Genomic DNA, 56,107 nt, shown 5'->3' on the forward strand with positions numbered 1-56,107 from the left:
CTTCACCAGCTGATTGTCCACGGTGTCCAGGCTCTCGCTGGTTTCCGTCAAAAACTCCCGCAACAGATCATCCATGAGCTACGCCTTACAGACCTGGATCTGAACCTCGACGCCCGAGCCGCGCTGGCATGAACGGAAGTCCCCACCTTGGATCGTTAGACATCCCCTTTCACGGTCCCGTTAATTTCATCCTCCGTGCTAATACGGATATTGAAGACAAGTTTGCCGTTCGACTGCATGGGACAGCGTTTTTCGGCAAAACCGGCCCCACGCCGCAGCGGCGAGACGCGTTAGGTGAACGTGCCGATAACGGCGGGACCAGGCGCGCGGGAAAGCCCTGCTTGTGAAGGACGATATGCGCGGTCTTCGCGCAAATTGTATCGAGCCGCCTGCAATCCGGGGCGGTCTCGCCACGTCGCCTGGTGCTCTGCCGGGATATGCATGACCCGCATTTGCGGTAAACGAACCGTTACCCGCGTCCGCTGCGGCCGGTGCCGCGCTAACCCAGGCGCGCGGCCGGGGCAAGCTCGCCCTGGGGACGGTGCTCCGCCAGGCAATCGTTGATGGCGGCGAGCAGCGCGTGCGGCGTGAACGGCTTGCGCAGACAGCGCGCCGCACCGAGCTCCAGCGCCATCCGGAGGAAATCCGGGGCCGGCGAATTCAGATTGCGAACGCGTAGCCGGACATCGCTATCAGCGGAACGGCCGGCGCCCGCTCGTGAAAGATTCTGACCGATTCGAACCCGCGCATGTGCGGCATGAAGATATCGATGATCATCAGATCGAACTGTTCGTGTTCGAGCGCACGAAGTCCGGCTTCCCCTCCTTCGGCGATCGTCACCCGAAAATTGTTGCGCTGGAGATAGACCTCGATGGCCATGCAGACCATCGGGTCGTCATCGACGACGAGAATATGGCGCAGATCTTCTGTCCCCGTTTGAGCTTCCCGATTTGGCGATTCAATAATTGAACCGTGGCGCACGCCATGCTCCTTTGCTCGAGAAATGGACTGTTGAGAGCGTCCTTGGCGGAGCCGGAAAGACGATTGACGCGGAATCTGCGGCCACGCGGCGCCAAGGCAACTCCATGACGACCGACGCGGCGCGAATGACCTCGAAACGCGCCGGATCAACCATGACCGCGAACAAGCTCCAAACCGATGCTCCAGCCGCACCATCTGGATCTGCTGGGTTCCCAGCTCGGTAGGAATTGGGTCAGGGAATCTGTCTTGGCGGAGGTGCAGCGGCACTGACTGCGATCGGACGTCTTGTCCCAATTGCCAATATATCCCGACTGGAACATGATGGAACGTGGCCGAACGGCAAGCAGTTTCCCGTGCTGGTCCTGGAGACGGGAGGCTACTTTGGAAACGATGGTACGTTCCTCCAACGGTTTCCTGTCCGCGCTGTCTGCGGACGATTATGAATTGATCCGCCCCCACCTGCGTTCGGGCGATCTGCCGCACGACGCGGTGCTGGTCGAGACCGGCGAAACGCTCAAGCGCGCCTACTTTCCCCATCGCGGCGTCATCTCGCTGGTGGTGGAGCTCGCCAGGGGCGAGCACGTGCAAGTCGCCATGATCGGCCGCGACAGCCTGCTCGGAACGCTCTCGATCATGGGCGATGCCTGCGCGCTGAACACGGCCATCGTGCTGGTTCCAGGCTCCGCCTCGATGATGGACCTCGACCGGCTGCGCGTCGCGGCCGACCAGAGCTGCACCCTGCGGACGCTGCTCACGCGTCACGGACTGGCGGTCTACGCGCAGGTGCAGCAGACCGCGGGCTGCAACGCCGCTCATCCGGTGGAGTCACGGCTGTCGCGCTGCCTGCTCCACACCCATGACCTCTCCGGCGACTACCGGCTGCTGCTGACCCAGGAGGCGATGGCGCAGATGATCGGCGCTCGGCGCAACAGCGTGTCGCTGGTCGCCAATACCTTGCAGCAGGCGAATTTCATTAACTACAGCCGCGGACACATCCAGATCCTCAACCTGGACGGCCTGCGCCAGACGGCGTGCGAATGCTACGCCACCGTGAAGGCGCAGTATGACCGGCTGCTCGGCCCGCGCTGACTGGCGCTGCGGCGTGGTAAACCGGCCGCTAATTCCGGCCCGCAAACACGGATTGTCCTGCTACCGGAACTGAAATCCAGATGCCGTAGACACGGATGTGCCGCGCGCGCCTGTACGGGCCGGCGGCAAACGAACCTTGATCAAGGCAGGCCAAACCATGTTCGAAGTCACCGTCGCGCCTGCGCAAACAGCGCTTGATGCCGAACCCGCGCGCGAGCCGGGCGCGTACCAGGCGCTGGTGCGCGAGATCGGCGAGGATGGTGCTTGCGAAGTGCGCGACGTGTTCTGGAGCGAAACCTGCGCGCGTCTGCAATCGTTCCGCACGCTCTCGCTCGCGCAGCACCACGGCAGGATCGCCCGCGAAGCGCATTCGCTGAAGGGCGCGGCCGGAACGTTCGGCTATGTCAGGCTCGCGGTGCTGGCGCTGCGGCTGGAGAAGACCGCGGAGAGGCTCGGCGACGCCGGATTTTGCGACCTCCTGGACCTGATGGACGCCGCCTACGCTGCCGCGCGCGCGCAGGAGCCGGAGGGCTGACGCGCTCGCTCCAAACGCTCCAACCACTCACGCGTGCATGCCCGCCGTACTTCTACGGCTTGGGATTTTCACAGATGGCTAATCATAGGCAGCGATAGTCGCCGGAAACCAGGAGGGTTTCCATGTTCACCTACGAGACCGCGGACCAGAAAGAAGTTCGCCGCTTCCGCATCGCACAGTTCAACGGCCGGATGGCGACGGTGGCCGCTGGCGAGGCGACGGTGACCGGCTTCGTACGTTCGGTGCTGGAGCAGGAATCGAGCATGCCGCCCCGCTGGACCATCACGATCATTCCCAACGTGCCGAAGGACGAGCTCAAGCCGCTGCGGCCCTCGTCGCGCGCGCGTCCCTTCGCCGAAGATTATTTCTGAGCACGGTCGGAGGAGAAATGCCTCACGCTTGGCCCTCGCCGCTGCCGGGCGGCCCGACGCAAGGGCCTTCAGTCGATCGAATGCAGCAGCGCCGCACGGACGAGGTCCGCCGTGTTGCGCGCACCGAGCTTCCGCATCGCCTCGGCGCGATGGCTCTCGAAGGTGCGCGGGCTGATCTGCATCCGAAGCGCACCCTGCTTGTTCGAATAACCCTCGCTGATCAGCCTCAGCACCTCGCGCTCGCGCTTGGTCAGCCGCTTCTGGCCTGACAGGCCGAGGATTTCGGCGCTCGGCAGGCGCTGCGGCTGTGGTGCGCGCGCGAGCTTCGATTCGACGTCCTCGGCCCTGGACGCGATCGGCAGGCCACCCGTGTGAGAACCGGCAAGCTGCTTGACGAGGCCACAAACCCGCTCGGTCTGCACCAGCGCATTCTCCACGACCCGCTGCAAATAGGCACGGTCGCCCGTCACCGGCGCGAGCTGATCGCTGTGATGCTTGATCTCGCCCATGTAGAGCAGGAGCGCCGTGAGGGGACCGTTGAGCTCGCGGGCGATGGCGGCGGCCATTTCGTCGGCCGCCTTGGCACGGGCGGCGTTCAGACGGACGACATCGAGCTCTTCGGTTGGAGCGGCGTTGCTTTCGTACCATTCCGACGGCCGCGAATCAGTGGCCGTATCATTCTGTGACCCCATGTCACTCGTTTAGCGGAACCCAACGCGGTCTGTAGTTAACTTTTTGCTCCGTAAGACTACGGTGAATTTGGCAGTTTTGTGCTGAAACCCCGGCAGAGGCACACTTTATGCTTGAGTGGCAACGTCCCTCAACATTCTTAGGTTGCTGAACCTGCCACATGATAGGCGGGTCACTCGACGCCTTCTTAACGATCAGATCCGCGCCGATTACCTGCGGCCTTGGATTTTACGGATATATTAACGGCAGCTTGCTTCTCTATGTCGCAATTGAGAGCGCGCAAATGCCTCCATGCATGGGGTCGGTAGGCCTGCTGGAAACGTTGCGGAAGATTGCGTGCCATGAACGAGATCGACCAGCTATCGAACTTCCTGCAGAAGCTGACGCCGCTGTCGCGCAGCTGCCTGCTCAGCGAGCTCGAACGGCTTGAGCTGTGCGGCATCGACATGCCGGGCTCGTCCGACCTGCAGTCCCGGTTGCGCGCCGAATTTCGCAAGGACGGATCGAACCAGGCGCGCGCCACCAGTCCCTCGCGCCATTTCTTTGCGCCGCTCGAGCTGCTTCTGATCGACGGCGCGCCCGAGCATGCCAACATGGGGCGGATCTCGCGCAACACCCTCACCCCGATCTGGGAGTGGATCTGCCGCGACCTGCTGCCGACCATGGCACGCGACTACATCAAGGCGATCAACGACCAGGTCGCCGCCAACAACCAGAAGGAAGTGCTGAAGATCGCATCGACCTTCCAGACCAAGGTCGTCAAGGTTCTCGAAAGCACCCTCGCATCAGCGGAGAGCACCGAGTTCGCGCGCAGCAAGCTCGCGCAATACACGGCATCGCGCACCGCCTTCGAGGACGTGAAGAAGATCCAACATGTGCTGCGCGCCGGCGCCGCGCTGCCGAAGTTCAACGACAGGCTGCCCGAGAAGATCGCGAAGTTCGACGACGGCACGGTTGATCAGATCACCGCCCGATTGGACGCCTTCAAGAAGGCCCATCCCGAGGCGCTGCCGTTCGCGCTGACGCTGGTGGCGAGGCGGCTGAAGACGTTCTGGCAATTGGTGCGTCTTGCCACCAAGGCCGCAGCGAGCAAGGGCGCCGCCGATGTCGCCGCCGCGCCCTATGCCTGCGTCGTTCACATGGTGCTCGACCAGCTCGACGACAGGCGCCTCGCCTTGCGCATCGCGCTCCGGCACAACCGGGTGCTGATTGCGCGCGACCTGCTCGCCGAGATCTACGAGACCGAATATGCGCTCAAGGTGCGGATCGACGGCATCGAGCATTGCGAATGGGGCATTCGGCTCCAGCAATTGATGGACGCGATCGCGGCGCTGGTGTCCGCCGAGGTGAGCCGCTTCCCCTCCAATGTCGGCCACATTCTCGGTTCGCGCCGGCTGCGCAGCCACGACACGCTCGGTGGCAAGCTGTCCTATCTGGCCTGGAAGGGACGCGATGCGATCGAGGACGGCGCGGCCGCGTTGCGCAAGCTGATCGGCCAAACCTGATCCCGCGCTAATGCGCGCGCGGCAGGCACAGGAAACGATCGAGAAATCGCCCTGACAGCACGAACCTGAACCACCAATACATTATTCGCCGCGACGTCATTGCTGCGATCCTCGACAGCCCACCACCGGCTGCCCAGAGCAATAGCGCACGTGCAGCAATCCGCTTGTGATGTGCTTCACATTGGCGCCAGCGCGCACCGACGCATTGTCGCAGAACCGTCACGAGCGAACCGGGAAAAATGCGCGCGTCGCGCGCAATTGAGGCGCTCCATTATTCAATTGGGCGAGGCGCGCGCGGCTTGGTCCAATTGCAGGACAGCGCGCGTACATGCAGCCGCACTGCACGTCGCGAGATCTCCAGTGATTGTCGCAACCCTGCGCCCGGCGCGCGGGTAGACGTAAAAACTTCCCGACCGAGATCCAGATAATTTTAGACGTGATGGGCGCTTTAACGTTACTCAGATAATTCGACAATCGACTGAAGCCTTCCATATTTGAAACTGCTCACGTCGCTAACACACCGGCACGGAACGGGAGTGCTTGCGATGAACGACGAAATTGTAGAACTCGCCGAACGAAGGCCGAAAACCTTCGGACGGCGAAAGGTGAAGCCGCGCGCCTGCGTGGCCGACGGCAAGCGCCATCTTCGCGCGTTTCTCGCGGAAGTGCTGGAGGATCTCGGCTTCGTCACCACCGAATGCGCCAGTGCCGAGGAGCTGCAGAGCGTGCTGACAAGCGAATTGCCCGACCTGATCCTGCTCGGCATCGCCGCCGACGGCATCGAGCCCGGCAAATTTTTGGAGACGCTGGTGCGCGAGGCCTTCGACGGCAGGGTTCTGACTGTGGGCGCCCGCGAGTCGATCATCGTCAGGGCCGTGCAGCAGGTCGGCGAGGAATACGGCCTCAAGATGCTGCCGCCGCTGACGACGCCGTTTGCCGCGGAGACGCTGCGCGACCGTGTCGCGATGCTGTTGCCCGAGGAGCCGGCGCCGAGCCCCGCCGTGCATGTCGGCGAGGCCCTGCACGCCGGCTGGCTCGAGCTCTGGTACCAACCCAAGATCGACGCGCGCACGCTGATTCGCAATAGCGCCGAGGCGCTGGTGCGGATGCGGCATCCGACCTGGGGCGTGGTGCCGCCCGCCTATTTCATCCCCGAAGAGCACGACCCGAATATGCGCGACCTCTCCGAATTCGTGATCGAGCGCGCCATGCAGGACTGGCACTATCTACTGGAGCAGCAGAGCCCGGTCGATCTCGCGATCAATTTGCCGGCGTCCTATCTGAAGGAGCCGCAAGCCGTGCGTGATCTCTGCCGGCGCATGCCGACGCATCCGGCGTTCGGCGGGCTGACGATCGAAATCGACAGCGAGGAGGCGATCCGCGATCTCGATCTCCTGGCCGAGGTCGCCCGCGAACTGCGTCTGCACAATATCGGCCTGTCGGTCGACAATCTCGGCGCCAACTGGCCGTCGCTGATGGACCTTGGAAAAATTCCCTTCATCAAGCTGAAGGCCGACCGGCACTTCGTCACCGGCAGCGGCACTGATCGCCTCAAGCGCACGGTGTGCCGCCACATCGTCGAGCTTTCGCATGGCTATGGCGTGCGCGCCATCGCCGAGGGCGTCGAGAGCCGCGCCGACCTCGTCGCCGCCAACGAGCTCGGCTTCGACCTCGTGCAGGGTTTTCTGTTCGGCAAGCCGATGCCGCTGAAGAAGTTTGCGCGGAGCACGCTGACGCGGACGGTGATGGGGTGAGTCCTTGCGCGAGCGGCGGATTACGCTGTTGCCGCGCACCCCTCAGCCGTCGAGTGCACGGAGCTCGTTTCACCCATTGGGCTGCGTGCCTCGACCTGTTCGACGTGAAGCGCGAAGCCGGTCGCGCCGGAATGCTCGAGTCCTGCGCGGAGCCGCATGCTCGGAATCAGGTAATCGCCGCCATTCTGGCGCCGGTAGGGAATCGGGGATGTCGTCGCAAGCGTTCGCATCCTCTCGCGCAAACGTTCGGCAGTCGCTTGGAAACCCGCTTCGTCCAGTTTGTCGGCCTTGTAGACGACGAACGGCGGAAGCACGTCATAGCCGGGATAATAGAGGATGCCGTGATTGATCGGGAACAGCAGGTCGTCGATCGGCCCGTTGATCCCGCGCGCCGAATAATGCTCCTGCCAGCCGCCGGCGGTCACGATCAGCATCGCGCGTTTGCCCGCCAGCCTGCCTTCGCCGTAACGGTCGCCCCACCGCTTGTCGCTGTGCTCGCCGACGCCATAGGCGAAACCGTAGGCGAACACGCGGTCGACCCAGCCCTTGAGGATGGCCGGCATGCTGAACCACCATAGCGGGAATTGCAGGATCAGGACGTCCGCCCACAGCAGCTTCTCGATCTCGGCCTTGACGTCCGCGGTGAGTGTGCCCGACTCGAACGCCTGCTTGGAGGCGGCGGCCGGCGCCAGCCGCCCGTCCGGCGGCAGCAGCGGAAAATCGGCGCGGCCGACCTCGGATGTCCATCCCTGCGCGTAAAGGTCTGACACCCGCACCTCGTGTCCCTCAGCCTCGAGTTCTCTGACGGCAACGTCGCGGAGCGAGCCATTGAGGGAGCGCGGCTCGGGGTGAGCGAAGACGATCAACACTTTCATGATCAGCACCTCGGTTGACGATTGCGAGCAGCAGGTAGCGCCTCCGACTGCAATCCGGTAGTTGTCGCCGATGGATAGGATCATGCCGAAATATGGATAAATCGGACGTGACGCTCGAACGCATGCGCAGCTTCGTGCGGGTCGCCGAGCGCGGAAGCCTGTCCGCGGTCGCGCGCGAGCTTGGTCTCGGCCAATCGACAGTGACGCGGCACCTTCGGGAACTGGAGCAGGCCGTCGGCGTGCCGCTGCTCACGCGGACCACGCGCAGCGTGACGATGACCGAGGAGGGGCGCCGCTATTACGCCGACTGCGTGCAGATCCTGCGCCTGGTCGAACTCGCCGGCGACGAGGCGCGCAGCACGCGCGGCGCGCCTGCCGGAACGGTGCGCGTCTCCTGCACCGCCGCCTTCGGCGTGCTCCACGTCAGCCGTCTGGTTTTCGCGTTCCAGGACCGCTATCCGGACGTGGCGGTGGATCTCAGCCTGACCGACGAGCGGATCGACCTCGTGCGGGAAGGTGTCGATATCGCTTTGCGTCTGGGGCCGCTCCCCGACAGCTCGATGAAGCTCAGGCTGCTTGGTCAGTCGCGGCGGGTGCTTGTGGCCGCACCGGACTATCTGGCGTCGCGCGGCAGGCCCGCGCGCCCGCAAGACCTCGCCAAGCCACGAGGGTGTCAGGATGTCGAACATCGCCGGCAGCGACGTGCTCGTGCTGCACGGGCGCCGCGGCGGCCGTCATGTGGTCCCCTTCGCAGGGCGGCTGCGGGTGGATCACGGGCTTGCCGCACGCGAGGCGCTCGCGGCCGGTCGTGGCATTGCGCCGGCGCATCTTTGGCTCGTCGACGACCTGCTTGCCTCCGGCCAACTCGAGCGCGTGCTTGAAGACTACGCGCCGCCGTCCGTTCCGCTCAACATGCTGATCGTGCCGGAGCGGTCCGGCATCGCGCGGGTACGGCTGCTGGTCGATTTTCTCGCCGAGGGGATCGCGCAGCTGCCGGGGATTGAAAAACCGCAACCGGGCAAGAGGTAAGGCCGCATCAATTCGGCCTCAGGCAAACCGCCGTGCGAAGAAGACGCAGGCGACCACCAGCGCGGTCGCGACGATCATGCTCCAGGCCACAGGTTCGTGCAGGAGCAGGCCTGCAAGCGCAAGGCCGAAGAACGGCTGGAGCTGCTGCAACTGGCCGACGCGGGCGATGCCGCCGATCGCAAGCCCGCGGTACCAGAAGATGAAACCGACGAACATGCTGAAGACCGAGACGTAGGCGAGCCCGATCCAGGCGGGCACACCGACGCCGCTCCATGTCGACGGCCAGGTTAGAATCGCGACCGGCACCATCAGCGGCAGCGACAGCAGCAGCGCCCAGGAGATCACCTGCCAGCCGCCGAGCCGGCGCGACAGCGCGGCGCCTTCGGCATAGCCGAGCCCGCACAGCACGATCGCCGCGACCATCAGCAGATCGCCGGTGAGCGATGCGGTGCCGTCGTTGGACAGCGCAAAGCCGGCGACAGTGGCGCTGCCCAGAATTGCAAAGAGCCAGAACATCGGCTGCGGCCGCTCGCCGCCGCGCAGCACGCCGAAGATCGCGGTCGACAGCGGCAAGAGGCCAATGAAGACGATCGAATGCGCCGAGGTGATGTGCTGGAGCGCAAGCGCCGTCAGCAAGGGAAAGCCGACCACGACGCCGATGGCGACGATCGCGAGCGAGACGAGATCCTTGCGCTGCGGCCGCGCCTGACGGAGCAGGCCGAGCACGGCCACACCGATCAGCGCCGCGATGACCGCGCGCGCCGAGGTCAGGAACAGCGCGGAAAACCCGCCGACCGCCACGCGCGTCGCCGGCAGCGATGCGCTGAAGATGATGACGCCAAGAAGCCCGTTGCCCAAGCCGCTGCCGGAAGAGTGCATGCCCATCTCGCCTTGTCGGTGGTGATCCGAACTGGCGAGGCCAGCCGGTGTCGCGACGATTACCTGTAAGCCTCCCAAGGCCCAACAACAAAAAGCGCGAAAACAACCCCATGCACAGTAGCCGGGAGCTGCAAGATCAATGACTTACGCCGGGGCGGAATCGTGTTTCTAGACCGCGATCGTGATGCGGCGGGCGCTGAAGGCGAGCCGGGGATGATTGCCGACGAGCAGCAGGGCTGCGTGGGCGACACTTAATTCGCCTTGATGCCCGCTTCACTGATCAGCTTGCCCCATTTCGAGCTTTCGCTTTGGATGAAGCGGCTGAACTCCTCCGGCGAGGTCGGTGCAGGCTCTGCGCCAAGCGTCCGGATCTTCTCGACCACCGATGGATCCTTCAGGGCCTTTCCGAAGGCTTCGTTCAACCGGCCGACGATATCGGCTGGCGTGCCGGCCGGAGCAACCAGCCCGAACCAGCCAACGGATTCGAAACCCGCAATACCGCTCTCGGCGAGTGTCGGCACATCAGGCAAGGACGACAGACGCTGCGCAGACGACACACCGATGGCGTTGAGCTTACCTTCGAGGATCAGTTGCCTCGATGCGGGGATATCCAGTACCGCGAAGGGGACATGGCCTGCGAGAACATCCACCGTCGCCGGCGCGGTCCCGCGATAGGGGACCAGCTCCATGGCGATCCCGGTCTTCTGCGTGAACAGTGCCGCGGTCAAGTGCATGGCGGTCGAATTGCCGCCATGCCCGATCGACAACGCGCCCGGCTTGGCCTTGGCGAGCGCGATCGATTCCGCGACCGTATGCGCCGGCACGTTCGCTGACGCAACCAGCACGAAGGGAATTTTCGCGAGCAGGGTGATCGGCGCAAGATCCTTCGGATCGAACGGCATCGACGAATTGAGATGCGGATTGACCGTCAGGCTGCCTGCCGGCGCAATGCCGAGCGTATAGCCGTCAGGCTTGCCCTGCGCGACCGCGGCCATGCCGATGTTGCCTCCAGCACCCGCGCGGTTCTCGATCACGAGACCCTGTTTGAGCTCGGCAGTGACCAGCGGTTCGAGCGCGCGGATGACGGTATCGGCGCTGCCGCCGGGCGGAAAGGTCACGATGATCTTGATCAATTGCTCGGGATAGACCGCTCGGACCGCCTCCAGCGGCAGCACGGCGAAACTCGCGGCCGTCAGCACGGCCAAAATGCGGCGGCTTGCAACGTGAAACACGTTTCCCTCCTGGTGCGAGTCTTTTTTTGTTTTGTGAACCACGACTTTGTAAATCACCTGCCGGCGGACTTCGCCGCGAGACCGTCCGCTTCAAACCGCCTTACGCCGAAGCGCCGGTGATGCGCGTCAGCAAGCCTTGTGGGTCCGCTGGCGCGGCCTGCCCGCGCCAGGCGATGTGCTGATCGGGCCGCGCCAGCACCAGCTTCTCGGCATACGCGCCGTTCGCTTCGTCCGGCGCAATGTCGAGCAGCGCGAGCGGAATGCCGCGCTGCTCTGCGGCAGACTTCAATGGCGCTACATCGATCGCCGGATCGAACCGCAGCAAAGTGTAGCCGACGCCGAAGGCATCGTAGAGCGATCGCCCGTCCCGCAGAAACAGGTGCGGCGCGCGAGCGCCCGGCACGGTGGAGGGGGTGAAGCTGCCCATCGCGTAAGCGGGCGGCGTCTCGCCGTCATAGGCGATGATCGGCGAGGCATCGTAATAGTAGCCGAAGTTCAATCCGGCACAGCAATATTGCTGCACGTTGAGATCGTAGGCCGCCCTGGCCAGCGCTGCGCGCGCGGCGTGGCCGCGCGGCGTGTCGTCCTCGATCTCCGCGGAGACTCCACCACGCTGCGCCATCATCTTCATCGCATGGTCCATGGCAAAGCGCGACACCTGTTCGGTGATGGGCTGACGCTCCGCCTCGTAGGCATCCAGGATCGAAGCCGGCGCCCACCCGTTCAGATGCGCCGCCACCTGCCAGCACAGGTCGACGGCGTCCGCAATCCCCGCATTCATGCCGTAGCCCGCATACGGCATCCACAGATGCGCGGCGTCGCCGCAGATGAAGACTCTGCGGTCGCGGAAGCGATCGGCGACAAGCCGGCGGCCGACCCAGTCCTCCTTGCTGAGGACGCGGTATTCGAAGCGCTCGTCGACGCCGAGAATGGCGCGGATCGCCCAGTCCCGATCGACCGAATCAAATTCGGGCTCGTCTGGCTTCAGGTGATTATGGATCAGCCAGCGGTCCTGACCGTCGATCGCCACCGTCGTGCCTGAGCGTCGCGGGTTGAGCGAGAGCACCATCCAGGCCGGCTTGTGCGCGCCCATCAGCTCCTTGAGCTGCGGCGCTTCGATGAAGGTCGATTGCACGCGCTGGATCACCGGCGTGCCGGACAGGTTGGCGCCGATCGATCTGCGAACCAGGGAACGGCTGCCATCGCAACCGATCACAAAGGAAGCCTCGATGCGGAGCGAGCTTCCGCTGTCGAGGTCGCGCGCCAATGCGACCACATGGTCGTCATTCTGCTCGATGTCCGTGATTTCCGTGCGCGCCAGAATGGTGATGCGCGACTGAGCGGCGGCATGGCTGAACAGGATCGGCTCGAGATAGACTTGGTTGATCCGGTGCGGCGGCTCCGGCGTCGGCCACCAGGTGTCGGGGCCGCCGGTGGCGCTGTAGCGGCGTGCGCGCGAGGGAATGTCGATGCGGCACAGCTCGATGCCGGTCGCCGTGGTCCGGTAGGAGCAGTCGTTCGGGAAATCTGCGGGCAGGCCTGCGTCGCGCAGCTTTGCGGCGACGCCGAGCCGGCGGAAGATCTCCATCGAACGCGCCGAGACGTGATTGCATTTGACGCTGGGCGGATCGCCGGCATGGCGGATCTCCGCGACCACGACGTCGATCCCACGGGAAGCCAGATCCATCGCCGCGGTCAATCCGACGGGCCCGGCGCCCACCACCAGCACCTGTGTCCTCATGTTCGTTTCCAATCCCTTGGCGATCGCCGCTTCACCGACCACGGCATGCATTTTATTGCATGCTCGCTTATGTGATAAGCCGGAAAGAACTCATCAATTCATGAGCTTTGCCTATGAACGTCACCTTACGGCAATTGCAGGCCTTCACCGGCGTGTACCGTACGCGCAGCATCACGCGGGCTGCGCGCGAGCTGGGGATCACGCAATCGGCGGCGAGCCTGTTGATCCAACAGCTCGAAGCGCAGCTCGGCGTCAAACTGTTCGATCGCTCCACTCGTTCGGTGCAGCCGACGCGGGCCGCTGACGAGGCAGTTCATGCCGCCGAACGGATGCTGGGCGATGCGCTGGGCCTGTCGCGGCGCATGCGTGACCTCGCGCAGGCGCGCGCCGGCCGAGTCGCGTTTCTCGCCTCAGCCGGTACCGCATCGGCACTGCTGCCCTCGGTGCTGGCAAAATTCCGGGCAGGCTATCCCGACATCGAAATCGACATGCGCGACGTCGCCGCCGACGATCTCGTTCCACGTCTGATCGCGACGGATGCGGAGTTCGCGATCGGCAGCGTCGAGGGAGAATTCGCGGAGCTGACGATCGAGACGCTGACCCGCGGCGGCCTGAGCGCCATCGGCCGGCGCACCCCCGACTTCGCGGCACGGCGCTCACTGACATGGGACGAATTGGATCAGATGCCGACGATCGCGATGCGGCGCGAGACGCGGATACGCATGCAGATCGATCAGGCGCTGGGGAGCCAGGGCAAGCACCTCAACCCGACCTATGAAGTGACGCTGATCAACACCGCGCTCGCCATGACGGCGCAGGGCCTCGGCCTTGCTATCCTTCCTGCGACGATGCTGCCGGCCGATCAATTTCCAACTCTGATCGCAAAGCCGCTGATACGCCCTGCCATCACCCGCCCGGTGTCGCTGCTGCAGCGCCAGGGTCGGACGCTGTCGCCGGCCGCGCAGGCGTTCGTGGCGACGGCGCGGACGGTGCTGGCGGAGCGAGAGCCGGCAAGATCAGACTGATCTGCCGAGCTTTCTGGAAAGCCGTTTTATTGTGGCGGATGATGTTGGCGGAGAGGGAGGGATTCCCGCCCGACGGCCGCGGATACCACGAAAAGCCCGTAAAACAACGCGTTCCTAAAAAGGCCGGCGAAGGTTTGCGACCACCGCCGTGTACCACCTGGCCGGCCCCGCAGGCCGTCAATCTCAGCCGATTTCGAGGCGTTTGGGGACTTCTGCTGCAGGGGCAAAAATGTGTCACTCCGCCGTTTCTTCGGGCCACCTTTCTATGATGTCGTCCAGGAGGGCACCGTAGACCCCGCCCATTCCATGACAGGGCCGGGCATGTCCACCGACTTCTTTCTTCATCCGATAGTAGGGACATCCATAGATTGGTGCCGCGACCGTAGGGCCCCCGTTGGACTTCAGGTGGGATCCCCACAGGCGCCCCCCGCTGGTCCCTTGGTAGTCGCCAGGAAGCTTGACGTCCGGATATTCCGCCGGCGCGAATTCCATGGCGATCTTCACGGCGGCAAGCAAACCTCCAACAACACCTGAATTCCGCAGAGACACCGCCAATGCGCTGGCCTGCCAGCAGCATGGACGTGTCTGGCCCCCTAGGAAGCCTCCCAAGCGTGCCGTTAATCGTCAGGATGGACGGAAGTAGGCGCTGCGACCTGCGCAGGCTAGGATCGCCATCCGGCTTTTTCGAACAAGGATTTCATTCAATGAAAACTAGATTGCTGACGCTTGCGCTGCTGCTGACCTCCATTGCCGGCCCGGCGCTCTCCGCTCCGCCGGCGAGCTGCGCCGGGAAGTTCGTCGGCGAGTGGAGCCATACCGGCGGCAACAACGCCTCCGTGTTCGCCGACGGTCGCGTCAAGTGCAAGGACCATCCCTCGTGCGTCCCGGGGGAGCATACCTGGACCTGTTCCGGCAACGTCTTCGTCTACACCAACGCCGCCGGGACCTGGAACTACACGCTGGAGCCCGACGGCCGGACGATGTCTTGGGGGTCGGCGAAGGCGACCCGGCTCGGGTCGGTGCCGGCCAGCGCCCGCGCGCGCGACCTCGGCAGCGCAGCGGCAAACGTCGCCTCCGACGTCCTGGGCGGCGATCGCACGCCGTCAGCAGCGCCGCGGACGGCATCGCCGCCTCCCAAGGCGGCCGCCGCGCAGCCCGAACGCGTCGACAACGAGAAGAAGATCGCGGCCCAGGACGCTGAGACGTTCCTCACCGCCGGCAAGGCCGCCTACGGTTCGGCCGGGGAATCGTCCTATGGGGACCGCAAGCGGGCACTGTCGGTGGCGGAGGGCAACTTCATGAACGCGGCCGAGAAGTACCGCAAGGCCGGCGACAAGGCCGGGGAAGCCAAAGCAAGGCACGCCATCGCCGTCGTCCGCGCGGAAGACGCCAAGACACCGGAGCACGCACCGCGCGCCGGCTCCGCCCGGCCAAATACCGCCGGAAACAGGCCTACCAAGGAGGCCTGCGAGCGGATCGGCAGCATCAACAACATTATCGATGAGACCCAGGATAAGAAGCTGCGATCGAGCCTGGCCAGGGACAGGGACCGGCTCTACAAAGCGTGCAAGTAGGGCGCGTTCCGCGTCGTCGCAGATCGTCCCGTCGACTCGGAGATCCAGGATGCAAGCCGCGCGAAGGCCGCTGAAACGCTATCCAGCTAACTCCGCCTTGGATTCCGTACGTCCCCAGGGCCATAGAGCATGGCACCCAGCAGTAAGCAGCTTTTCTGGCGTTTCCGGAACCAGTGAATCCTTGTGACGTTGCTTCGGCATCGTTCAATCAGGGACCAGGCTATGGCAAAGGCAGCGAAGAAGACCGCGCGAGGACGAAATCAGGATCGGGCCCGCGTCGCCGGCGGGCAGAAGTACGAAGTCGGCTACGAAGCCAAGAAGGCCGGGCGCTCCGCCTCCGCCGTCAAGAAAGCGGTCAAGAAAGTCGGCAACGGCCGCAAAAAGGTCGAGAAGCGCCTGAGCCGCTGATGTATTTTGCAGAAGTGGGAGAAGGCATTTAAGCGCAATCCGCTCCTGTTCCTCACTCGGACCGTAGCAACAAGCATATGTCGTCTTTTGGTGTCAGTATCGTCGTGCGAGTTTTGGCCCGAGTGATGCTGACCCGGAAGTTTTGACGAGCTTGCGCAATTTGATCTGAACGGACGTTCCATCGGACGATCCGATCCGGATTTGCCACAATCTCCCCCTTGAACCATGCTGGCCACCCCTCAAATATGATCACCTCGTCGAACTGCTTTCCTTTTGCTTTGTGCATGTTCATCACTATCACGCCGGTTTCGGGTCGGTGAGCGGATGAAAAATGCTCCCGCACGAAAGCCTCGCGAGTTATCACCAAGGCATTTTGATATTCGCCGTAGTCACGCCAATCCTGCGCCAAGCTCTGCCGGAGCAACGTACCGCGCTCCAGCAAGCGAACGTTCCGGACCTCTGCGGCCAGCGCCTGAAGACGGGTGCACGCCCCCCCTTCGAGGACCGAGCGGATGGCAACCCAGTCCTTGTCGGGGTCGCCGGTCAACTTCACCCCCAAAGCGGCTTCGTAGACGGCCGCTGTGCTTTTGAGAACGCTATTCCCGGGTGGCGGCTTCCCGGCGGCCAGGCATTGGTCCCACTTCGCGAGGGCAGCCGCGAAACGCTTTCCCTCCCCCATGTCGTTCTGCGTGGGTGCTGGACCGCCCCGTCCATGGAAGTAGCCGCATAGAAGCCCGACGAGAGCCCCAAACGCATCCGCCCCGCGAGCTTGCTGAAGAAGCAAGGCAACCACTTCCGCGGCCAGAATTGGGCCTTCCATGTCCACCGCAGCCGAGTGGTTGATCGCTGGCAATCCTGCGAACGGAACACGCAGATTATCCGACACTAGGCGGGTCATCCGCTTCGTCGGGACAAGCACCGCGAGCGACCAATCCGGTCGGCCGGCGGCGATCAGCCGCTTACGGGCCTGCAGCACCTGCGTCACCAAGGTCGCGAAGGCCTGGTTGGGATTAGCGTCGAACAACTCGAATTCCACGCCCTCATAAACGTTCTGTCGAAACTTGCCGGACAGGATATCGTTGCCGAACAGCGCAATGTCCGTGCCTCTGCTGCGATGATTGGCTCCTGCGAGGTCATGGACCGTTGGAGTGAACATGGCCTTGAAGTGCTCGAGCCTCTCGGGATCCGCGCCGATGAACTCGAAGATGCGCTGCTCCAGGTCGGCAAGGGCGATCAGTGTGCTTCCCTTGCCCAGCTCCTGCACGACCCGCCATTGAGGCTCGCTAGTATCCTGAAATTCGTCGAGAATAACTAAGGGATACATGGTCGAAATCAAGGACCTTACTTTCTCCGAACCGCGCAGCAATCGCGCTACCAACTCGGCGAAAAGGTCGAAGCATACGGTGCCCTCGTCGATCGCCAACCGGTAACGCTCTGCGTCCTCCAGCGCCTTCTTTTCGGCCTTCTCCTCGTCCGAAAGCTTTGAGACCTTCCCGAATCCGCGTCGAATGGCGGCGAGCGCGATCGCCTCGTTCGGAGGCGTTAGTATCCCCATACGACGCGGCAGACCGACGAGATATCCGTGCGTCTTCAATATGCGCCAGAAAAACGAGTGATAGGTGTCGACCTCGATGCGGCGCTTGTCCTCGCGCGACGCTTCGCGCTCTTGCTCGATCGCCTCCACCACACGGGATACCGTTGCGCGCGCGAAGCTCAGGAAGAGGATACGCTGGTTGGAGAGAAGCGCCTCCCGGCCGATCTTGATCGCCTTCAGGATCGATACGGTCGTCTTGCCCGACCCGGGGCCCCCGGTCACCAACTGGAAACCGTCGGTACCGATGACATCTTTCTGCGCGTCGGTCAGCTCCATGACAGCCGCCTGTCTACGGGGTGGGCGTCGGCCATGGCGGCGGCGGCCATGAAGGCGACCCGGTCGATGCTGCTGCTGGCGTCGATGGCGGCGCCGGCCATGGTGGCACTGGTGACAGTGCTGATGCCGGCGACGTTGTTTCGCAAACCTCTTTCAGCTTGATACACGCTTCGCGCAGAAATTTCGGCATTTCTGCCTCGTCGCATTGGGCCAGAAAGTCGGCGATCCCCCAATTGCCCTTGGACCACTTGAAATATGCCGTCACGGCTGCGGTGACATTCGGGTAATTCGTATCCTTCAGATGGGGCGGCCAAGCTAGATCGTTCGCGAAGCGCTCCAATGCCGCCTGCGTCGTGTTCTTCAGGATCAGGTCTTCTATGCCCTTCTCTCCATGCATGAAGAGGCATTCGACATGCTGCTCGATGAGAACTTTCGCTTCGTCCGTCTGCTTGTCGCAAATCGCAAAAGTCCGTTTTCCTAGCCCCTTGTAGAGCTTCGCCACGTCGGCAATCTGGCTCTCCGTGCCGGCGTCGATGACGCAGACCCCCAGCGCCTCCACAGACGAGTAGACCTTCGGGTTCAGCTCAGCTAACCGACGGGCTGCCACGGGGAACGACGCCGCTTCGGTCGCGCCTTCCGCGACGAGCACCCGCCTCGACAGGAGTCCTTCGCAGAACCGCGTCCGGAACTCCTGTCGGTATCGCTTGTGCTTCACGCTCTCGGGCAACTCGATCGTCGCCTGAGTCAGCTCTCCACTGTCCGATCTCGAAAGGATGACCGTCTGTTCGAGACCGAACTCCTCCAACACGTAGGGGGAATGCGACGTGAAGATCGCCTGAGCCGAGAGATTTCGGAGTTCATGAACGATGCGTTTCTGCGCATAGGGCGGGATCGCCGTCTCGACCTCTTCCATGGCGAAGATGACGTTCTGCTTGTCCTCGGCAATCTGGGACAGCATCGCGAGGACTAGCATGTTGATCGTGCCAGTACCTTGCCGATAAAATGGCGCGGAATGCTCGCCATCGCCGGTCGCGATGAAGGCCGTGATCACCTTGCGCAGGTGCTCCCTTGTGAGGCTGGATACCTTCAGGTGCGGTTTCGCGCCCCATTCGCGGGGTACGTATTTCTTCAACGAGACGTTTATGCTTTCGAGCACGCCAGAGATCCCGATCTCCGGCTTTTCCGCCACGTTGAATTCAGCCAGCGTGTCTATGGCATCCTCCCACATTCGCGGGCGGATCTCCTTCAGGCGCAGAATGATATCGAGCAGGCTACCGTGTTCGAGACTCAGCGCGCGCGACCCCGTCCTGAGCGAACGCAGAAAAAGGAAGCCGCAGTGCTGCTTGTCCTTCTTAGAGAAGGTGACGGGCGAATCTCCCTCTTCCAAACTTCGCGAGAAATAGGTCGCACCTGTGAAGTCGTCCTCGCCGGGATCGTACGCTCCGAGAAATTTGACGCGAAGCGCCGCGACGATTCCAGCGGCATCCACACCGGCCGGGTCGGCGGTATCGTAGAAGGCTCCGTCCTCCATCTTTAGCCACTCGATGTTGTCGCCGAAGCGCGCCTGTTGCTCGACGGACAAATCCGTGATCGTCACTTCGACGACTATCTTGGGACCGTCCGCAGGCTTGCCTCCCGGCTCCGCCGCCGGGACTGGCAGGTAAAGACCGCGATGGAAATCATGTTCGTCGACCGGCGGGCGGCGGCCGAGACGATCAGGGCCGAGCACAAGGTCGATCGCCTCCAGCAGTGAGGATTTGCCGGTATTGTTGTCGCCGATGAGTACCGCATGATCGCGAAGACGGAGTGTCCCCGAGCGGATTCCGCGAAAATTTTCTACGCTCATGGAATAGATTTTCATCGTCCACGTCTTTCCGCGTAATTGGGCTGCCGGGCTGGAGCTCGACTCCTTCGGGCTGCACTCAAATCACAGAAAAAGCTCAGGTTGTAAACCTTCGCCGCCGTTTGCGGCCGCATATCGTGATTAGCCGGCGAGGTGGTGCAACGACAACAGACGCGGCGAGCATCCGGACACGATGGCGATCGGGATGACTGACCCTGAGGCCGGCCAGCGCTCTACGAGCCGCCGTCGCGCGATCGTACGGTGGACCGCAGGCCGCATCCTGGCTATGCTTAAGTGCTACGAGATCGACCGTTAGTTACGGCTCTTTTAGATCCTGGACGAAAACCGCGTAAAGGCGGTCAGCGTCTGCAGACGCGGCTCCACGTCGCGCAGGAAGATCTCGGTCCGGAGAAACGCGAGTTCGGTGTCCAGCGCGGACTCGCAGACGTCGACGTACCAGGATTTTGGCCGACCGTCCGTGCCGTCGCTCCAGCGATAGCCGCGGCGCTTCAGCGAATCCTTGAGCTCGAACGGCGACTGCTCGGCCCAGATGCGCACCGTCTTCTTCCGCGCCGTCTCCAGCAGGAGCGCGAGCGCCGGCGCGCCCGTCGTCGGTAGGACGAAGTCCAAGATCTCCAGCAGCGCGTGGCAGTCGTCTACCGCCCGGTGAGCCTGGTGGAAGAACCCGGCCCCGTTCAGCAGGTAGCCCAGCTGCCCGCCCGCGAAGCCGTGCGCTCGCCAGTCGACCTCGGTCATGCTGCAGCCCCAGGCCAACCGCTCGAAGATCGGCCAGTATCGCTCGGCAAACCTTCGATCGAATCCACTGTTGTGCGCGATGACCAGGACCACGGAATCATCGACGAAGGCGTTCACAGACGTCTCGTCAATCCTGTGACCCGCCACCATTTCGTCGGTTATGCCGGTGAGCGCCGTTATCTCGGGCGGGATGGACTTGGACGGCTCGTTGAAGGCGGAGAACGTGTCCCTGACACCGACGAAGCGCCCGTCCGACGTGTAGTCGAACTTGACCATGCCGAGCTCGATGAGTTCGTCTTTGCGGTGGTCGAGGCCGGTCGTCTCGGTATCCAGCAGGATGCCGACCTTGGTTTCGCGCGCGAGGGCCGGTGCGGACGAAGGCCGCGGGACGAGGCGCCTGAGCACCCGGTAGTCCGCCGACCGGCTCAACGCCTCGGCCATCGCGGCCAGATCGGTTGTGTCCTGAAGCAGCATCGCTTTTCATCGAGGGGAATGAGCCGATCCGGTGGGCCCGGCAAAGGTGCACTATACCGGGCTGGCCGACGACGGGGCATCTGAAATTCCCACGATTCACGGCGTTTTCGGCTCATGCTGATGCGATTCAGCCAGTTTGCGGCCCGACAACGAGGTCGAAATAGCAGTTGTCGCTTCCTGAGACGGAGACTCTTGGAAAACCATCGCCGGCGAATCCGTCCCCACATCTTCATCGAATGGAGAACTCGCGATGACACCCCGACGCACCGAATTTGCCGCGTTTGCCACCGATCTCGTGGACTTCATCGAGGAGAAGATCCTGGAGGCGCTCACGGACGAAACCTCGCGCCCCGCCGCGATCGCGGAGTCGTTCGGCGGCATCGCGGCGCTGCGGGATCGCCTGACCGAGAACGAGGTCGTCCTGACCCAATTCATGCTGGTGTTCGGGGTCCAGCTTTGCGAGCCGCACGCCACGGCATGGTGGGCGGAGTTAGCTCGCATGGATCGAATGGAGTTCGAGAAGGTTGCCGCCGACCTGGTCGGGTCGCAGGGCGCGCTGGCGATGCTCCGGAAGTTTGCCCGGCTTGCGACCGAGCCGGCCTAACCGGCCGCGACGTCCGGGACCGACTCGGATAGCTTGGGCCTTTACTCTGGACGACGGGCGATGGCCGCCGAACCGAAGCCGACCCGGTCAGCGAAGAAGAAGCGCCGGCGCAAGCCGCGAGAGGAGATCGTCGACTACATCGTGGCGATCGAAGACTGGGACTGGGGTTATTCGTTTTCGCTCAACAGTGAGCGGCAGCCGATCGACCCGTACGACGAATTCCGCCACTTGCAGGTCAAGGGGCGGCTGCTGCGGCCGGCGGGCCAGAAGACCGACAGGGCGGAGATCTCGCTGCTTCCGTCATCCGACCTGGAAGAGGAGCGGCGCAGGGACTTGCAGCCGCTCGCGCTCGGATCGCTCAACGTCACCCAGGACGCAATCCTGGGCAACATCGGCATCCCGCGGGACGCGCTGACGCCGATCCTGCAGATGCTGACCGCCGGCAGGTTCAAGTTCGTCCTGATGCGGGGCACGCGATTTCGGCATCGCAGTGCGAAGGTTCGCAGTCTGCGGCTCGAGACGAAGTTGACCGACGACGATGTGACGCTCGATGACGAGCCGGTGACCTGACCATCGACCCGAGCGCCTGGCCGGCAAATTTCTCCGCCGTCGGCGTATCAGGCCTCGCCGGGACCGGAAAAGATCGAGGTCGGAGGCGTCGTGCGCGGTACCGGTAGCGGTCGCTCGCCGAAGTTAGCTGGGCGCGGGCCGCCCTTTGCGTCGTACCGTTTGGCGAGATCCAGGAGGCGGCGCCGGGTGAACGGATCGGCCTTTTCGGCAATGCCTCGGACTCGCTGGGCGAGGCCCCGATAGAATTCCTGCTCCATGACGCACCCCCGCAACATCACTGATGGCGAGAGTTCAGTACATCCACGCCGAATGAGTCAAGACGCAGGGGCGCTGCCGACCAATTTTTGACGTGACGCTTGAGCCCCGCAGGCCTGTAGCACTAGGATGGTAGCGCAGGGGAATTCAAATGGCAGTGCTCTCTCCGATCCGGAAAGCGTGCCCGGCGTGCGGCAAGCCGATGGCGGCAGTGCACGACGATGATACCGCGAGCCGATTGCGCTACGTCTGTAAAGTTTGTGACCAAGATCCGCTGCACGATCCGACTGCGCGGAGGTGGGCGGATGGTCCGCTGAAACCCCCAGCGGGGTAGCGCGATGGCAACGCGCGCTAACAAATTGATCAGCGCTTATACGGAGGACGGGGTGCTACTTGGCAGATGCGTCATTGGGCTGCTTTTCCTTCTCGTTCTCTCCAGTCCGAGTCGGTCAGCGCAAATCGCACCAGACGACGTTCACGTCGTAGATGGCGATACGATTCGTGTCTATCATGATCGCCCGGACGTTCGTCTTGTGGGGTTCAACGCTCCAGAAACGCGACGGGCCAAGTGTCCCGAAGAGCGTAAGATCGGCGACGAAGCCACGAGGCGGCTGCGGGAAATCGTGCGCTCGCAACCATTAGACTTCGACTTCGTGGACTGTTCATGCCCTCCGGGAACCGAAGGAACGATGGCGTGCAACTTCGGACGTTCGTGTGGGGTTCTGAAGGCGGCTGGGCGAGACGTTGGGCAAATTCTGATCACTGAGAACCTGGCTGTCCCCTTCCAATGCAGTCCGACTCGATGCCCTAAGACACCGAAGCCATGGTGTGAACGGCCGCGCAACTAAAGCCGTTCGCCGGTGCTCAATAGCCCTCCGTTAGTTCGTTGGCTTCGGTCCCGCGCGCTCCGAGGGAGGCCGTAAGATCATCCAGTAACATTTGCCCGTTGAAGCTTTGCGGTCGATGCAGGCTATGTCTTCGTCGCGCTCGACGACGGTCACGTTCGCAGGCACTTTCAGAGTAAGGAAGTCGTCCTCCATGCCGTAGGGCGAAAACGGGATGACCCTGATGCAAGTCTTGTTAGCGTCGTATTCGAAGAAGCGATCCTGATTTACGTCGTAAAAAGGCCTAGTGTATGGAAGGGTCACACGGCCGTCCTTCTGCTGCCAGCGCAGAGGTCGCTTTGCAGCCGCCCGGACAAATTCCTTGTCCAAACAGGCCATGTCATTTTCCGCAAGTCTCAGCGTTTCTCCGCCTGACCCGTTTGCCTCACGCTTCGAGGCTATCGACCAGCGTCCGATCACGATCCCTGCCCCAAGCAACACCAGAACGAGGATCCAGCCTGCGTGCTTCGGGATTTGAAGTCGGCCGCGGCGTTCAATCATCGTCTTCCTTTCGGTGCGGCAAGTCCGAATTTGTACCGTGGTGTTCGCGAAGGAACGGCTTGCCGCGCGGTACGCTGAAAAGCCGAAATCGCCGCCGCAGTGGGCGGGTGGCTTGATACATCGCGTTGCCGCAGCGGCCGAGTCCTGGAAGCAGCAGCGACGGCCTCAACGGTCGTCGCCGTATAAAGGTCGGCTGGAGGCTTCCACGCCGTCTTTAAGGTTAGAGAACCGACCCCACAGCTGAGAGTACGTCCTTCGCCTTCACGTACCCATTCTTGATCGCGAAGGCTATCATCTCCGGCAAGGCCTCGGCTGGGAATTCGCCGCCGCGAGCGGCCTGGCCGTTCGAATTGAACCAGGTGAACTTGATCGCCGGATCGCTATCGTCCCAGGATGACAAGCCACCCCTGATCTCGCAGGTTGGACGTGCCACGCTGGTCTGAGAGTGTTGGACTTGCATCGCTATCTCCTTGATCTGATGCCTGGGCAAGGACTGTTGGCCCAGCATATACGGTGCAAGCTGGGATTTCCCTTCAGAGCGTCTTCGGCCCTAGCAGAACTCGCATACCGAGGCTTCCAGGCGGCTCTTTCGTGGCTCACGGGAAGGCCAGCGATGACGAGTGGCTGCACAACGCTAGGGGGCGGGATCTTCCTTCACGCCGCGAGCGACGATCCGGAGTGTCCCGTCCGGAAGGGGCCGCTGCAGCTTCAGGGCTTCCTCGGCGGGCGCGGTCATCCATATCTCGACCTCGTCGGGCGTCGTCAGGACCACGGGCATCGCCTTTGGATGGATGGCGCCGACCTCGGCGTTCGGCTCCGTCGTCAGGAATGCATAAAGGTCGTTGGTGGTCTCGCCTTCCTTGACCTTCCTGACCGACGTCCAGTTGGTCCAGATGCCGGCGAAGCAGAGGAGCGGGCGGGTCTCGTCGATCGCGAACCAGATGTCTCCGCCCTCGGCCTTGTTGAACTCGCTGAAGCTGTTGAACGGCACCACACAGCGGTTCTCGACGCCGAGCCAGCGCGTCCAATGCTTCGACTTCACGTTCCGGATGTTGGTGGTTCCAGAATCCGGCTCCATCCGGAGCAACTCCTTGAAGTCGACGGTCTTGCCCTTGGCCTGCAGCTTCTCGGCGCGCTTCTTCGTGGCGTCCATCAGGGCCTTCGACGACGACGGCATGCCCCAACGGGCAAGCGCGAGTTCGCGGCCGTCGTTGCCGCTCCGGACGATCGGCGCCTTGTAGTCGGGAAACACGCCGGGCAACGGCGGAAGGTTGCCGACGTACCGGTTGACGACGCGAAACAGCGAGCTGATGGCGGCCTGGTTGGTGGTGATCGAGTAGAGGTTACACATTCAGGCTTCCAGATCCGGATGGCGGGCTCGTTGCGACAGCTGTAGCAGCATCGCCGGCGGGCGGCGATTGGCCTTGGCGCATTTGCTGCAGCGGAGGCGGCTCGCCAGGTCGTGGACGAACGTGGTCGGCGGGTGTCGCAGCGCGGCCATGTCGACGTCCCGCTTGGCCCTGCAGCGCGAGCACTCGATCTCCAGCCAGGGGTATCCGCCGCTGATGGCCTGATCGACCGTGGGCGAGGGATCTATAGGTCCGCCGTCGGCCCACATGCGCTCGTTCCATGACTCGCAGAGCAACTTGTCGGCTTGGCGGAGGAGCGCCTCGCCCTTGGCTCGGGCCTCGGCGGACTGCGCGGCCAGAATGGTCGTCATCGCTCGGGCCTTGCCAAGCTCCTTGGCGAGCGCCTTGCGGTCCCCTCCGGAGAGCGGCGTCGGGTGGTGCTTCGGTGCCATGGCGGCATCCAGTCTCGGCCGCGCCGGCCGCTAGTCGAATGCGGGCCAGCAGCCGTCTTCCTCATGCAGTCCCGTCCGCTGCGTGCAGGTGTTGTCCAGCAGCCGCTGGCCGACCTCACGCCAGAGCGCGTCCCGACCGTAGAGGCGGGTCGCATCGACCTTCTGGATCTCCACGGTCCTGCCGCAGCGGCGGCATCCCACCCGCAGGAGATGTTGAGAAATCTGGCTCAGGCGCTGCGGCCCGGCGGGGGCGGGCCGGGTTTCGGCTCGCGTGTCATCCAGGAGTGCCTGCCAGTATTCCGGCGGGAGCTCGTCTGCCGGTCCTACGGCCGGCGCTGGCGAGGGTTTCTGGCCGATCGCGGGTGAGGAGGCGAGTTTCTGCATCTGTCGCTGGGTGGGGAAGCGCCAACTGGCGGAATGGTTTGCCATGATCGCAGAGAACATAACAAGAACACGACCGGAGTCGAGTCCTCGGCGACGAGGAATGTCGGGGACGACGGCCGGACCTGTCGGAACCGGCCGCCTCCGTTCGTCTTGAATCCAAGTCCCCGTAGCTGGAGCGTTGCGTACCCATGGCCCCCCGCGCGAACTGGAAAGGCTTTTTGAGGCTCTCCCTGGTCACCTGTCCGGTCGCGCTCTACCCGGCGACCTCGGAGAGCGAGAAGATCTCCTTCAACCAGCTGAACCGTCAGACCGGGCACCGGATCAAGTACCTGAAGGTAGACGCTGACACCGGCGACGAGGTGCCCAACGAGGACATCGTCAAGGGCTACGAACTCGAGAAGGGCCAGTACATCGAGGTCTCGAAGGAGGAGCTCGAGGAAATCGCGCTGGAGTCGACGCGCACCATCGAGATCGACGAGTTCGTCGATAAGGCCGACATCGACCCGCGCTACCTGATCCGCCCCTACTACATCCGCCCCGACGGCAAGGTCGGCCATGACGCCTTCGCGGTGATCCGCGAGACCATCCGCGAGATGGACAAGGTCGCGATCGGGCGGGTGGTGCTGACCAACCGCGAGCACATCATCGCGCTCGAGCCGATGGACAAGGGTCTCGTCGGCACGCTGCTGCGCTATCCTTATGAAGTGCGCAGCGAACACGAATACTTCGACGAGATCCAGGACGTCAAAGTGACCAAGGACATGCTCGATCTCGCCAGGCACATCGTGAACCAGAAGGCCGGCAACTTCGAGCCGGAAAAGTTCGAAGACCACTATGAGACCGCCCTGATCGAGCTCATCAACCAGAAACGCGCCGGAAAGCCGATCACGCCCAAGGACAAGCCCGCGGCGACGAACGTCGTCAACCTGATGGAGGCGCTGCGGCGGAGTGTTGGACAGGAAGCCGCGCCGGCGAAATCAGGCAAGCCAGCCAAGAAGCCGAAGAAGGCATCGGCGGGCCAGAAGGAGATGCTGATGCCGATCGTTGGCAAGAAGCCGGCGAAGGAAGAGGCCGCGAAGAAGCCGTCGACGGGGGCGCGTCGGAGGTCGGCTTGAGCGGCGCACCGGCGTCCTGCTTGGCGGTCCCGGTCCACTCTCTATTGATCGGTCGGCGCCTACGGAGCAAGACAATCGTGACTGACGCATCGTCCGTCTGAGCCCACCGTTGTCCTCGGATTCCTCTGATGAAGAAGCTTCTCTTTGCCGCCGCGGCCCTGATCTCGTACCCCGCCATCTCGTGCGCCTCCTACACCGAGTGCACCGTGCCGAAGGAAACGGAACTGGCGAACCGGCCGGGCGGGCAGACCGAGCCGCGCTGGTTGCCGATCGAGAAGGGCCAGAAGGTCGCGATCCGCGACACGTATCGGGACTGGGTCTTCGTCGTCCACTTCGACAAGGATTCGGGAGGTTCCGTGTACGGCTGGGTCAAGCGCGACGACCTGGCCAATTGTCGGGCGAAGGACGGCACGCCGTAGCGCGTGGCAACAGGCCGTGCTGGCATGGGAGAAAATCGCCCGCGTGCGCTCGCCCGCCGGTACCGGCTCCGAGGCAGCGGCCTAGTCGGAACCGGGCGGACACTCGGGGCAGGTGTCGCCAATCGAACCCAGGACATCGCGAACCTCGGCGACGGCCTCGTCCGGAGACAAGCCCTCCGGCGGGTCCTGCTTTGCAAAGGCCAACGCGTGCTCGCGCGCGTGCGGATCAGCCCGGTCCTTCACCCAGCCGTGCTCCTCGCATTCGTGGATGGCGCCCGCCTCCTGCAGAACGTGGATGGCCCAGCCGCGCAGCGTTCGAATGGCCTTTGGTCTTTCCTTCGTCGTCAGCATAGCGAAACGCTCCTGCCGGGACGAATCCATCCGCCCGCCTGCTCGTTCCGGGCGGTTAGCACGGGTCAGGGATTCGCGAACCGCAGTGCTTGAGCTTTTCCCCCTGTTCCGCTTCCGCTGCGGGGAACGTAGCAGCCGGGTCACTCAGTCTACATGTAAAAGCGATACCGAGGATCAGGCGTCGTGCCATCCGGCACGTACTTGAGGATGTCACCGACCTGTCTCGCCGCCTTCAACGTGATCGGTAGCGCACCGTCGAACTGCGTGCCGTTCCAATTCATCTTTGTCAAAGCCAGCGTCTCCTTGAGCAGTAGATTCCAGTCCGGCGTGTCTCGGCGCTGCGCGTGCAGTAATAGCGGGTTGGGAACGTAGAGACCCGGGTACGTCCGGAAAAAGTCAACGCTGCCGCGTGTGTAAAGGACGGCCTGGGCATCGTCGAGCCGCATCGCCGTCCCCCGCAGAGGCGGGTAGACAGGAAACTCCCTCTCCACAGGAAACTGTTGCAGCCAGGCTGGCAATGAACGCGATCGCCGCCGAAGTTGAGGCGCTACGCTGTCCGGAGCAGGCTCGCCAACCGCCGCAACCATAGGTATATTAAGGCGCATTTGGCAACAAAAAGGCATTGAAAATGGTTGGCGAATTGGCGGGCGATCAGCCCCGCAAGCGAATTGCCGTATTCCTCGATGGGACATGGAATACCACGAACGACAATACGAATGTCTGGCGACTGCGAGCGCTTACGGCGCCGGTCGGCGCCGATCAGGTCAAGCAGTCGATCTACTACAATGCCGGCCTTGGAACGCAGGTCGGTAGCAAAGTGCGCGGCGGGATGTTTGGCGTCGGAATAGACGACATCCTTGTCGAGACCTATCAGTGGCTCGTCGAAACCTACAACGACGGGGACGACATTTTCATCTTCGGCTTCTCCCGCGGGTCCTACACTGCGCGCAGTCTGTCCGGCTTCGTCTCTCGCTGCGGGGTTTTAAAGCCGGGAGGGCCGCTTTCGATTAGACAGCTCTATGATCGTTACCGGCAGGGACTGACGGTCCCATCGATCGAGCGTCTCCTCAACCATCCACCGAAGAACCCGACGTTGGAGGAGGAGTGGCTTGTCCGCTACTCTCGCTTCGTGAATATAAAGTTTTTGGGGGTCTTCGACACAGTAGGATCCCTGGGCGTTCCCGTGGGCGTTAGTCGCTTCAAGAAAAGCCACTCGTTCCTCAACACCAGCCTTCGGACACCGAATATCGCAGCGGCGCACGCGCTCGCGATCGACGAGCACCGTCCGGATTTCGCTCCTACGCTATGGACCAGAAGCGTGCCCAAGGACCCGACTGCGGATCAACCGCGGGCTCCGCGTTCGCTGGCAGAGGCGGAGCAGCGCTGGTTTGTTGGAGCACACGCTAACGTCGGCGGCGGTTACTCGAACGACCTGCTGTCGCAGCGGCCGTTCGCCTGGATGATGAAGCGTGCCGCTGCGCAGGGACTATCGTTCCGCAGCGATGTCGACCAATTCTCTCCGACGATCCGTTCACCTGTTATCGATTCCTACGGGAGCTTCCTAGGCGGCTTCTACCGGTTTGTTCAGCGCAAATATAAACGTCCAATCGGACCCGACCCAACCGACAACGGCGCCGCCGTGGAAAGTACGATCAACGAGACGATCGACAGTTCGGTTTTCGAACGCTGGCAAAGTGACGAGACGTACAGGCCCGAAAATCTCTCACTCTGGGCCCGTCTAAAGAACGCGGATTTGGCCAAGCTTTCCGGGTCGGTGCGCGCAGACGATCTATCGCAAGTACCGAAGTATTGACCGAATGTCGCGAGTTGAAGGGAAAATTTGCGGCCCCATATCTTGGCAGCGGCACTGATCCGGAGAGCCGAGGCCGATCGGAGGGCCGAGTTCTGAGGCGGACGGACAAGCGGTCACACGGCCTTCGCGGATCGGGAGCGGCGAATGACACCTATCGACCAATTCATGTGGCCGTACCAAGACTCGTTCAGAGAGGGCGTCCAGCATCTGGCCCGAAGTGTTTTAGGAGACATCGGCTTCCAAGATGGAGCAGCTACCGTTTTCCTGGTTGGGTTGGCCGCTCCGGGCCACCAAGGGCGCCATGCGGTTTGCATCGAGCCGGAGGATGGCCCTTGGAAGCAGGAAATCTTCGGTACGCTCTCTGCGGATGTCGAGCGCGCCATCCCAACCGATCCGATGCAGCGTATGCACTACGACGATCGGGCTACGATGCGCGACAAACCTGAGAACATTCGGCGGAACGTCATCACGAAGGAGATTGGGCGCCGTTTGAAAGTCGAGGATGAACGCACTGGCACGCGCAGCTTCTGCTCGCACGCCACCAAGTACGGAGATTTCTACATCGTCGCCGTTCTCCAAGTTCCGGAACGCGGCCTCAGGTCACTACCAACGATCCGTTACCGATGGCAGGATCAGGTTGGCGAAACGAGTCTGGTCCTTGAGTGCATAAGGGAGATATTGGCTCAGGCGGTACAGGAGTTGTCGAGACCGCATCCGGAGCCCGGCCGGGGAATAGGCGACCGTAATCGTCTGGTTGCGAAGGAAATCGCCGATAGGGCCGCACGTCTTCTGATGCGCACGCCGTTCATCGACGGTGACTACGCCAATTGGGGGCTGTTCGAGTCGATCGAAGAAGTTTCGAAGCTGATGTACGAGGGGACGGTCGGCACCGGAAGGATCATCTTGGCCGCAGATAACGACCCGAGTCTGCACTACATGTTGAAGCTGTCGTCGCCCGTTTTGCTGAATGAGACGCGCTGGTTAAGAAAACTGCTGCAGATGGCCACCCGAGAGACCGCGCTGATCTGCGGATATGCGAAGGCGTTCGGCCTTGGTTCGGTTTCCGACGTGGGCGCGCCGCACTTCTCGATCGATTTTACGGGCCGTCATCAGTGGGATCTGCGCCGGGGCGATCGCATATTCATGAGGGTGAAGGATGGCCAGCCGCGACTGCCGCAAGACCCCATCCAGGTCGAACGGTTCGAGGAAAACATGCGCCGCATCTTTCCCGGGATCGCGGATTCTTCGATCGCGCTGGCTCGCAACGTCATGGACCTGCTCTTCAAGATGGGGCGCGGTAGCACAATCGTGTTCGCGGCTGATGCTGCTGACGAGGCCAAGCGGCTGGAATCCCAAGGCACCCGGATCCAGCCCGCCGCGATTAACAAGGAATTCCTGGAGCGGGCAAGCTCCATCGACGGTGCGATGATCGCCGATCCGAACGGCGTCTGCCACGCGATCGGCGTGATCCTCGACGGAAACGCGACGCCGAAATGCACTCCTGCGCGCGGCGGTCGCTACAACTCGGCGGTCCGCTACGTCGGCAACGGTTCGACCGGCAGGCAGGCTCTCGTCCTCTCGGACGATGGCACATTGGACGTTGTTCCTCTCCTCAGACCGCAGATCGACGGCGACGTTCTGGAACGGGCGGTCGAAGCGTTGGGTTCGGCGTCGATCGACAACTACCATCAGACGAGAAATTTTCTCGAGGAGAATCGTTTCTATCTGAGTGCGGATCAGTGCCGACGGGTGAACGAAGCGCTCGATAGGATCGAACGCGGGGTTGCCGAAGTCGGACGCATCGTTTGGTCGACCAGCAAGTTCAAACCCGATCCCGAGATGAACGACGGCTACCTCAAGAACAAGCGGGACCGCGGCGGTTAGGCGCCCTCGGGGTCGCAGCAGGCGAGAAGCGCCAATTCCTTCGGCTCGGATCTTGTCCCGTCAATGGAATGGAACGAGACCCAGAGTCCTTGTGGGAAAGGTTTTCGACCCACGATGAGGAGAAGGAAGCCCGGCAGGTGATGCGTTGATCGCCGGACGACCTCCGCGATGCTTGATAGATCGTCGGACGAGGGGGACGGCACGTCTTCAGGATGCGTGTGCCAGTCGCCGACGTAATCGAGCCCCAATTCGTGGTGCCGGAATATCTCTTCCTGCTCCGAGGCCCGATGTGGCCGGAAGGAGAATCGTCCTCGGCTGTCGCGAGACCTTGGTCCGGTCGCGACGGCAATCTCCCAATCATGGCCGCGAACCCGCGCGAAAAGCTGTCCGCCGGCCTCGCGGTGGTAGAAGCGACGCTGACGATGCGCGTCGAATGTCGCGAGCGCCTGCGATGCTATCCTGACCGAAATACGGTCGACTTTGAGCTGCAGGACCGGCTCGCTCACGAGAATGTCCAGTCGTGTTCGTAGGGCCCGCCCATATCGTCCGGCTGACCGCGCGATGCCGCCCAACCCGACGCAACGGATGCGTCGGCTTCGCGGAAGGCGGCTGCGTCCGCGAGCCACGATCGCCACAGCGGCTCGGCTACGATCCCGCGCAAGGCATCGATCGCGAGCCTGGCGACAAGGGCTTGAGCGTTGGCGAGTTCGACCGCCCCGAACGGCGTCGAGACGCCCCCGCACTCGGCCGGCGGCGGCTTGCCGCCCGCGACGACGGACAGCCGAAATTGCCCCTGATCGTCGAAGCCGTCGGCGAATTTCGCCCCAGAGTTTCCGATCAGGACGGCATGTGCCGCCAACGCGTGCGGCTCCATCCAGCCGTAGACGGCGACGGCATCCTGTCCGGGCCGCGTCAGCGCATTCTCCACCGACGCGTCGGCCGCCCACTCGCCCGTGCAGGAGATGATCAGGTCTGCAGCCTCGATGGCTTCTGCATGTTCGCGCGTAAAAGTGGCGAACGTGGAAACATAACCCTCCACGAATCCGATCGTCGGCAAGCTCGCGCGGATTCTGTCGGCCAACGACTTCGCTTTGCCTGTGCCGACCGCCAGGGCGCCGAGTTCGTGTCTGCCGATATTTTCCCAGCCGAGGTCTTCGGGGTCGACGAGCCGCAGGTGCCCGACGCCGGCTTGCGCGAGCATCCGTGCTACGCCGGACCCCAGAGCGCCACAGCCTGCGATGATCACCTTGGCGGCCGCCAGCTGTTGCTGAGTTCCTCCTGGCAGGCGCGAGGCTGACGAATCCGTCCGCTGCGTCGCGACGCGATCGAGCCTGAAGCGCCCGAAGACGGTCCTGGCGGTATCCTTGGATGGGTCGATGCTTTTGCGCATGCTCCGCCGGTTCAGCGGTTTGCCTCCGCGGTCCAAGGGCCGGCGAAGGTACATCGCGGCGTAATGCTCGCGTCCGGACGGACCTTTGCCTGCCAGGACGACGACCGCTTCTTTGGGAGAGTTGCTCATCAACCGCGTCAGGAGGTCAACACCGTCTTGGGATCGAGCTTCGACCAAAGCCCAGAGTTCTTCCGCGGTGTCCGGATAGCGGGCGGGAGCCGGAAGAGGATCGATGGCGATGACCGGCGTTTCCTTGAATGACTTCGGTACCGCTCCGGTCAGGTTCTTCCAGACCCTTACCGCTTCCGCCTGGCCGGAAAAGACAAGCATCCCCCGCCCCGTCATCAAGGCTCGACCGAGGATGGTCTTGCCGGCTCCGAGGGGGCCAGGCATGACTTCGACGCGGATGTCGGAGCGGGTCACCCATGACAGCCAATAAAGGCCGAAATCGTCGCGGAAGTCGTCCTCGTGCTTCCTGGTCTCGTTGTCCGCCAGCAGTTGGATGGCGTCTGCGATCGCAGCCTGGACGGTCCGGAGCCGGTCGCCTGGCACCGCCTTGGTCGCAAGACACAGCTTGCCGTCCTTTTCGACGTGCGGCTCAGCCTTCGCGCGCAAATACCCTACGAGGTAGACCCGCGCGACGCTGAAGGGAAAGTCTGCGTCGACCTGGATCTCGAGTTCGCGATCCCGCCACCGCAATCGCCAGCCTTCGACCATGCGGGGCCGCAGCGAGCCGACGGGTATGCGCCCGAGAAATTCGTCGCCGAGTCCGGTGAACCAGGCATCCAGCCCCGGATCGCCGGAGCCGACCACGGTCGTCGCATTATGCGGAAGGCTCACGCTTGGCGGTTCTCCTTCGCATAGCGGCTCTCGCCCCGCTTGATCACGGCGGGCCCGCTCGCCTTCTCGACCTTGGACTTCTTGGAGGGGTCGGGCTGCTTGGAGAACCAGTCGGTGAAGAACAGCGCGTCCCAAGCCTTCATCGCGTTGTCATGGGTGCAGTCGAGCCTATCGAGTACCTCGAGGTGCTTGAGGTTCTCGTCGATCTTTTCCTTCAGGAAGGCGGTCTTCGCATCGCCGGATTCGGCCAGGTTCTCGTTCAGCACCGGATGCCGCACGGCGACGTTCAGTGCCAGTTGCAGACTGATGCCCTTCAAAGTCTGCCGGAACGACCTGTCGTCGCGCCCGTCGTCGCGCGAAAAGTGGTCGCAGCACAATTTGGAGATGGTGAAGCCGCTCGCAATATCGTCCGTCCACGTCCAGCGGCTGCGGGCGAACGCCTTGACCATGCGGACGATCCGCACGAACTGGCCCTCGTTGCCATCGGTGGAAGCGTCGGGGGATTTGCTGGTGTTGGCATCTTTGAACCACTGGGTGTTCGCCAGCGGATCGGACTCTCTCCACTTGTCGCCGGCGGCGATCTCGAACCACTTCTTCTCGACGCCGGTGAACGGATCCGTCTTGCGGTTCTCGCGGTAGACCGGCACATCGACGTGGTAGCCTTCGGACTTGTAGTAGACCCGCACGCAATTGTTGCGCGCTTCGGGCTGGTCGGCGAAGCGATTGTCCTGCAGCGCGTCGCTGACCATCTTCCTCGCGTCCTCGGGCGACTTGTCCTGTCCTTGGTCGTCCTTGAGCTTGTCGCGCTTGAAGTAGACGCCGTCGTCGACATCGTAGTCGTTGCGATCGTGCTGGATCATCGTCTTCATCGCGTAGGAGCCTTGCGTGCGCGAGCCGATGGCCTTGGGGCTTCCGTTGCGGTCGAGCCCGTTCCGAAGTCGGTCGCGGTTGGTTTTGGCTTTGCCGAAGATGTCGGCGCGATCGTCCTTCGACATGCGCACCGCCGCGCGTTCGAAGCCCTCCACCTGTTCGTCGCAGTCCTTCACGTCGTCGCCTCCATCTTCACGCCGGTACTCGGCATCGCCGGCAGACTCATCATTAGGGCCTTCACCATCCGTCCGTCGGAATTGTTCGGATCGTCGCAGGCGCTCTTGGCGAGATCGGCATCGATGCTCGCCTGCTGGATCAGACGACGGACGGCCTCCGGTCGCGCGTCGTCGAGTGCCAGGAATTTCATCGTGTCAGCCGACACGTCCTTCTTCGGGAAGCGTACCCTAGCGACCGGGCGTCCGAGCTCCGTCAACGTGTTGCCGATGAAGCGGGCCATGTTGTCGAAGGCGAACTCCTGTGCCGAAATGCTGAGCCCCGCCGCTTCAGCGCCCATCTTCCAGCCGAGGATCGACCGGTGCACCTTGCGCGGGGTAATGTACTCGCCCTCCGGTCGCGAACAGGTACCGAGAGAATAGATCTCGATCGGCGCCCCCTTCGGAGCGGATTGCAGCGCATCGACAAGACCGACCATGATCGGATTGTTCGCCCAGAGGCCTCCGTCGGCGAACACCTGCGCCACGCCATGCTCGTTGTTGGGATCGTTGACGGCGGCAAGCGAGCGGAAAATCGGGGCCGCGCTGGATGCCATGCAGACGTCCACCAGCTTGTAGAAGTCGTCACGGACGCCGCTGCCCGCCGTTTTCTTGAAAACCCAGGAGCGATGGCTGCTCATGAGGACAGCGGGTATCGAGAGCGAGATGCCGCGCTTTTGGAAGACGTCGAGCATCGTGGTGGTGCCCAGCACCTCCGAGAGTGCTCCGCGTAAAGCCGCATCGCCGCGTTCGACGTAGTACGAGCCGACGAATATGCGGTGCAACGCCGAAAGGCTGCCCTTGATCCGATGCGGGAAGATGTTGCGACCCCGATGGCGATAAAGGTCGACGATCCCGCTCATGGGGCGCCCGACCGCCAGCGCGCACGCGACGATAGCTCCGGTGCTGGTCCCGGTGATCAGATCGAATCCTTTGCCGAGATCGAGAGATTCGGCGCCACGGATGCGAGCGAACTGCGTGACGAGGCGGTCGAGGAAGGCCGCGGTATAGACGCCGCGCATGCCGCCGCCGTCCAGGCTCAACACCCTGTAAGGTTTGGTTTCGGCCGATGCCTGCGCTTCTACGATTCCGTCCACTTGTGGATCTTCCCGTCCGTTTCAAATTCCAATTTTCACGCTTCGTTCGACTCGCGGCGCAATACTGGTGAAGCTGCTCGCCCGAGGGGCGTTCAGCGGATCGCGTTCGACGTCGGACCGGAAGTCGCAAGCCTGGCAGCAAACACCGGGCGGTCTGGCGGTATTCCGAAAGCTTCAATAAAACTGGTGGTTGAGATGGCGAGCACTTCGCGGGACCGCAAGAGCGATGCAGGCTATTTTTCCTGCGGAGACCACGATTCCTTTCGTTGACTTTCGGGGAATCGACACCTCCAGCAAATCGCTCCTACCGACGCCAAGCGAACAGTTTCGCCTCATGTCGATCAGTCGGTTGCGGTGGTGCCCATGGCTCTCAGGCGGCTCAAGGCTTCGCGCATGGAAGCTGCGTCGATGCGGTCTCGTTGGGCCCGCGCCGTCAGCCGAGCCGCTTCGTTTACGACCCAAGCGGCGTCGCTCATCGGGCGCCCCGCCAGCGCCTGGCTGGTTCGGGATAAATCCACCACATCATGCGGCCGCTCCTTCAGCATGCCCTTGAGGGCAAGCTCGACTTCCTCCTTGGTGGGATAGTCGACGAGCACCGAGTGGTCGAACCGACCGGTTCTCAAGACGGCAGGATCGAGCGCCTCCTTCCTGTTCGTCGTCGCCAGAACCAGGACGCCGTTCTTGGCGGCCGCTTCGATCATTCTGAGTATTTCGGTTAGTTCCTCGACCTTGTGGTCCTGGGACATCGGCCCCCGCGCGGAGGCCACGGCGTCGATTTCCTCGAGCACGAGCAGCGACGGTGCGCTGCGCTTGGCCTGTTCGAAGGCGTGCCGCATCGCGACCGTCGTCTGATGGATGAAGGGGCTTCCCACCTCCCCGAGATCCAGCCGAAAGGTAGGCCGCCGCAGCGCCGCGACCAGGGTATCGACCGCGTGGGTCTTCCCCGATCCGGGCGGTCCGTAGAGCAGAATACCGTTCGGCAGCTGCACCCTGAGCGCCTGGTACCTGTCGGGATCGGCGCTCGGCTCGATGACGTACTCGCGAAAGAACGCCTCGAGAGCCGGGCGACCGGGCAGGGCGAAAGCTTCGGGGGCGACCGGCTCCGCGAGCTCGGAGACGTCCAGAGCAGCGAGGAAGAAGGCGATGTCGTCGGAAGAGACCCAAGGATTGGCGCCACGTACCGATCCGACGTCGAGGGCGGATGCCTGCGAAGCCGTAAGTATCTGCGCGGCGACCTGCCTCATGTCTTCCGTACCGTCGGCATCCTTCACCGGCAGGCACACCTCCAGCGCTGGCAGAAACAAGGCGCTCGCCACTTCGGCTCGCGGAGCGCGCCGGCGCATGCCTGAAATCGCCTCGCCCAGGGCCCTGACGTCGCTTGTCGTGGGCAGCCCGAACCGCTTGGGCCAGTGCAGCGTCTGCACGGGCTCGGAGGACTTGGCCAGCATCATGGTCATGAAGCGGCGGCCGCCGAACTCGAACTCGGCGAACTTCGAGGCAAGGTCGATCCTAGCGGCGTCTTCCGCGGCCGGTTCCCCGCCGGCGAGAACGAGGATGAGGCCGTCGCCCGCCTGCTCCTGCAGCACCTGATAGCCGGGTCCTTCCGCCCGCAGCCTGCCGACCGTGCCGGATACGAGCTTGTGACCGATCGGAAACCAAGGAAAGCCGGACATGCTACTTCATGAGGCCGGCGAGAGCCGCGCTGGCCGCGTTTTTGGCGCTGGTCGGTATCTGGTTCTCTAGAATTCGCCCGATGGTCCGGCGCAATCCGTCCAGATCGCTTCGGTCGATGCAGGCCTGTCCGTCGGCGACCAGCCTCTCGTGCAGCGCTTTGTCGATGGCCAGGTGGCGTTCGCGGGAGAAGGCGAGGAACAGGTCGACCTGAAAGCCGGGATGCTCCTTGGCTCCGTTGATGAAGATGGCGAACATTTCGGAGTGCGACTTCCGCGCGTCGTCGGGCCGACCATGGCGGAGCGCCTCCCGAACCTGCGCGAGCAAGGCGTCGAACCGATCGTTCGTGGATTTGGCAGCGTGGGATCGGACGATGGAATCGTAGTCCTGGGCCAGACGATCAGTCTCTTCCGTCAGGACGCCGCCCACGTTTTCGGGGCGGTTCTTGATTCGGGAGATTTCCTGCCTGATGGCACGGCCTTCCTCGGCGATCGATCGTCGCGTGTCCGCTTCGAAGGAGGTCCTCAGGTTCTCGCGTTGTTCGTCCAGCCGCCGGTTCAGTTCCTCGGTCTCGGCGCTGCGCTTCGCACCGAGGGCGCGCTCGAGTTCTTCGAGTTCGGTCGCGGTCGTGTCGAGGACGGAGTTGGCGAGCTCCTCGCCTTCGTGACCTTCGAAGCTCTTTCTGGCCCCGTGATCGGTGAACATCTTGCCGGTGTCGAAGCGGCGGCCGATCGAGGGCACTTCGAGCGCGCAGTTCAGGAGACCGTTCTCGTCGAGATTCCAGTGCACGCGGACGACGTCGCCGCGACGGATGATGTCACCGATCTCCAGCTGAGAGCCCTCGACGCGGAAGCTACCGACATGGAGATTGAGGGCCGGATCGGACACGCCCGTTTCCATCTGGTAGACCTCGAAATCGAGGCCGGCCTTGTCTCCGCCCTTCAGATCGTTCGCGGCCCGGTAGCTCTCGGTGCCGCTCGCCGGAATCGACTGTCCCTTCGCCACGAGTTCGTGGAGCGTGTTCTTGGGGATGCCGCCTTCGTCGGCGACCACCTTGACGGCGATCGTGTGGGTGATCGGCGTGCCTGAGGACGATGCGTCCGTGCGCTTCACGACAAGCCTGGTTTCGGCCTCCTGCACGGGATTGCCGGACCGGTCGAACACCATTACCCGGAACTCGTTGTCGCCCCGGCGCGCGACGGGCACGTCGTTGACGGAGGTCGTTCCGTCGAGAGGCAGCTGCCCGCTGGTCCAACCCATGTCGCTGTCGATCTGGAGCCGATAGCCTTTGCCTTGCGCTTCCGGCTGCGGCCTGACCCGGATCCGGATCCGCGCATCCGAGGTCCGCTCCGGATACCCGTATTCGATCTTGACGGCGCCGCCCGCCTTGGCCGTCGCCCTGGTCGGTTTGGCGGTCACCGCTTCGCCGGACCAGTCGCGGCTCTCGGCGAAGATCGCGGCACCGAACGCGACCGCGGTCATCGGATCGGAATCGAGGTCTCCGGCGATCCCCAGTTGTTCCGGCACGCGCGAACGAACGATGGGCATGCGGGTCGGACCGCCGATGAACACGACGCGATCGATGTCGCCGCTCTGGTAGCCGTTCTCCTTGAGCAGCTTCCGGCACGCATCGATCGACCGGTCAACCTGATCGGAGACCAGATCCTCGAGCTGCCGTCGGTCGAACGGAATGTCGAGGTAGATTTCCTTCCCGGCCAGGTCGCGGGACGACAGTTGGGTTTCATCGGCGGAAATGCGCGTGGAGGGCTGCGCCGACAGGGCCGCGATCCGGAGCACGCGCTGATAGGTCGGATCCTTCTGCAGGTCCTCCGGGAGGTCGAACTGGTCCATGAGCCACGGCCGCACGATCTCGTTGACGACCCGGCGGTCGAAGTCGGTGCCGCCGAGCATGTTGATGCCGCCGTGACCCACGACGTTGATCGTGCCGCCGACGCTCTGCACGATGGCGACATCGAAGGTGCCGCCTCCGAGATCGTAGACCAGGAATTGGCCGTCCTTCAGCGCCGAGTTGCGTCGCTGGCGATCGGCGATCGACGCCATCGCGGCCGCGATCGGTTCCTGGACCAGGCCGACGCGCCCGATGCCGGCGGCCTGCGCCGCCCGCATCGTCGCTTCGCACTGCATCTGGTTGAACGCCGCCGGGATCGTGATGACGGTGCCCTCCAGATCGAACTGACCTGCCGCCAACTTGGCCTGTGCCAGCAGCGTCCTGAGCACTTCGGCGCTCGCCTCCTCGGCGCTCATCGAGCGGTCCGCGCTCTTGAATTCGATCGGGCTCGAGGTGCCCATGAGACGCTTGAACTTCTTGCCCACGTTCTCCGGGGAGAAGGCATCCTGCTCGTAGGCCCGCTGTCCGACGAACATTCCGCCGCGGCGATCGATCATGATCGCGCTCGGAAGCACGTCGGATCCGTCCACGGTCTTATAGAGCCGCAATTCCCGACCGTCGTTGCCGACGATGGCCGAATTGGACGTCCCCAGATCGATGCCGAGATACATGCTCACTCCTTGCTCGCCAGATAGACCTTGCCCATCAGGACGGGACGCATGTCCGCGATGACGGCGGGCTCGATGGTACGGGCGACAACCACGTCGGTGCGTCCCTGAAACTCGTCCCCGTTGACGGGAGATACCGGCAGGTTGACTTCGAAGTCCATCCCGTCGAACGACTGAACGGACATCTTCCGGTCTCGAAGAAGCTCGTCGAGGCGGTCCGCCGCGTAGCGCCCCTGCGAGGCGTATCTCTCGCGCCGCTCTTCCGGAACGCTGTCGAGTGCCCGCTCAAGCACGCGCAGAAGCTTCCAATACTCGACCGCGAGCCGCGCCATCGTATCTCCGCCGTCCGTCATGACCGACCCTCGTTCGCGCGCGTTGTTTCCTGCGCCCTCATCGCCGCGTCGCCGGCGGACCCGACGGTCGCCATGACGCCGCGAGAGCACGTCCCTCGGATTCCAGCGAATACCGCTTGCCGATCAGCTCGGTATCGACGGCATCCTTGTCGCTCTGCCGGAAGCGATAGTCGCTGCAGCGCGAATTGTAATCGTCCACCACCGTGCTGAAGCGCTGGCTCTGCACGCCGGCCTGGATGAGGGGTCGGGCGGCCTCGATCCGCACGCGCTGGAATGCGCAGTAGCGGATGTTCGCGCGGGTCAGCGCCAGACCGGTGCCGACCGACGGCATCGTCTCGCTGGTATCGAATGTTTCCGCTCTCTGCGGAGGCGCGGCGGTCGTCTGAGACGGTGCCGGCGTCTGCGGCCAGGTTTGCGCATTGGAATAGGATGGCGGCGGCCGGTATTGGGTCGTCTGCGGTCCCGGGCTACTTCCGCCGTTGGCCAGGATGGCCCAGAGCCCGCCGCCCCCGATCACGATGCCCCAGAACCACATGACGCGGGTATTGGCCTTCCGCTTGGCGGCCGCGGCATCCCGAATGGTCCTCACGGCACTCAAGTTCTCTTCGTCGGTCTCGAGCGTGAGGAGCCTCTCCGCGAGCTGCTCCGTGTCCTTCCACTTTTGGGCCTTCAGATTCTTGGTCAAGTCGTTCTCGACGAGGATCTTGCGGGCGGCGCGCTGGTCCTCCCGGAGAATCGTGAGCATGTCCGACGAAGGCGGCTTGTGCATCGCGTGGTCGAGAAGTCCCTGGATGATCCTGTCCGCAGCTTGCGGAGACGACGAGTCATTGTTCAGCGAAATAGCAATGGAACGGACGAGGCGCCATGGCGCATCCGAGAACGGCAACTTGGAGGTCGCATCGACGGCGGCTGCGAACTTGTCGAAGATGGATCTCACGCTTCCGACCGACCCGCGGCCGAAACCGCCCTTGAGCAATTCGCCTTCGATCGTGCGGTGCGAATTGTTGGCCTGCTCGCACGCCTGCAGCAGCGGCGTGAGCAGATCGTCGGCCAGCTTGTCGTTGCGCAGTTCGGTCAGTTGTTTCGTGTCTTCCGCCATCTGGTCTGCGGCGCGGGGCAGGTGGCCGAACACACCGGACGCGATGTCAACGACCTTTTCCGCGCCTTCGAACTCGCGTTGGTCGTTGGAAAGATCGAGCGCGAGCTGCCGGACGGTCCCGTACATCTCACGGGTGGTGGCGTCTTCGCGCTGTCGGTGGTTTTCATAGGTCTGGATGGGTCGAACCAGCGCCATCCAGAAGCGCAGCACGCTTTCGAGCTTGCGGTAGGCGGCATCCGGTTTCGGATTCTTGCGTATCTCGTCGCAGGCCGCGACGATGGCCTCGCTCCGTTTGGAGAGTTCGGAAGCGACGGTCTGGCGGAACATCGAGACGTATACGTCCAGCCTGAAGACCGCCGCGCTGTCCCCGCCGGCGGCGATCCTCGAGACGAATAGATCGAAGAGAGCCACCGCCGCGTCGCCCATGCCCAGGGCCTCGACCACGGCCTTGGTCTGCCGGTCCAGCAGCTTGGAGAGCGCATCGGTGACGACGTCGCGGTCCACGCGGCCTAAGGCGATCTCCTGGCGCACATCGTTGATGGCGTCGCACACGGCGCCGGGTGCGACGGCTGCCTGCGCCTCGATCAGATCACAGAGGTGATCGAGGCCGAGCGAAGCTGCAGAACCATAATGGGCGATGACGTTCGATCGCGGCAGGGAATGGAGGCGCGTCAGACGTTCCTTGATCTCGCCGATCGGCCTGCCGGCGCGGATGTCGGACACGATCTGGGCCGCCAGGCTCGGATCGACATCGAGGAAGCCGCCGACTTCGGCTTCGATCCGCAGCCTCGGCGTCAGGAGTGTCTGCTGCGCGCGCATCAGGACGTCCGGCTCGTCCACCTCGTCCTCGATCGCGTCTTCGTACGCTTCCTTGACGGCTGCGGGGTCGGCGTCGGGCGACAGGCCGAGGAGGACGAAGGGATTCTTGAGCAGGTTGAAGTCGCCCCCCGCGATCGGCCCGCTGCTGCGACCCTCCGACAGCACGCGTTCGCGATGGGAGCGGAACAGGATCGCGTCGCGGGGGGCGAGCCGGATCGCCTCGTCGAAGTCGCGGAGCGCGCGATCACGATCGCCTTTCTTTTCCCAAACCAGCGCCCTGAGGCCATACGCGTGACCGTCGCCGGGCGCGAGCATCAGCGCTCGCTCCAGATCCACCAGTGCCTCGTCGTACCTGCGGCAGCGTGCCTTGAGGAGACCTCGACGGCGATGCGCCTTGGCATCGCCCGGATCGCGGGAAATGGCGGCCGAGAGCTCGACGATTTCCGCGTCGAGGTCGGTTTGGGTTTGCGTTTCTGCGCCAGGTGATGACATCGACCGACTCGAAATGCCGTCCTTTCAAGGACTACTTCTTCCCGTCCTGGTGCCGCTCGAGCCACTCGACGGCGGCCTGCTCCATCACCGCCGAGGCCGTCGTGTCCCGCAGCGCGGCCGCCGACTTGATCCTCTTGATGATCTCGGGATCCAGGGAGGTGAGAAGCTGCTTCTTGGGACCGCCGGCCGGCGGCTTCCGTCCCGGTCTCCCGGCCTTCTTCTTTTCCGCCATCGGTCCCGTCGCCCATATGCTGTTGGATCGGGGGCGAAAATTCCACGGCAGGCGGAAGGCGGCAAGCCCCCGGGCCTCCGCGCGGCCGATTTCCACATCGATCGACGACCTCGATAACCCGAAACGCCCCCGAAAGTCCCGAAAGATCGCGATCCTCATAGACCTATTTGAAATAGGTCTATCCCTTCAATAGAATCTATTGACTCGATGCGGCAGCCTCGGTCATAGAACAAAGCGAGAACATTTGTTGTGTAGGCGTGAGGTGTTGGTATGGCGGGCGTGCTGCAGCGTGACGATTGGCGGGCCGATCTGGCGTCGATCCTTCCGGACTTCTTCGCCAGGCCGGGCCGCGAACCGTGCGTGCCGGAGTGCGGCCCGGGCTGGGCCGGCGTCGTCGACCGCTGCTGCGTCCGGATCGCCGCCGCGCTCGAGCCGCGCGAGTCTTTCCGCTTCGAGACTATCGGGCAGAGCCAGGGCGCGCTCCGGATAAGGTGGGGCGGCCGGCTGTCGGCCGCGAGCGAGGCGGCGGTCCGCGCCGCCGTCGACCTGGCCGAGGCCCGCTCCCTCTGCGTCTGCGAACTCTGCGGCGACCGGGGCCGGCTGTACCGGGCCGACGGGGTTCTCGCGACCCGCTGCCCCGGGCACGCCGAGGGCATCCCGGCCCGCAGTCCCGGGATGGAGCACGTCCATCTCGTCCAGCTGACGGTGAAGGGCCGGCTGCGGGTCGTGGTCGGCGCCCGCTACGTCTTCGAGAGCGACGCCTTCGTCGAGATCGACGACCTCGACGACCTCGGGCGCGGGGAGGCCTGACGATGGCGTCGTCCAGGCGTCGCGACTGGCGCGGATCGCTCGTCGAATCCTACCCCGACCTGTTCGGTCCCGTCGGCGATCCGCCGGCCGCGGCGGGCTGGCCGTGCTGCGGCGACGGCTGGCGCGACGTGCTGGAGCGGGCCTGCCTGCGGATCCGGGCCGCGGTCGAGGCGGACGGCGGCACGGTGCGGATCGTTTCCGTCCAGGAGAAGTACGGCACCCTGCGTATCGATTGGCGCGGCGCGCCGTCCCGGGACGTTGCCGCGCGGCTCGAGGAGGCCGTCGACCTCGCCGAGGCCCGCAGCGCGACGACCTGCGACGTCTGCGGCGCGTTCGGGGTACTTCGCGGCGGCGGCTGGCTGGCGACGCGCTGCGCCGCGCATGCCGAGGGGCGCCCCGCGATCGAGTTCGAGGAAGGATTCGAGAATCTGCAGGTCGAGCGCCGGCTCGTGGGCGGCCGCTGGCGCTCGCGTTTCCGCTTCTACGACCGCTCCGACGACCGGTTCGTGGAGCTCGGACGCCCCCGCCGCCGACCCTCGGAGTAGACGATGCACCCGCCCGACTTCGGCCCTACGGCCCACCGGGGACGCCCGGACCTCTTCGTGTCGGCCAAGACGACGTCCGGCCCGATCCCGGCGCGGCATCCCGCGCTCAGGACGGCACTGGTGCAGTCGTCGCTCGATCCGGCCGTGCGTGCGATCCACCACGTGTCGTCCGCGCCCGTCGGAGCCGCGCCGGTCGAGGTCGACGCGGTCGTGGTCGCGAGGGACGACGGGTCCTTCGTGCTCGACGTGGTGCCGGCCCGTCTCCCACGGAAGTTCGACGAGGAGATCCTGCGCGGCATCGCGCTGCGCGGGCTCGGGGTCGGCTCGCTGGTGGTCACCTCGGAGCATCTCGCCGCCGAGCCCCGCCGCTCCAACGTCGACTTCGTCTGGTCGCACCGCGGCCACCCCGTCGCGATCGGTCTGCGGCTTGGCATCCTCCAGATCCTCGCCGAGGACGGGCCGCTCCCGCTCGGCCGTCTGCTGCAGTCGGTCCGGTCCGACCGCGATCCGGCGGCGGCGGTGCTGTCGCTCGCCTGCGACGACCAGCTCGAAATCGACCTGGCATCGGCCCGCATCGGGCCGGCCACGACCGTGAGGTGCCGCACGTGAAGAAGACCGGAAAAAAGAAGTCGCCCAGGATCACCTTCCGCATGGTTCGGAAGAAGCTCTCCGACCTGCACGGGCAGGACGCGGCGGAGGATGCCGACGCCGACTTCGACATCGAGAAGGAGGACGAGCCGCAGCCGCGTCCGGCCCGCCGGCGGGTGAGCGCCGTGACGGCGGTGGTCGGTGCCGCCTTCGAAGCGGCGGTGCCTTCCGATCTCCGTCGCCGGCTGCGGCACAACCAGGCGCTGGCGGCGGTGATCGTCGTCCCGACCCTGGCCTGGGTCGTGCCGGTCGCCGCCCACGCCAGGTCCGTGCTCGGCTCGCGCTGGTGCGTGCATACGCGCGAGGGGGCGGACCGCAGGCGCAACGCGGCCGTGGGCTCCGACGACGTGGCCCGCGACCTGTCCCGCGGGATGTGCGTCATGGGCGTCGCCGCCGACGCGGCGCTGCTTCCGACCGCCCTGAGCGCCGGCGCCGACGTGACGATCCGCATCGCCGCGCCGGACGCCGCCGTGCTGAAGCGCGCGATCGGCCGCTTCGCGCGGCGCTCGCCCGGGGAGCTGCCGGACGGCCTCGCCGCCGGCCTCGATCTCCACGATATCGTTGCCGCCTTCAGGCCCGGCACGGGAGCGCGCGATATCGTCCGGCGGCTTCAGGCGGCGGCCGACGCCGGGCGCGGAACGGCGGCCCGCGTGCCGGTGCTCGAGACCGCAGTCGAGTACGGACCTGCGCGCCGTTGGGGATTGGATCTCGCTCTGGATGTCGCCGCGTACCGGGCGCAGGAAGGCGCGGGAAAAGGGGCTTCGGGTAACCCGATTTCCTGGCGCGACATCGACCGCGGGATCTGCCTGCACTCGCCGCCCGGCATGGGGAAGTCGATCTTCCCCTCGATGCTCGCGGCGGCCTGCGGCGGCATCCCGCTGGTGTCGACCTCGGTGGGCGGATGGTTCGGAGGATCAGGGTATCTCGATGCCGTCTTGGGATCCATGAGAAGCGCGTTCCAGCGCGCTGCGGCATTGGCGAGTCCTTGCGCGATCCTTCACCTCGACGAGGTCGACGCGCTGCCCAACCGCGAAACGATGTCGGACCGCTCGCGCGAGTGGTGGAATGTCTTGGTCTCCGAGGCGCTTCTTCTGCTGGATTCCGCTCTGGCGGGCAGGGCCCGGGTGGTGGTGATCGGCAGCACCAACATGATCGACCGCGTCGACCCCGCGTTGCTGCGGCCCGGGCGGCTCGAGAAGATCATCGAGATCCCCCGCCCGGACGCCGCCGGCGCGCTCAACATTCTGCGATTCCATCTCGAGAGCGATTTGCGCGAGGACGATCTGAGCGAACTCGGCGTGCTGCTCGAAGGCTCCACCGGGGCCGAGGTCATGTATGCGGTGCGGGCGGCGCGCCGCACGGCGAGGAACGCCGGCCGCCCGCTTTCGGTCGACGACCTCAGGCGTGCGGTGCTGCCGGTGCAGGAGATCCCGGCCGGGCGCCTGTTCAGGATGAGCGTCCACGAAGCTGCGCACGCCATCGCGGCGCTGGCCATCCCAGTCGGCACCGTGCGGCACGTCGTGCTGCGGACGAGCGGCGAGTCGGGTGGGCGGACCGTCGTCGACTACGGCGACGACCCGCTGTCGACCCGGCGCGGGATCGAGGACCGCGTCGTGGTCGGGCTCGCCGCCCGCGCCGCGGAGCGGATCTTCTGCGGCGCGATCTCGACGTCGAGCGGCGGGGCGCGGTCCAGCGACATCGGCGCCTCGACCGCGATGATCGCCTCCGTCCACGGCAGCTTCGGCATGGGCGAGGACCTGGTCTATCTCGGCGCCGGCGACGACCTTCTGCGCGACATCGCGTTCAACTCGGACCTGCGCGGCCGCGTCGCGCGCCACATGCGCGAGCTCGAGGGACGCGCCGAGAGGCTGGTCGAGGCCAACCGGGCCGCCGTGCTCGCCGTGGCCCGGCGGCTCGCCGACAGGCGTTTTCTGTCCGGGGACGAGGTCGCCGCGATCGCGCGCGGCCTGCTCGCCCCGGACCGCGGAGCGGCGCGCGCGACGCACGCCGGACCGGCCGGCCGGCCCGGACGCCGGACCGTCGGGCACGGGAGGGCGAAGCGGTGAGCCCGCGGACCGCCGAGCGCGCGCGACCAGGCGCGAATCCTTGAACAGACGGATGGAGCAATCTGCATGGCACCGCTGCCCCGACGCATCGCGGCCCGCCCCGACCCCAAGGATTGGGCGGACGAGGAACTGCTGACCTTCGCGGAGGCGGCCGCGCTGCTGTGGCCGCACGGCCCGCTCACGGCGAGCACGCTGCGCACCGCCTACCGCGCCGGTCTGCTCGAGACCGTCCTGCTCGCGCGGAAGCTGATGACCTGCAAGCGCGCGCTGCGGCAGATGGCGGAATCGGCGCGCCGGCCGGCGCGGCAGCGGGCGTGAGCGGGCGCCGCGACCGGCGGAACGGCGGCGCCGGCGCCGGCGGGGGGCGGGCCGCGGACGCCCGCTCACCCCCTTGTACCCGCAGGAAAAATGGAGAAATTGGCGGGGGCCGCCGCGCCGCGCCCGAACGCGTGGCGCGGCGGCCCGATCCGGCCCGGTGGGACGAGCACGAGCTGATGGGCCTGCACGAGGCCGTGGCGCTGCTGTGGCCGCGCGGGCCGGTGACGCTGTCGAGCCTGCGGACCGCGATCGCGAACGGCGATCTCGGCCACGCCCGGATCGCCGGCCGGATCTACACGACGCGCGCCGCGCTCGCGGCGATGTCGGAATGCCGAAGGATCTCCGCCCCGGAAGGCGGCCCTCCTTCGGAAGCGGACTGGGAGGCCCATCTCGCCTCGCTACTGCCCGGCAGGGGCGGCCGCGGCAGCTAGGCCGACCGGACATTTGGATTTCGAAGTCGTTTCTGGCGGGGGCGCGAAGTGCGCCGGTCCGTCGCCCGGAGGACGTATGTCCGAAAGCGGAAAGGAGAACGAGCCGATGCCGACGACGGACGACGCCCGCCTCCTGCGGATCGCGCCCTCGACCAATCCGGACGGCCTCGACCTGACGGTCGCCGAGGCGAAGGCGATGTCGGACGAACTGTTCAGGCGGACGTTCGCCGTCGCGGGCCTGGAGGAGGTCCCGCTGGTCCATCCGGGCCGCTTCCTCGACCGCGCGCCGCGCGGATGCACCTGGTACGTCCGCTTCGAGGCGGCGCCGAAGAAGTCCGGCGGCAAGGACCGGAAGCAGGACCGCTACGTGCTCGCGGTCAAGGCGCCGCAGATGGGCGGACCCGAGGCCGGAGGCGGCATGGCGGTGGCGCCGCGGGTCTACGTGCTGGAAGCCAAGGAGCCCGACGCTGCGCGGCTCGAGGCCCTCGTCTTCCTCGCGCGCAGGTCGGGCCGCCGCATCCGGATGTCGCACTGGCCGATCGAACGCATCGAGGGACTCTCCTGCAAGGATCTGCTGGAGAGCTACCGGCTGAAGAATCTCGGCCCCCGGCCCGACGGCAAGGAGGACGCCAACAGGAAGAAGAAGACGCGCGAGACCTACGACCAGGCGGTGCGCGTCTTCCAGCGGGTCTTTGCCGAACTGGAGATCGGCGACCTCAAGGGCGATTGGCTTCCCCGGCAGTACGAACTGCGGTCCGGCCGGCCGGCGACGTCGCGCTATGCCGACCTCAAGACGGTTCAGATGTGCCTGAACGGGCAGCTCGGGGCAGAAGGGGCGGACTACCGGCTGAAGCTGCACAATCCCCCTCCCGGCCGGCTGGCCAAGGGCGCCTGGACCGTCGACGAGTACGACCGGCTGCTGAAGGCGGCCGATGGCTGGCTGTTCGAACCCGGCGGCGCGCCGAAGATGGTCGACGGGCCGGACGGTCCCGTGCAGGCGCGCCGGAACGCCCGCAACCGGGTCGCCTGGAGGCGCGCCATCGAATTCCTGCCCTTCACCGCCTCGAGGCACGGCAGGCTGCCGCCCACCCGCTGGCTGCCGCCGGAGATGGAGCCCTCCGACGGCCTGCCGCTGCCCAAGAACGACCGGCCCTGGATCGAGGTGACGGACGAGCTGATCTACTATCACCGCGACGGCGACGTCGCATACGGCGGCAACAAGGGGCGGGCCGGCAACGTCATCCCCGTCGAGTTCGCGCCGACGGTGCGCCGCTGGTACGAGATGGACATGGCGGCCGGCCGCGAATTCGTCTTCCACAGGTGCAACGGCGGGCGGTATCGCGGACCGAAGCTCGGCTGGCAGACCTTCAAGTGGATCGTGAGGGACGCCGGCATCGTCGGGCGGCGGATCCCGCACCATCTGAAGGACCTCGCCAAGGAGTGGGCCGAGGCCGCGCGTCTGCGGCTCGAGGCATTCGCGGAGCACGCCGACACGTCGGCCGAGAGGCTTTCGGCGACCTACGGCGACGCGCTGCGCGCCGCGCTGCTGCAGGAGGCCGCCGAGGGCATGACGCAGGCCGACTGGCGGGCGGACGGCGCCCGGCGGGTGGCCATCGCCGACCGCTTCCGCAACGGCGGCGCGCGCCCGGCCGAAGCGCCTTGCCCCGAACGCCAAGCCGGCGCCGGGCAGGTCGAGGCCGTCGGCAGACCCGCCAAGGCCGCCGGCAGAGCCGCCAAAGTCGCCGCAAGGCCCGCCATGGCCGCCGCCAGGCACGTCGATCTCTCCGGCAAGCCCGTTCGGACCGCGGGCAAGCCCGCCTGAGCCAGGCGCGGCGCCAGCGCCTGCGCGGCCGTTTCCCCTCGCACATCCCCTTTGTAGCCGGCCTTCGGGAGCAGCCTGCGGGTCGACGCCCGGTCCACGGGCCGCACGCGCCGTCCGCGGCCGCGCGGCCCCGCTCTTTTCGGGGCGGCCGGGGGCTGCCGGGGGCGGCGGATGCCGGCGCCTCCATCGCCGCGCCGTCGCCGCGATCCCGCTTCGTTCGCCAAAGGTGCTCGGAATGCCCCGGAATCCGCGCGGCTTGAGCCTTTTCTTCGGCAAGCCGAAAGGTTCGCCATCCTTGAAAACGCAAGTGTATTCACGGCGCCCGGGCGCACTCGGATGCGTTTCGGGGCACGTGGGGTTCACTCCGGTGTACCCGTTCGTCGCCGCACCGTGGCCGCAGAAGGTACGAGGGCGGTGACTGGAGCACGGCGTGGACCTCGACCGGCACCGCGGCGACCGCTTCCGCGCCCGCGCAGGTCACCCTCGCCTGTGCAAAACGCCGCCAAATCCGCTCACGGTTTAGTTACCAAGCCGCTCAATCCGTTCACGATCTGGTTACAAATCCGCAGATCGATGGTCCAGAAACAGCCCCACCGCCGCACACCGAGCGTATCCGGGGCTCTACCCGGGGGAATCCCGTGAGAGCGGCGGCGCACTCACGAAGCCGTGGGCGCCGGATCCGGGGCCGGCCGGAGGGCTCCGATTCCCCACGGCCCTCGCGGCCCTCCCACAGAATGGGCCGGGGATTCGAATCCTTGAGGGGCTGAAAACCGGATCCTTGTGGGATCGGTCCGCGCTCGGCCCCGGTCTGGCACCCGACCCCCGATATTCGAGTCCTAGGAAATGAGCCCGCCGGTCCGCCTCTCGGGCCCAGCCCGGCCGTGTCGGCCCCCAGCCCACGAATCCTTGGGAGGGGCGATGGACCGGAACAGCGCTCCCCGGGTGGGCGTTGTCTAGTTCGATGAGGTGCCGTTATGAGTGACACGATCGTCCAGCCGCCGAAGGATTCCCCCCAATGGGCGAGGCGCGTCATCCTGGCGCTGAGCGTTTTGACTGCCATCCTGCTTGCGTTCGTCGGGCTGTTCGTCGCGATGCAAAGGTTCGGAGAACAGGCGCACGGGGCCTGCGAGACCGTCGGGCTTTGCGCCTCACCGGCTCCGCCGATCCTCCGATTGCCCGACTACGCCTCCGACTGGTTGGACGGCGGCACGAACGGCAACGCCGTTTGCGAACCGGTCCGGCAGGTCCACGAGAAGCAGAACCCCGGATACGCGGTCAGGATGCAGGTGCTGCAATCGGCCGAGGAACACCGCGTCATCTCGCAGGGGCTCTTGGACCTCAAGCACGATCAGTACAGATATCACTGCAAGTTCTGGGGCGAACCGATCGCGAAGTAGACGGCGGGGAGACGAACCACGCCTTCCTCAATCTGCACCCATTGAGGTCAGGTTGTTTCTCGCGTCGAGACAGCTCGGTCCACCCGCCTCTGGCCGCCGCGGCGTCGATCGCTGCGCTCGCCCGCCGTGACCCGGTAGCGCGGCAGCTTCTTGATCTCGCGCAACATCACCCCCGGCGGAAACTCGCCGTACTCCTCGCCTTCGGTTCGCGGCTTGTGTCCCTGGATCGCGTCGCGGACCTCCGGATCCATCTTCGCCTTGCGCCCGGCCGTCTTGAACCTATGCCGCCAGCCGTGATTCGGAGCCACGTTCTTGTCCTTGATGCCAAGACTTCTGACCCATTCGGCCAACTTGTTGCCGACGGACGCGCTGGTCCGCGTCTTCCGGTTGGGATTGCGTTGCCGTGCGAGCGAATAGAACAGCGGCGCCTTTCCCTTCAGGCGCCGCGCCCATTCGAGAAAGCCCATCTCGATCAGATGCGGGTGTAGCGGGACGGTGCGTTCCTTGACCGTCTTGACCGTGCCGGCCTCGGGCGTGATGAGGATGCAGGGCACGCCCTCGATCGTCTTGACGTCCGATCTGCGGAGCTGCGTGAGCTCGTTTACGCGGGCGCCCGTGTACGCACAGAGCCACGGCACCCATTTCCGTGCGGCCGCATTCTCCGCCGTCATGAGTTCGCCCATCGGCGCGAGGGCCGCCGACAGAATGATTGCCGCTTCCCGATCGGTGAAGCCGCGCATGTCGCGCCCGTGCTTCCCGCCGATGTCAACATGCACCTCGACGGCGGGGTTGGTCGGAATTTTTCGCATGCGCTTCGACCAGCCAAAAAAGCTCTTGGCGGCTGCGATATATCCGTCCCGGACGGTGATTGCAGAAGGCACCCTCTTGAGCAGCGCGTCGCGCCATTCGAGCAGATGTAGCTCGGTGACGCGGCTCATGTCGTCGGTGCCGACTCTCCGGATGATCTCCTCGAAATAGGGGCGCCACTTCTTGCGGGTTGCCGGCGAGATCTTTCGGGCCTCGCAGAACTCCGCCCAGAGCGTCTCGAACTGCAGCGGCGGATTGGGCAGTTCGAGCTTCGGATAATAATAGGGAGGCTGGTCCACCGTGGCGTACTGACCAATCGCGGCACCCGCCAATGTTTGCGAGGCGCGTTCCTTCGCCTCAACATACGCACGGATGAAATTCTCCAGACGCTCCCCGACTAGATGGATGCTCTTCCTCTGCAGGAATGCCCGCGCCTCGCCCCAGTAGGCGGATCGCGCGAGCGCACCGCGGAAGCCCTTGCTTCGGCCGATTTTCGCCAGCTCCTGCCGCCACTGGAGGAGTGCGCCCGGCTGATCCGCGTGCGTCCCGACGGTCTCCGAGTAAAACGCTCCGGCCAGCGCCACGATCTGCCGATGCGACAGTTCGTCAGCGGGCCTGCCGACGACAGTGGAGCGCCATTCCCGCTCGAGCCTCAGATTGTGCTCGTTGCACAGCAGGAGGGCCTCGTCCCGATCCTTGGTCTTGAGGGAAAATTTGATCTCGGCCGGCATGCCGAAACCGCGGTACTTCGCGGGTACGCGGCGGCGAAACCAGAAGAACTCAGAACGCGGATTTACCCACGGCTCGATCATGCGAAAACGGCTCACGGTGACCACCTGCGTGTACCACCGGACTTTTTCGGAAAGCCTTATTTTGTAGGTTAAGCGGGAGTTTCAGCGGTTTCGGAGGGTCCGTGGCGGAGAGGGAGGGATTCGAACCCCCGATAGGCTTGCACCTATGCCGCATTTCGAGTGCGGTGCATTCGACCACTCTGCCACCTCTCCTGAAGGCGCCAAGTAAGGAGCATGGCCCCTGTGGTTCGGGCGTTAATAGGCGAGGATGGCGGGCCAGACAAGGCTTGCGAGGGCGAAAATCGGGCCGGTTTTCCGGCTGGACCCACGAGTCACGGTGATGATCGGGGGCGATCGCGGATTTCGGCGGCGGTTTGCGCGGGAATGGGCCTGAGCCGTTCGCCACTGACCCGGCGCGAGCCCGATGCGGCACGTCGGTGCCGAATCACTGGTACCCGCAAAAGGCGGGGTGGGACCGCCAGACGCGGTAAACACTGGCGGTCCCGGTGCCGCTCATTGAAATACTGGCTGGGAAGGGCGGCTTCGCCGGCCAGGTGAGGCGACGGTTTCGACCGTAGCGTGCGGGCGGTGCACCGCAACGCAATCCGGTCCTTAACCTAACCAGTCAAGGTTACTCCTTGTCGGACTTGGCCTTTTTCTTCCCGTTCTCCGTAGAATCGCGGTCTTTGTCTTTGTCCTTGCCGTTGTCCTTGCGGCGGTTGGTGAAGCGGGCATTGCCGAGGCCGGTGCCGATGGTGAGCACGCTCCAGCGATCGACGTCCTGCATGAACGGCACCTCGGAGAGGCCCTGAACCACGCCGTCATTGTGCATCAGGATCGCGGTGTCGTGCTCGCCGATCTGCGGAATGCCCTCGAGCAGGCTCGCCGGCAGGTTGAACTTGCTGCTCTCCCAATTGCCCGGCAGGTTCTGTGCGCCTTTCTCGATGGAGCCGTCCGCGTTGATCACGCCGGGACAGGCGATGCCGATGAACGGCGCCAGCTTGTAGCCTTCTTTCTCGGCCTCGGTGATCAGCCCCTTCAGCATCTTCGTGAGCCGCTTCACCGCGCCTTCGCGCGTCGGCTCGTCGTCGGCATGACGCCACAGCTCGGACTTCACGACCTTGGCTTTCGAAAGGTCTTTTGCCTTTTTCCAGCTGGTCTCCACCAGGCCGCAGCGGATGTTGGTGCCGCCGATATCGACGGCGAGGATACTGTCATGGGCTTCGAAGATCCACGACGGCGCCAGATGCAACGCGCCGATCAGGCCGGCTTCGTCGGGATGATGACGGATCGGCACCATGTCGATCTTAAAACCCTCGGCGATGAGGATGATCTCGGCGCGCGCGACCGCGAGCTCGCCGAGCCGGGAATCGCGAAAACCGCCGCCGACCACGATGCGCTCGGTCTTGGCCCAGGCCTTGGACTTGAGGAAACGCCGCGTGACGTAAGCGAGCTCCTGGGCGAAGTCCTCAATGGCGCTGTGCACCACCGCCCAGGCCTCGGTGTCGTCGCCGACCAGGATGGCGTCCAGCGTCTTCTTGCTGATCTCGTCCGACGGTTCCTTGCCGAACGGGTCCTCGCCGGACTTGCGCAGCGGCTTGCGCCAGCGCTCGAGGATCTCCCTGAACGCGCCCTTGCTGGCGCGGTCGCCGATGAAGCCGTCCTCGTCCTTCATCTCGATGTTGAAGCTGTCGATATCCACCGACGGCAGCCGCTCGGCGCCGTGATGGGCGATGCCCGTCGTCGTCTTGACCAGCTCGTCTGTTGCCATGGTAAGCCCCTTGCCCGTGTGACCGAATTCGCCGGGACAACGGCGGGGGAACCTGTTGGTTGCGGCGCGGTCCGAAATTCGCCTGCGGGCCGGATCGGGCCCAAATGCTTCAAATCCGGGCCGTTTTCGCCGGCTTTTCCTTGACTCCGGGGGATCAGCGGCTATAAATCCCGCAACCGGCGCGGGGCGTTTCTCGCGCCGCTTGTTTTTACGTGGGTTTTCAAAGGGATAACTCCCGCCCGCACAAAACTCGCATAAACCCATAACGACTGACAAAAAGCCGGCCCCGACAATATGTCGCGAGGCCGGGAATGAACACGAAGGAAAACAACGATGTTCGCAGTCATCAAAACCGGCGGCCGGCAGTACCGCGTCGTTCCGGATGATGTCCTGGAAGTAGGCAAGATCGAAGGCGAAGTCGGCTCGATCGTGCAGCTCAATGAAGTTCTCCTGGTCGGCGGCGACACGCCGATCCTGGGTCTGCCCACGGTCGCCGGCGCGTCCGTTGCGGTCGAGGTGCTCGACCACAAGCGCGGTCCCAAGGTCATCGCTTTCAAGAAGCGCCGCCGCAAGAATTCGCGCCGCAAGCGCGGCTATCGCGACGAGATCACCGTGCTGCGCATCTCGGAGATCCTGACGGACGGCGCCAAGCCCACCAAGGGGCCGCGTCCGAAGCGGGAGAAGGTCGCCAAGCCAGAGACCACGACCGAAGAGGCCGCCGCATAATTTGATCACGCGCCATCACGAAGTGATGCGTGAGAAATTGTGAAATGATTCCGTCAAGGAATTGATCTAGAAATACGTAGAATTTCGGAGACGAGCCATGGCTCACAAAAAAGCAGGCGGTTCATCGCGCAACGGTCGCGATTCCAAGGGCAAGCGCCTCGGTATCAAGGCGTTCGGCGGGGAAGTTGTGATTCCCGGCAACATCATTGCGCGTCAGCGCGGCACCACCTGGCATCCCGGCCTTAATGTCGGCATGGGCACGGACCACACCTTGTTCGCCAAGATCGAGGGCCGCGTAACGTTCCAGGCCAAAGCCAACGGCCGCACCTTCATCTCGGTGCTCCCGCTCGCAGAGGCGGCTGAATAGACGGTGGATCAAATTTGGAGTCCGCCGGGTCCCAGACCGAACCGGCGGAGTCCTTGAGATCACAGATCGAAGGCTCCAGGGGAGGCGGGAAACCGGCCTCCCCTTTCGTTTGCGTGCTCACTTTTCACTTTAGTGACTTCGACGGAGCCGGACATGTTGCAGGATTTTTCGAGCGTGACCTTGCGGGAGGCGAGACCCAGCGTCGTCGCCACCGAGCGGCTGACCTTGCGGCGGCCGACCCTCGCCGATGTCAGGACCATCGCCCTCCTCGCCAACGACCGTCGCGTCGCCGACAACACAAGGCGCCTCCCGCATCCCTATTCGCAGGACGACGCCATCGCCTTCATCCGCGCCAGCGCTGCGCCCGGCGGCGAGACGGTGTTCCTGATCGAGCATGACAGCGGCCCCATCGGCATGGTCGGCATCGACCGCTCGACGCCCGAGAACGCCGAGCTCGGCTATTGGCTCGGCGTCGAGCATTGGGGCCGGGGCTTTGCCACCGAGGCCGCACGCGGCGCGATCGACTTCTTCTTCGAGGAGTTCGAGGACGATCATCTCTATGCAGGCGCGCGCGTCACCAACCCGGCCTCGCGCAACGTGCTGGAGAAGTGCGGCTTCCAGTGGAGCGGCGTCCAGCTGCATCGCTTCCTGGCGCTGGGCTCGTCCACGCCGGTCGACTGCTTCCGTCTCTCGCGCGGCGTGTGGGCGTCGCTGAAGAGCTGGAGCAGCGCGCGAAGGGTGAGGTAGGGCGGAGGCGGCTCAAACTGTCGTCCTGGTGAAAGCCAGGACGACGCTCGAATTTAT

At 64.5% G+C, this 56,107-nt stretch carries 52 protein-coding genes, 1 tRNA gene and 2 pseudogenes; 26 read left to right on the top strand and 29 right to left on the bottom strand.

The genetic code is table 11. The features are described from left to right. Positions 1-499: 499 nt before the first annotated feature. Positions 500-921 (bottom strand): annotated as a pseudogene (locus tag AC0L3B_RS03075) (response regulator). A gap of 450 nt (positions 922-1,371) precedes the next feature. On the opposite strand from AC0L3B_RS03075, the gene AC0L3B_RS03080 reads away from it, so the two are divergent. From AC0L3B_RS03080 to AC0L3B_RS03090, 3 genes are all read left to right on the top strand, one after another. Then, on the top strand, positions 1,372-2,070 hold the full coding sequence (locus AC0L3B_RS03080; protein WP_473379977.1) for a Crp/Fnr family transcriptional regulator: 699 nt from the start codon (positions 1,372-1,374) through the stop codon (positions 2,068-2,070). A 157-nt stretch (positions 2,071-2,227) separates the two neighbouring features. Then, positions 2,228-2,605: an Hpt domain-containing protein gene (locus tag AC0L3B_RS03085; protein WP_473379978.1), complete on the top strand. Its 378-nt coding sequence runs from the start codon at positions 2,228-2,230 to the stop codon at positions 2,603-2,605. Between the two features lie 122 nt (positions 2,606-2,727). Next, positions 2,728-2,976: a hypothetical protein gene (locus tag AC0L3B_RS03090; RefSeq protein WP_018459875.1), complete on the top strand. Its 249-nt coding sequence runs from the start codon at positions 2,728-2,730 to the stop codon at positions 2,974-2,976. 68 nt (positions 2,977-3,044) lie between these two features. On the opposite strand, the gene AC0L3B_RS03095 is transcribed toward AC0L3B_RS03090, so the two are convergent. Next, positions 3,045-3,668 carry a helix-turn-helix domain-containing protein gene (locus tag AC0L3B_RS03095; protein ID WP_085348262.1) on the bottom strand — a complete coding sequence of 208 codons (624 nt, stop codon included), beginning with the start codon at positions 3,666-3,668 and terminating at the stop codon, positions 3,045-3,047. Between the two features lie 339 nt (positions 3,669-4,007). Here AC0L3B_RS03095 and AC0L3B_RS03100 point away from each other — a divergent pair, with 339 nt between their 5' ends. Next, positions 4,008-5,171 (top strand): hypothetical protein, encoded by a 1,164-nt coding sequence (locus AC0L3B_RS03100; RefSeq protein WP_085348261.1) that lies wholly within the window; start codon positions 4,008-4,010, stop codon positions 5,169-5,171. A 545-nt stretch (positions 5,172-5,716) separates the two neighbouring features. Next, a complete protein-coding gene (locus AC0L3B_RS03105) occupies positions 5,717-6,925 on the top strand; it encodes an EAL domain-containing response regulator (RefSeq protein WP_026233896.1) in 1,209 nt (402 codons plus the stop codon). Between the two features lie 20 nt (positions 6,926-6,945). Here AC0L3B_RS03105 and AC0L3B_RS03110 read toward each other — a convergent pair whose 3' ends face one another. Continuing rightward, the gene (locus AC0L3B_RS03110) at positions 6,946-7,800 is read right to left on the bottom strand and encodes an NAD(P)H-dependent oxidoreductase (protein WP_473379979.1); all 855 of its coding nucleotides are present in this window, start codon (positions 7,798-7,800) and stop codon (positions 6,946-6,948) included. A 92-nt stretch (positions 7,801-7,892) separates the two neighbouring features. Between AC0L3B_RS03110 and AC0L3B_RS03115 the strand changes: the two are divergent. Further along, positions 7,893-8,829, top strand: a pseudogene (locus AC0L3B_RS03115) (LysR family transcriptional regulator). Between the two features lie 18 nt (positions 8,830-8,847). On the opposite strand, the gene AC0L3B_RS03120 reads toward AC0L3B_RS03115, so the two are convergent. From AC0L3B_RS03120 to AC0L3B_RS03130, 3 genes are all read right to left on the bottom strand, one after another. Beyond that, positions 8,848-9,708 (bottom strand): DMT family transporter, encoded by an 861-nt coding sequence (locus AC0L3B_RS03120; RefSeq protein ID WP_026233895.1) that lies wholly within the window; start codon positions 9,706-9,708, stop codon positions 8,848-8,850. 251 nt (positions 9,709-9,959) lie between these two features. Beyond that, on the bottom strand, positions 9,960-10,940 hold the full coding sequence (locus AC0L3B_RS03125; RefSeq protein ID WP_247295759.1) for a Bug family tripartite tricarboxylate transporter substrate binding protein: 981 nt from the start codon (positions 10,938-10,940) through the stop codon (positions 9,960-9,962). Between the two features lie 100 nt (positions 10,941-11,040). Then, entirely contained in the window at positions 11,041-12,681 is a 1,641-nt protein-coding gene (locus AC0L3B_RS03130; protein ID WP_162496289.1) for an FAD-dependent oxidoreductase, read from the bottom strand. Positions 12,682-12,794: 113 nt separating this feature from the next. Between AC0L3B_RS03130 and AC0L3B_RS03135 the strand changes: the two genes are divergently transcribed. From AC0L3B_RS03135 to AC0L3B_RS03145, 3 genes are all read left to right on the top strand, one after another. Beyond that, positions 12,795-13,706: a LysR family transcriptional regulator gene (locus tag AC0L3B_RS03135; RefSeq protein WP_473379980.1), complete on the top strand. Its 912-nt coding sequence runs from the start codon at positions 12,795-12,797 to the stop codon at positions 13,704-13,706. Between the two features lie 704 nt (positions 13,707-14,410). Further along, positions 14,411-15,280 (top strand): hypothetical protein, encoded by an 870-nt coding sequence (locus AC0L3B_RS03140; protein ID WP_473379981.1) that lies wholly within the window; start codon positions 14,411-14,413, stop codon positions 15,278-15,280. Between the two features lie 222 nt (positions 15,281-15,502). Further along, entirely contained in the window at positions 15,503-15,688 is a 186-nt protein-coding gene (locus AC0L3B_RS03145) for a DUF3606 domain-containing protein (protein ID WP_473379982.1), read from the top strand. Between the two features lie 52 nt (positions 15,689-15,740). Here the strand turns inward: AC0L3B_RS03145 and AC0L3B_RS03150 are convergent, their stop codons facing one another. From AC0L3B_RS03150 to AC0L3B_RS03160, 3 genes are all read right to left on the bottom strand, one after another. Further along, a complete protein-coding gene (locus tag AC0L3B_RS03150; protein ID WP_473379983.1) occupies positions 15,741-17,558 on the bottom strand; it encodes a UvrD-helicase domain-containing protein in 1,818 nt (605 codons plus the stop codon). Positions 17,559-17,571: 13 nt separating this feature from the next. Continuing rightward, positions 17,572-19,419: an ATP-dependent nuclease gene (locus AC0L3B_RS03155; RefSeq protein ID WP_473379984.1), complete on the bottom strand. Its 1,848-nt coding sequence runs from the start codon at positions 19,417-19,419 to the stop codon at positions 17,572-17,574. A 309-nt stretch (positions 19,420-19,728) separates the two neighbouring features. Continuing rightward, a complete protein-coding gene (locus AC0L3B_RS03160) occupies positions 19,729-20,631 on the bottom strand; it encodes a 3'-5' exonuclease (protein ID WP_473379985.1) in 903 nt (300 codons plus the stop codon). Positions 20,632-20,881: 250 nt separating this feature from the next. Here AC0L3B_RS03160 and AC0L3B_RS03165 point away from each other — a divergent pair, with 250 nt between their 5' ends. Further along, positions 20,882-21,235, top strand: a complete 354-nt coding sequence (locus AC0L3B_RS03165) for a hypothetical protein (RefSeq protein WP_473379986.1) — start codon at positions 20,882-20,884, stop codon at positions 21,233-21,235. Positions 21,236-21,295: 60 nt separating this feature from the next. Then, on the top strand, positions 21,296-21,805 hold the full coding sequence (locus AC0L3B_RS03170) for a hypothetical protein (RefSeq protein WP_473379987.1): 510 nt from the start codon (positions 21,296-21,298) through the stop codon (positions 21,803-21,805). A gap of 47 nt (positions 21,806-21,852) precedes the next feature. On the opposite strand, the gene AC0L3B_RS03175 is transcribed toward AC0L3B_RS03170, so the two are convergent. From AC0L3B_RS03175 to AC0L3B_RS03200, 6 genes are all read right to left on the bottom strand, one after another. Continuing rightward, on the bottom strand, positions 21,853-22,062 hold the full coding sequence (locus AC0L3B_RS03175; RefSeq protein WP_473379988.1) for a hypothetical protein: 210 nt from the start codon (positions 22,060-22,062) through the stop codon (positions 21,853-21,855). Positions 22,063-22,938: 876 nt separating this feature from the next. After that, positions 22,939-23,445 carry a hypothetical protein gene (locus AC0L3B_RS03180; RefSeq protein WP_473379989.1) on the bottom strand — a complete coding sequence of 169 codons (507 nt, stop codon included), beginning with the start codon at positions 23,443-23,445 and terminating at the stop codon, positions 22,939-22,941. A gap of 220 nt (positions 23,446-23,665) precedes the next feature. Next, positions 23,666-23,905 (bottom strand): hypothetical protein, encoded by a 240-nt coding sequence (locus tag AC0L3B_RS03185; protein WP_473379990.1) that lies wholly within the window; start codon positions 23,903-23,905, stop codon positions 23,666-23,668. Positions 23,906-24,079: 174 nt separating this feature from the next. After that, the gene (locus AC0L3B_RS03190) at positions 24,080-24,796 is read right to left on the bottom strand and encodes an SOS response-associated peptidase (protein ID WP_473379991.1); all 717 of its coding nucleotides are present in this window, start codon (positions 24,794-24,796) and stop codon (positions 24,080-24,082) included. Further along, positions 24,797-25,246, bottom strand: coding sequence for a hypothetical protein (locus AC0L3B_RS03195; RefSeq protein WP_473379992.1), 450 nt, complete (start codon positions 25,244-25,246; stop codon positions 24,797-24,799). A gap of 30 nt (positions 25,247-25,276) precedes the next feature. Further along, positions 25,277-25,630 carry a hypothetical protein gene (locus AC0L3B_RS03200; protein ID WP_473379993.1) on the bottom strand — a complete coding sequence of 118 codons (354 nt, stop codon included), beginning with the start codon at positions 25,628-25,630 and terminating at the stop codon, positions 25,277-25,279. 188 nt (positions 25,631-25,818) lie between these two features. Here AC0L3B_RS03200 and ku point away from each other — a divergent pair, with 188 nt between their 5' ends. Both ku and AC0L3B_RS03210 read left to right on the top strand, forming a co-directional pair. Then, entirely contained in the window at positions 25,819-26,745 is a 927-nt protein-coding gene (gene ku / locus AC0L3B_RS03205; RefSeq protein ID WP_473379994.1) for a non-homologous end joining protein Ku, read from the top strand. A gap of 128 nt (positions 26,746-26,873) precedes the next feature. After that, positions 26,874-27,164 (top strand): hypothetical protein, encoded by a 291-nt coding sequence (locus AC0L3B_RS03210; RefSeq protein ID WP_473379995.1) that lies wholly within the window; start codon positions 26,874-26,876, stop codon positions 27,162-27,164. 81 nt (positions 27,165-27,245) lie between these two features. Here AC0L3B_RS03210 and AC0L3B_RS03215 read toward each other — a convergent pair whose 3' ends face one another. Both AC0L3B_RS03215 and AC0L3B_RS03220 read right to left on the bottom strand, forming a co-directional pair. Next, a complete protein-coding gene (locus AC0L3B_RS03215; protein ID WP_473379996.1) occupies positions 27,246-27,515 on the bottom strand; it encodes a hypothetical protein in 270 nt (89 codons plus the stop codon). A gap of 149 nt (positions 27,516-27,664) precedes the next feature. Beyond that, entirely contained in the window at positions 27,665-27,961 is a 297-nt protein-coding gene (locus AC0L3B_RS03220) for a hypothetical protein (RefSeq protein WP_473379997.1), read from the bottom strand. 182 nt (positions 27,962-28,143) lie between these two features. On the opposite strand from AC0L3B_RS03220, the gene AC0L3B_RS03225 reads away from it, so the two are divergent. Together AC0L3B_RS03225 and AC0L3B_RS03230 are read left to right on the top strand one after the other, a co-directional pair. Further along, the gene (locus AC0L3B_RS03225; protein WP_473379998.1) at positions 28,144-29,328 is read left to right on the top strand and encodes a DUF2235 domain-containing protein; all 1,185 of its coding nucleotides are present in this window, start codon (positions 28,144-28,146) and stop codon (positions 29,326-29,328) included. Between the two features lie 144 nt (positions 29,329-29,472). Beyond that, positions 29,473-31,212 (top strand): hypothetical protein, encoded by a 1,740-nt coding sequence (locus tag AC0L3B_RS03230; RefSeq protein WP_473379999.1) that lies wholly within the window; start codon positions 29,473-29,475, stop codon positions 31,210-31,212. Here AC0L3B_RS03230 and AC0L3B_RS03235 read toward each other — a convergent pair. From AC0L3B_RS03235 to AC0L3B_RS03275, 9 genes are all read right to left on the bottom strand, one after another. Further along, a complete protein-coding gene (locus tag AC0L3B_RS03235) occupies positions 31,209-31,718 on the bottom strand; it encodes a Mov34/MPN/PAD-1 family protein (RefSeq protein WP_473380000.1) in 510 nt (169 codons plus the stop codon). The genes AC0L3B_RS03230 and AC0L3B_RS03235 overlap by 4 nt on opposite strands. Next, positions 31,715-33,442, bottom strand: coding sequence for a ThiF family adenylyltransferase (locus tag AC0L3B_RS03240; protein WP_473380001.1), 1,728 nt, complete (start codon positions 33,440-33,442; stop codon positions 31,715-31,717). Before AC0L3B_RS03240 ends, AC0L3B_RS03235 begins: the two co-directional genes overlap by 4 nt. Then, positions 33,439-34,488 carry a cyclic GMP-AMP synthase DncV-like nucleotidyltransferase gene (locus AC0L3B_RS03245; protein WP_473380002.1) on the bottom strand — a complete coding sequence of 350 codons (1,050 nt, stop codon included), beginning with the start codon at positions 34,486-34,488 and terminating at the stop codon, positions 33,439-33,441. Before AC0L3B_RS03245 ends, AC0L3B_RS03240 begins: the two co-directional genes overlap by 4 nt. Further along, positions 34,485-35,621 carry a patatin-like phospholipase family protein gene (locus AC0L3B_RS03250; protein WP_473380003.1) on the bottom strand — a complete coding sequence of 379 codons (1,137 nt, stop codon included), beginning with the start codon at positions 35,619-35,621 and terminating at the stop codon, positions 34,485-34,487. Before AC0L3B_RS03250 ends, AC0L3B_RS03245 begins: the two co-directional genes overlap by 4 nt. Positions 35,622-35,962: 341 nt before the next feature. Beyond that, positions 35,963-37,294, bottom strand: a complete 1,332-nt coding sequence (locus AC0L3B_RS03255) for an AAA family ATPase (protein ID WP_473380004.1) — start codon at positions 37,292-37,294, stop codon at positions 35,963-35,965. Between the two features lies 1 nt (position 37,295). Continuing rightward, positions 37,296-39,812 carry an Hsp70 family protein gene (locus tag AC0L3B_RS03260; RefSeq protein WP_473380130.1) on the bottom strand — a complete coding sequence of 839 codons (2,517 nt, stop codon included), beginning with the start codon at positions 39,810-39,812 and terminating at the stop codon, positions 37,296-37,298. Between the two features lie 2 nt (positions 39,813-39,814). Continuing rightward, complete coding sequence (locus tag AC0L3B_RS03265; protein ID WP_473380005.1) at positions 39,815-40,162, bottom strand: hypothetical protein; 348 nt, start codon at positions 40,160-40,162, stop codon at positions 39,815-39,817. Between the two features lie 37 nt (positions 40,163-40,199). After that, complete coding sequence (locus AC0L3B_RS03270; RefSeq protein ID WP_473380006.1) at positions 40,200-42,572, bottom strand: tetratricopeptide repeat protein; 2,373 nt, start codon at positions 42,570-42,572, stop codon at positions 40,200-40,202. A 31-nt stretch (positions 42,573-42,603) separates the two neighbouring features. Next, complete coding sequence (locus AC0L3B_RS03275; RefSeq protein WP_473380007.1) at positions 42,604-42,804, bottom strand: hypothetical protein; 201 nt, start codon at positions 42,802-42,804, stop codon at positions 42,604-42,606. A 270-nt stretch (positions 42,805-43,074) separates the two neighbouring features. Between AC0L3B_RS03275 and AC0L3B_RS03280 the strand changes: the two genes are divergently transcribed. The 8 genes from AC0L3B_RS03280 (at position 43,075) to AC0L3B_RS03315 (ending at position 50,841) form a co-directional block, all read left to right on the top strand. Next, positions 43,075-43,614 carry a hypothetical protein gene (locus tag AC0L3B_RS03280; RefSeq protein WP_473380008.1) on the top strand — a complete coding sequence of 180 codons (540 nt, stop codon included), beginning with the start codon at positions 43,075-43,077 and terminating at the stop codon, positions 43,612-43,614. Positions 43,615-43,616: 2 nt separating this feature from the next. Then, positions 43,617-44,159, top strand: coding sequence for a hypothetical protein (locus AC0L3B_RS03285; protein WP_473380009.1), 543 nt, complete (start codon positions 43,617-43,619; stop codon positions 44,157-44,159). 3 nt (positions 44,160-44,162) lie between these two features. Beyond that, positions 44,163-44,768: a hypothetical protein gene (locus AC0L3B_RS03290; RefSeq protein WP_473380010.1), complete on the top strand. Its 606-nt coding sequence runs from the start codon at positions 44,163-44,165 to the stop codon at positions 44,766-44,768. Further along, the gene (locus AC0L3B_RS03295; RefSeq protein WP_473380011.1) at positions 44,765-46,873 is read left to right on the top strand and encodes an AAA family ATPase; all 2,109 of its coding nucleotides are present in this window, start codon (positions 44,765-44,767) and stop codon (positions 46,871-46,873) included. The genes AC0L3B_RS03290 and AC0L3B_RS03295 overlap by 4 nt, the downstream gene beginning before the upstream one ends. Positions 46,874-46,939: 66 nt before the next feature. After that, positions 46,940-47,191 (top strand): hypothetical protein, encoded by a 252-nt coding sequence (locus AC0L3B_RS03300; RefSeq protein WP_275174461.1) that lies wholly within the window; start codon positions 46,940-46,942, stop codon positions 47,189-47,191. Between the two features lie 176 nt (positions 47,192-47,367). Next, positions 47,368-47,622 carry a hypothetical protein gene (locus AC0L3B_RS03305; RefSeq protein ID WP_473380012.1) on the top strand — a complete coding sequence of 85 codons (255 nt, stop codon included), beginning with the start codon at positions 47,368-47,370 and terminating at the stop codon, positions 47,620-47,622. Positions 47,623-47,698: 76 nt separating this feature from the next. Then, positions 47,699-49,444, top strand: coding sequence for a hypothetical protein (locus tag AC0L3B_RS03310; protein ID WP_473380013.1), 1,746 nt, complete (start codon positions 47,699-47,701; stop codon positions 49,442-49,444). 974 nt (positions 49,445-50,418) lie between these two features. After that, positions 50,419-50,841 carry a hypothetical protein gene (locus AC0L3B_RS03315; RefSeq protein ID WP_473380014.1) on the top strand — a complete coding sequence of 141 codons (423 nt, stop codon included), beginning with the start codon at positions 50,419-50,421 and terminating at the stop codon, positions 50,839-50,841. 47 nt (positions 50,842-50,888) lie between these two features. On the opposite strand, the gene AC0L3B_RS03320 is transcribed toward AC0L3B_RS03315, so the two are convergent. The 3 genes from AC0L3B_RS03320 to AC0L3B_RS03330 form a co-directional block, all read right to left on the bottom strand. Beyond that, positions 50,889-52,475: a DUF6538 domain-containing protein gene (locus AC0L3B_RS03320; protein ID WP_473380015.1), complete on the bottom strand. Its 1,587-nt coding sequence runs from the start codon at positions 52,473-52,475 to the stop codon at positions 50,889-50,891. Positions 52,476-52,562: 87 nt separating this feature from the next. Beyond that, positions 52,563-52,652, bottom strand: a tRNA-Ser gene (locus AC0L3B_RS03325). Positions 52,653-53,070: 418 nt separating this feature from the next. Continuing rightward, positions 53,071-54,210: an ROK family protein gene (locus tag AC0L3B_RS03330; RefSeq protein ID WP_473380016.1), complete on the bottom strand. Its 1,140-nt coding sequence runs from the start codon at positions 54,208-54,210 to the stop codon at positions 53,071-53,073. Positions 54,211-54,543: 333 nt separating this feature from the next. On the opposite strand from AC0L3B_RS03330, the gene rplU reads away from it, so the two are divergent. The 3 genes from rplU to AC0L3B_RS03345 all read left to right on the top strand — a co-directional run bounded on the left by rplU (position 54,544) and on the right by AC0L3B_RS03345 (position 56,050). Next, positions 54,544-54,936, top strand: a complete 393-nt coding sequence (gene rplU, locus AC0L3B_RS03335; RefSeq protein ID WP_007604396.1) for a 50S ribosomal protein L21 — start codon at positions 54,544-54,546, stop codon at positions 54,934-54,936. A 97-nt stretch (positions 54,937-55,033) separates the two neighbouring features. After that, positions 55,034-55,303, top strand: coding sequence for a 50S ribosomal protein L27 (rpmA, locus tag AC0L3B_RS03340; RefSeq protein WP_018459863.1), 270 nt, complete (start codon positions 55,034-55,036; stop codon positions 55,301-55,303). A 153-nt stretch (positions 55,304-55,456) separates the two neighbouring features. Next, a complete protein-coding gene (locus tag AC0L3B_RS03345; protein ID WP_473380017.1) occupies positions 55,457-56,050 on the top strand; it encodes a GNAT family N-acetyltransferase in 594 nt (197 codons plus the stop codon). The last annotated feature ends 57 nt before the right edge of the window (positions 56,051-56,107 follow it).

This window comes from Bradyrhizobium sp. Kon56 (assembly GCF_055807635.1).

Excerpts from the sequence above, each read along its gene's own strand:
- AC0L3B_RS03345 (WP_473380017.1), top strand. The coding sequence starts at position 55,457 with ATGTTGCAGGATTTTTCGAGCGTGACCTTGCGGGAGGCGAGACCCAGC.
- AC0L3B_RS03095 (WP_085348262.1), bottom strand. The coding sequence starts at position 3,668 with ATGGGGTCACAGAATGATACGGCCACTGATTCGCGGCCGTCGGAATGG.
- AC0L3B_RS03195 (WP_473379992.1), bottom strand. The coding sequence starts at position 25,246 with ATGGCACCGAAGCACCACCCGACGCCGCTCTCCGGAGGGGACCGCAAG.
- AC0L3B_RS03170 (WP_473379987.1), top strand. The coding sequence starts at position 21,296 with ATGGCCGCCGAACCGAAGCCGACCCGGTCAGCGAAGAAGAAGCGCCGG.
- AC0L3B_RS03300 (WP_275174461.1), top strand. The coding sequence starts at position 46,940 with ATGGCACCGCTGCCCCGACGCATCGCGGCCCGCCCCGACCCCAAGGAT.
- AC0L3B_RS03130 (WP_162496289.1), bottom strand. The coding sequence starts at position 12,681 with ATGAGGACACAGGTGCTGGTGGTGGGCGCCGGGCCCGTCGGATTGACC.
- AC0L3B_RS03165 (WP_473379986.1), top strand. The coding sequence starts at position 20,882 with ATGACACCCCGACGCACCGAATTTGCCGCGTTTGCCACCGATCTCGTG.
- AC0L3B_RS03260 (WP_473380130.1), bottom strand. The coding sequence starts at position 39,812 with ATGTATCTCGGCATCGATCTGGGGACGTCCAATTCGGCCATCGTCGGC.
- AC0L3B_RS03100 (WP_085348261.1), top strand. The coding sequence starts at position 4,008 with ATGAACGAGATCGACCAGCTATCGAACTTCCTGCAGAAGCTGACGCCG.
- AC0L3B_RS03275 (WP_473380007.1), bottom strand. The coding sequence starts at position 42,804 with ATGGCGGAAAAGAAGAAGGCCGGGAGACCGGGACGGAAGCCGCCGGCC.
- AC0L3B_RS03200 (WP_473379993.1), bottom strand. The coding sequence starts at position 25,630 with ATGCAGAAACTCGCCTCCTCACCCGCGATCGGCCAGAAACCCTCGCCA.
- rplU (WP_007604396.1), top strand. The coding sequence starts at position 54,544 with ATGTTCGCAGTCATCAAAACCGGCGGCCGGCAGTACCGCGTCGTTCCG.
- AC0L3B_RS03230 (WP_473379999.1), top strand. The coding sequence starts at position 29,473 with ATGACACCTATCGACCAATTCATGTGGCCGTACCAAGACTCGTTCAGA.
- AC0L3B_RS03270 (WP_473380006.1), bottom strand. The coding sequence starts at position 42,572 with ATGTCATCACCTGGCGCAGAAACGCAAACCCAAACCGACCTCGACGCG.
- AC0L3B_RS03215 (WP_473379996.1), bottom strand. The coding sequence starts at position 27,515 with ATGCTGACGACGAAGGAAAGACCAAAGGCCATTCGAACGCTGCGCGGC.
- AC0L3B_RS03290 (WP_473380010.1), top strand. The coding sequence starts at position 44,163 with ATGCACCCGCCCGACTTCGGCCCTACGGCCCACCGGGGACGCCCGGAC.
- AC0L3B_RS03310 (WP_473380013.1), top strand. The coding sequence starts at position 47,699 with ATGTCCGAAAGCGGAAAGGAGAACGAGCCGATGCCGACGACGGACGAC.
- AC0L3B_RS03105 (WP_026233896.1), top strand. The coding sequence starts at position 5,717 with ATGAACGACGAAATTGTAGAACTCGCCGAACGAAGGCCGAAAACCTTC.
- AC0L3B_RS03225 (WP_473379998.1), top strand. The coding sequence starts at position 28,144 with ATGGTTGGCGAATTGGCGGGCGATCAGCCCCGCAAGCGAATTGCCGTA.
- AC0L3B_RS03315 (WP_473380014.1), top strand. The coding sequence starts at position 50,419 with ATGAGTGACACGATCGTCCAGCCGCCGAAGGATTCCCCCCAATGGGCG.
- AC0L3B_RS03220 (WP_473379997.1), bottom strand. The coding sequence starts at position 27,961 with ATGCGGCTCGACGATGCCCAGGCCGTCCTTTACACACGCGGCAGCGTT.
- AC0L3B_RS03155 (WP_473379984.1), bottom strand. The coding sequence starts at position 19,419 with ATGAAAATCTATTCCATGAGCGTAGAAAATTTTCGCGGAATCCGCTCG.
- AC0L3B_RS03265 (WP_473380005.1), bottom strand. The coding sequence starts at position 40,162 with ATGACGGACGGCGGAGATACGATGGCGCGGCTCGCGGTCGAGTATTGG.
- AC0L3B_RS03190 (WP_473379991.1), bottom strand. The coding sequence starts at position 24,796 with ATGTGTAACCTCTACTCGATCACCACCAACCAGGCCGCCATCAGCTCG.
- AC0L3B_RS03140 (WP_473379981.1), top strand. The coding sequence starts at position 14,411 with ATGAAAACTAGATTGCTGACGCTTGCGCTGCTGCTGACCTCCATTGCC.
- AC0L3B_RS03210 (WP_473379995.1), top strand. The coding sequence starts at position 26,874 with ATGAAGAAGCTTCTCTTTGCCGCCGCGGCCCTGATCTCGTACCCCGCC.
- AC0L3B_RS03285 (WP_473380009.1), top strand. The coding sequence starts at position 43,617 with ATGGCGTCGTCCAGGCGTCGCGACTGGCGCGGATCGCTCGTCGAATCC.
- rpmA (WP_018459863.1), top strand. The coding sequence starts at position 55,034 with ATGGCTCACAAAAAAGCAGGCGGTTCATCGCGCAACGGTCGCGATTCC.
- AC0L3B_RS03150 (WP_473379983.1), bottom strand. The coding sequence starts at position 17,558 with ATGGAGCTGACCGACGCGCAGAAAGATGTCATCGGTACCGACGGTTTC.
- AC0L3B_RS03145 (WP_473379982.1), top strand. The coding sequence starts at position 15,503 with ATGGCAAAGGCAGCGAAGAAGACCGCGCGAGGACGAAATCAGGATCGG.
- AC0L3B_RS03090 (WP_018459875.1), top strand. The coding sequence starts at position 2,728 with ATGTTCACCTACGAGACCGCGGACCAGAAAGAAGTTCGCCGCTTCCGC.
- AC0L3B_RS03080 (WP_473379977.1), top strand. The coding sequence starts at position 1,372 with ATGGTACGTTCCTCCAACGGTTTCCTGTCCGCGCTGTCTGCGGACGAT.
- AC0L3B_RS03185 (WP_473379990.1), bottom strand. The coding sequence starts at position 23,905 with ATGCAAGTCCAACACTCTCAGACCAGCGTGGCACGTCCAACCTGCGAG.
- AC0L3B_RS03135 (WP_473379980.1), top strand. The coding sequence starts at position 12,795 with ATGAACGTCACCTTACGGCAATTGCAGGCCTTCACCGGCGTGTACCGT.
- AC0L3B_RS03180 (WP_473379989.1), bottom strand. The coding sequence starts at position 23,445 with ATGATTGAACGCCGCGGCCGACTTCAAATCCCGAAGCACGCAGGCTGG.
- AC0L3B_RS03330 (WP_473380016.1), bottom strand. The coding sequence starts at position 54,210 with ATGGCAACAGACGAGCTGGTCAAGACGACGACGGGCATCGCCCATCAC.
- AC0L3B_RS03085 (WP_473379978.1), top strand. The coding sequence starts at position 2,228 with ATGTTCGAAGTCACCGTCGCGCCTGCGCAAACAGCGCTTGATGCCGAA.
- AC0L3B_RS03305 (WP_473380012.1), top strand. The coding sequence starts at position 47,368 with ATGGGCCTGCACGAGGCCGTGGCGCTGCTGTGGCCGCGCGGGCCGGTG.
- AC0L3B_RS03175 (WP_473379988.1), bottom strand. The coding sequence starts at position 22,062 with ATGGAGCAGGAATTCTATCGGGGCCTCGCCCAGCGAGTCCGAGGCATT.
- AC0L3B_RS03255 (WP_473380004.1), bottom strand. The coding sequence starts at position 37,294 with ATGTCCGGCTTTCCTTGGTTTCCGATCGGTCACAAGCTCGTATCCGGC.
- AC0L3B_RS03280 (WP_473380008.1), top strand. The coding sequence starts at position 43,075 with ATGGCGGGCGTGCTGCAGCGTGACGATTGGCGGGCCGATCTGGCGTCG.
- AC0L3B_RS03160 (WP_473379985.1), bottom strand. The coding sequence starts at position 20,631 with ATGCTGCTTCAGGACACAACCGATCTGGCCGCGATGGCCGAGGCGTTG.
- AC0L3B_RS03110 (WP_473379979.1), bottom strand. The coding sequence starts at position 7,800 with ATGAAAGTGTTGATCGTCTTCGCTCACCCCGAGCCGCGCTCCCTCAAT.
- AC0L3B_RS03120 (WP_026233895.1), bottom strand. The coding sequence starts at position 9,708 with ATGCACTCTTCCGGCAGCGGCTTGGGCAACGGGCTTCTTGGCGTCATC.
- ku (WP_473379994.1), top strand. The coding sequence starts at position 25,819 with ATGGCCCCCCGCGCGAACTGGAAAGGCTTTTTGAGGCTCTCCCTGGTC.